The sequence below is a fragment of the Kribbella sp. NBC_01245 genome, assembly GCF_036226525.1.
GTDB lineage: Bacteria > Actinomycetota > Actinomycetes > Propionibacteriales > Kribbellaceae > Kribbella.
On record NZ_CP108487.1, the window covers coordinates 4,311,879 to 4,367,102 of the forward strand.

Sequence of the window (55,224 nt, forward strand, 5' to 3'; positions counted from 1 at the left end):
GCCGCGTCGAGCCGGTCGGACGTACAGAAGCAACTCGACGGCCTGGTCCGGGAATGGAAATTCCCAGCGGCCTTGGCATCGGTGGACGATGGAAGAACGCAGCGGTCGTACACGGCAGGCCGTTCGCAACTCGGCGGCCAGCAGCCGCCACCCCGGGACGGACGGGTCAGGGCCGGCAGTAATACAAAGACCTTCGTCGCGGCCGTCGTCCTGCAACTGGTTGCCGAAGGCAAGGTACGACTCGACGCGCCGATTGAGGACTACCTGCCGGGACTGGTCCGCGGTAAGGGGATCGACGGCCGCAAGATCACCGTACGACAGCTGCTGCAGCACACGAGCGGCCTGCCGAACTACACCGCGCACATGGATCTCGCCGAGTTCGAGAAGATCGTCAACCGGTACTACCAGCCGCGCGAGCTGCTCGACATCGCGCTCGCTCATCCGGCCAGCTTTCCGCCCGGCACCAAGTGGGAGTACAGCAACACCAACTACGTACTGGCCGGTTTGCTGATCGAACGCGTCACGAGCCGCCCGGTCGCGGAGCAGGTCACAGATCGCGTCATCAAGCCCCTCAACCTGCGTGGCACCTACTGGCCGGCTGTCGGCGACAAGACGATCAAGGGCCGGCACCCGCATGGCTACACGCATGTGGATGGCATGGGCGTCATCGACGTGACCGAGCTGGATCCCTCGTGGGGATGGGCGGCCGGCCAGCTCATCAGTACTCCCAGCGACTTGAACCGCTTCTTCAGCGCACTGCTGGGTGGACGCCTTCTGCCCGCCGCTGAACTGGCGGAGATGAAGAAGACGGTCCCGGCGGAGATGTGGCCCGGCGGGCGCTACGGCCTCGGCCTGGTCAGTACGCCGCTCTCGTGCGGCGGAATCTACTGGGGCCATGGTGGCGACATCCCGGGTTACGAGACCAGGGGCGGCGTCACCACGACCGGCCGCGCGGCCTCGATCGCCGTGACGGCTCTCCCGGGTACGTTCGAGCCGGAGAACGCCGAACGGGCCGCCGCCGCCGTACTCGCCGCTGTCGACACCGCCTTGTGCAGTTGACGAAAACCCCGGCTAGCGAGCGTTGGCCAGGTCGATGTAATACGTGATGCGAGAGTCGAGTGGGTCGCCGCCATACGCCTGCACAAAGGCGGCGGCCTGCCCGTCGTACTGCGGGTTGAGGCCGTTCGAAAGGCTGTTGTACATCAGCGCGAGATCCACATACCGCGGCCCCACCCCAAGCGAGTCGACATCCAGCATGCCGGTGAAGCGCAACGTTTCGGGATCGACGAAGACGTTGGGCGCGCAGAAGTCGCCATGTGTAACCACCTCGCGCGTGCCGGGAAAGGGCGACTCGAAAGGGCAATCGGCGACGTCGAGTTGGTGCAGCGCTCGCAGCCCAGCCGCCATCGCCGCGATCACCGCGGGCCGATCAGCCACCGGCCAGGGCTGGGACGTGTCCCGCCCGGGCAGTTCCGACGTGAGCATCCAGTCGTCACCCCGGTCACGCACCAGCGGGCTGGGGAAGTCGGTCGCACCCAGCCAGAGCAAGCGGTCGCACTCAGCCGAGACACCCGCTCCAGCCTTGTAGTAAAGGGTTTCCTTCCGGCGCTCGAGCCGAACCACCGTGGCCGACGAGAACCCGATGGCGACCGCCTCACCGCGCTCCGCGCCGAACTTCCGCACCACCGCATCGACCGACATCGGACCAGTCTCACCGATCGCCGGGCCGGTTGCGACCGAATTGAACCGGCCCTGGGAGCGACAGGCTCCCAGGGCCGGATGAGGTCAGCGGAGGCCGCTGTACAAGGCGGTGATGAGTTGGCCGTCGGAGGTGTCGCCGTCCAGGGACCAGATCATCGCGCCGGACAGGTGCCGGTCGGAGATGTAGCGAGCCTTGCGCTTCATCTCGATCGGGTCATCCCAGGTCCAGAAGGTGTTGCCGTCGTAGAGCCACGCGAAGCCCGCCTTGTTGTCCCGGTGAACCTGGAACTTGCTCAGCTGAGGCTTGAGCAGGCGGTAGTCCTCATAGCCATCCTCGTACGTCGCAGGCGCCGCGCCCGTCGCGGGCTGGAAGAGGCCGTTGTTGGTCGGGCCGACACCGGTCCAGCCGCGGCTGTAGAACGGCACACCCATGACCAGTTGGCTGCGAGGCGCTCCGCGCTGCAGGTAGGCGTCAATCGTGACCTGCGAGCTGAACTCGCTAGTGCTGGGATCACCGGCCGGACCGTCGATAGCCGACTGCTGGTTCGTGATCGGGTCCCACGAGCCGTGGTAGTCGTACCCCTGTGTGGTCGCGAAGGTGAGGTCACGGAAGACCTTGCGGACCTCGAAGCCCTTGTCGATCTGCACCGGGTCTGCCGGCAGGAACGCCGTCAGGTTGTGCCGGCGATGTGTGTTCCACGAGAGCTTGTTGAGCTGCTTGCGGTACTCCCGGACGAGCGCGGTGAAGTTCTGCTTGTCCTCAGGCCGTACGACGTTGCCGGCGTTGCCTTCGCTGGCAGGCCACTCCCAGTCCAGGTCGATGCCGTCGAACACGCCTGCGGCAGCACCAGCGGGTGCGCCCGGCAGATCGCCCTTGATCCACATGTCCAAGCAGGACTTCACATGGGCCGCACGGGATTTCTTGGTGAGCGCGGCATTCGAGAAGTACTTCGAGCCGGTCCAGCCGCCAAGGGAGATGCTGACGCGCAGCTTCGGGTACTTGGCCTTGAGCTGCTTGAGCTGGTTCAAGTTGCCAGCGAGGGGCTGACCGGCTTCATCCGCCTTCCCGCTGACACTCTGCTCAGCGGTGAAGGGACGCTGGTAGTCGGCCCACGGATCGCTACTGACGCACTTGCCGGCTTCGTCGAGGAAGCCAAAGGCGTAGTTCAGGTTGGTGAGCTTGGCGGCCGTACCGTTCTTGATGAGGTCACTGACCAGGAAATTGCGGTCATAGCCACTCCACTGGGTGTAGTAGCCGACCACGCGCTTGGACGTATGCCCGGCGGTCGCTTCGGCGGAAACGGAAGCAGAGGCGGGCGCGGTCACCCCCAGCGGGATCATGACGGCACTGGCCACGAACAGGGGCAGGCCGAACTTCTTCCACGACATTGTTCTCCCCAACGGGCGGTTTGAGGGACGCGAGCGCGATCACCATAGGCCCGCGCCTATGACTTAGGCAATGATCGTAAGGAAAGTTATCAGTCCGGGATGACGCCGGCGAAAGTCAGGTCGAGGATCGTATCGAGCTGGGACATGCTGACCGGACGGGTGCGCAGGAGCAGGCGGTAATAGATGGGCGCGTAGAGCATGTCCACCACATCGAAGGGATCCACGTCGAGGCGTAACTGGCCGTCCTTCTGAGCCTTCCGCAGGCGCTCGACGCAGAGGTCGATTCGAGGATTCAGCAGGTCCTCGACAAAGGATTCGGCCGTCGTCGGAGGATCCGCCGAAGAGGGCCGAGCGTCCGTGGAAGGGAATCGTCGTGTCCGAAGCCTTGGTTCGCAGGTACACCGGCCTGTTCGGGATCATCGCCAGCGCGCTGATCGTGGTTCAGGTCCCGCTCTACTTCCTCTACTCCGGTGCTCCGCCGGACTGGAACATCCTGACCCGCAGCCTGATCGGCATCGTGGGCTGCGTTTTCTACATCCTTCTCTTCACCGGGCTCCGCCAACTGATCCACCAGGTCGACCTCGCGTCGGACTGGATCGCGGGGGTGATCCAGTCGGCCGGGCTGCTGTGGGTGGCGATGGTCTTCGTGCCGCAGTCCATGGAGGCCGGGGCCGCCATCTCGGTCGCCCAGGACATCGACACCACCAGGGAAGGCCCGTTCGCGGCAGCGCAGTACCTGATGCAGGGCTTGATCTCGCGCCTGCTGATGGGGCTGTTCCTGATCGCCCTGGGCATCGTCGTCATGCGCCTACGGCTGCTGCCCCGCTGGGTCGGGGTTTCCGCCTACGTGCTGGCCGCGATCAACCTGGCCTTCGTGCCGGCGCTGTACTTCGGTGACGACCCGGCCAACTTCTACAGCGCCCAGGGCTGGGGAACCACAGCGAGCATGGGAATGCTGTGGAGCCTCTGGACCTTGGCCGTCAGCATCAGCATTCTCCGCAGCTCCCGACGAGCCCCGGCGGCGACAACCGCCTGGCACAGCCCGTCAATCTCCATCCCCAGCTGAAAAAATGGCCTTTGGTGGACCCCGTCAACCGGGTCCACCAAAGGCCGAATAGCCATGAGGATCAGTGGAAGAAGTGCCGCGTTCCGGTGAAGTACATCGTGATCCCGGCCTTCTGCGCGACCTCGATCGCCTGCTCGTCCCGGATCGAACCACCCGGCTGTACGACGGCCTTCACGCCGGCCTCGATCAGCACCTCGAGCCCATCCGGGAACGGGAAGAACGCGTCCGACGCCGCGACCGAACCGGCAGCCCGCTCGCCCGCACGGGAAACCGCCAGCTTGCAGGAGTCGACCCGGTTGACCTGGCCCATCCCGACACCGACCGAGGCGCCCTTCGACGCCAGCAGGATCGCGTTGGACTTGACCGCGCGGCAGGCCTTCCAGGCGAACTCCAGCTCAGCCAGGTCGTCCCCGCTCAGCGCCTCACCGGTGGCCAGCGTCCAGGTGGCCGGGTCGTCGCCCTCAGCCTGGAAACGGTCGACGTGCTGCATCAGCATGCCGCCGCTGATCGGCCGGAACTCGACCGGCACCTTGTGCTCGTCCGGCGGGCACACCAGCACCCGGATCGTCTTCCTGGCCTGAAGAATCTCGACCGCGCCGTCCTCGTAACCGGGCGCCACCAGCACCTCGGTGAAGATCTCCGCGACCTGCTTGGCCATCTCGACCGAGACCGGCACGTTGGTGGCGATCACACCGCCGTACGCCGAGATCGGGTCGCACTCGTGCGCCTTGCGATGCGCCTCCGCGACGTCCGCACCGACGGCGATGCCACACGGGTTCGCGTGCTTGATGATCGCGACGGCCGGCCGGTCGAAGTCGTATGCCGTACGCCGGGCGGAGTCCGCGTCGACGAAGTTGTTGTACGACATCTCCTTGCCGTGCAGCTGCTCGGCCGAGGCAAGCCCGCCACGCCAGCTCTTGTACAACGCGGCCGGCTGGTGCGGGTTCTCCCCGTAGCGCAGCACGGCCGACTTCTCCCAAGTCGCTCCGGCCCAAGCCGGGAAGCCCGAGCCCTCGCTCGTATCGGTCAGCACGCTGCCCATCCACGAGGCCACGGCCACGTCGTACGACGCGGTGTGCGCGAAAGCCTCGGCGGCGAGCCGCTGGCGCTGGGCCAACGTGAAACCGCCGTCCGCCAAGGCCTGTACCAGTTCCGGGTAGCGCGCGGGGTCGACGACGACGGCCACGTTCGCGTGGTTCTTGGCGGCACCGCGGACCATCGAGGGCCCGCCGATGTCGATCTGCTCGACGCACTCGTCCACCGTCGCGCCCGAGGCCACGGTCTCGATGAACGGGTAGAGGTTGCTCACCAGCAGGTCGAACGGCTCGACCCGCATCTCCTGCAACTGCTCGACGTGCGTCTCGAGGCGTACGTCGGCCAGCAGGCCCGCGTGCACCTTCGGGTGCAGCGTCTTCACCCGGCCGTCGAGGCACTCCGGGAACCCGGTCAGCTCCTCGACCTTGGTCACCGGCACACCGGTGGCGGCGATCCGCGCGGCGGTGGAGCCGGTCGAGACCAGCTGGACGCCGGCGTCGGACAGGGCCTTCGCCAGCTCCTCCAGCCCGGTCTTGTCGTAGACGCTGATCAGCGCGCGACGGATCGGCCTGCGGTCCTCGGCGGCGGTGCTCACGGGATGGTGACCTTTCTTCCGGTGATGGTCCAGCCCTCGCGGACCAGGCGGCCGACGGCGTCCACCAACTGGCGGCGCTCGACGTCCTTGATCCGTTCGGTCAGGGTGTCTTCGGTGTCGTCGTCCAGCACCGGTACGACGACCTGGGCGATGATCGGCCCGGTGTCGACGCCACCGTCGACGAAGAACAAGGTGGCGCCCGCGACCTTCACGCCGTACTCGAGGGCGTCACGCGGGCCGTGGATACCGGGAAAGCCCGGCAGCAGGGCGTTGTGGGTGTTGATGTAGCGATCGCCGAAGGCGGCCAGGAACTTCTCCCCGACCAGCTTCAGGAACCCGGCCGAGATGACCAGATCCGGCTGGTACGACGCGACGGACGCGGTCAGCGCGGCATCCCAGTCGGCGCGCTCGGTGTGGTCCTTGACCCGGTGCACGAAGGTCGGCACACCTGCGTGGTTCGCCCGGTCCAGACCCGTGATGCCGTCGCGGTCCGCGCCGACGGCGACCACCTGAGCGCCGTACGCGGGGTCGGCGCAGGCGTCCAGCAGGGCTTGCAGGTTGGAGCCGGAGCCGGAGATGAGGACGACCAGACGCGCGGGTTTCGGCGCTTCGCTCACGCGGCGTTCCCAATCACAGAGAGGACCTTGTCACGGAGGCCACCCTATCGGTGCCCCTTTCGGGGAGCTCTATCGGTGCTGCTCAGGGAGCTCGGCGGGCGCCCACGATCGCCGCGGTGATGGCGGCGCCGATGGTCACACCGGCCGCGACGACTCCCGCCCCCGCGAACGGCCCGACGACGCCGAAGGAGGCCATTCGCCCCGGACCGGCAGAGCCGCCTGCGAGCAGGAAGAGCACTAGGAGCACCAGGCCCGCCACAGGCCCGGAGAAGGCCGCACGAACCGCATAGGCGTCCCAGCCGATCAGATCGCCGTCAGGCCCGCCACTGACCCTCCGAGCGACAACCAGGCCTGCGGCTACTCCAGCCAGCAGAGGGACCAGCCCGGTCAAGACCAGCAGGTACGTCGGGGTGGCGCCGTCAGCGGGCACAGCCGCCAGGAGCGGTAGCGCCGGCAAGCTGCCGACGTCGACCCCGGTAGGCGCCACGGTTGTCCCGACGCCCAGCGAGAAGCCCGGGCCCGCGATGAAGGATGCGGCGTACACGATCGCGTTGGGCAACAGCACCAGGCAGATCCCGAAGAGGACCACAGAGCCAACTACGCCCGAGTCAAGCGCCTCCAGCATGGTGGTGGCCCGGCTGAAGTGCAGAACCAGCATTACGGCGAACAGCACGGCTGCGGCGGCCAGTACGGCGGCAACGGCCGCGAGCGCCCCTGCGATCATCTGGCGGACCCAGTGCGGTGTGGCCTTCGCAGTCGCCATGAGCGCGCCCGACTCGGCCATGACGCCGAGAGTGCCTGCGACCACCGCGAGGCTTATCGCGCCCAGTAGAGCCGAGAACGGGGAGATCTTCACTGAGCCGTTTGAGGCCAGCACGGCGACGATCAGCGCGCCAACGCCGTACCCGACGGCTAGAACGCCGGTAAGCGTCAGTAGTTCGCGAGGCTCACGGGCGCCGCTCAACCGGGTCGCGAAGCGGCCTGCCCGGTAGAGGAAGTAGGAGAGCAGCAGGGTGAGACCCAGCGGCGCGAGCGTCAGGGAGCCTCCACTGATCGTGACGCCGGTCTTGTGGGCCGTGAGCCAGATGGCCGCGCCCGCCCGCATGGCGCTGGACGCACCACCGAACGTCGCGGCGAGCCAGCCGATCACCGCGACCACCGAACAGGTCAGCAGCCCGCTCAGCAGGCAGGCTCCCGCCGCGACCAGTGCGGGCAGGACAACTGGCTGTGATATTCCACTCCCAGACCGTGAGGGCTGGTCTTCGCGGGTGCCCGGGCGGTTCACCGTGTCTGTCATCTGACTCACATCGTCTCGTCTGTCCGGGCACCACTCGTGCGGACACGCCGACTGTGAAAGACTTCGCCCCGCTTGGTCCCCGTCTTGCCCGACTGGATACCGTCGGGTAGATCAGCGAGAAGGACGAGGAGTACATGACCGGCCAATCCGGCCCCAGCGTGCCTCCCGGCGGCAGCCCCCGCCCCCGGGTCAGTCGCGCCGCCCTGCGTGAGGCCCGGCGCAAACAGCGCCGCCGGCAGACCCAGCTCATCGCCGGCGGTGTCGCCGCGGCCGTTCTCCTCGTCGGCGGCGGCATCATCGCCGTGTCCGCGCTCGGCGGCGGCAAGGACGATCCGAACGACAGCGGTGGCCAGAACAAGTCCGACTCCAAACTGCTCAGCAATCCGGGTGTGTTGATCGACACAGACGACGCGGATCTGCTCTCCAAGGGCAACTGGACCATCTCCCGCACCACCGATGGCACCGAGTCGAAGCAGCCGTCGTTCGCCTGCCAGGCGCAGCGCTTCGCCGACCCGGCCGGGATCCGGACCTGGGTCCGGGTGCTGCGCAACCCGAACAACCTGGACACCGCCGTCGAGTACGTCGAGGTCTCGAACGACGCCGGCACGGCCCAGAAGGCCTACAGCACGATCGCCGGCTGGATGAGCGAATGCGCTACGCCGCAGATCCGGCTGCTGTCCAGTTACCAGGCCGTCGGGCTGGGCGACAAGGGCCTGATCGCGGTCTTCGGCCAGCCGATCGGGAGTGATCGCAAGCGGTTCCGCACCCTCGCGGTGGTGACCAGCGGCCAGGCCACGCTCGTGCTCGAGCACAACACCATCGGAGCCACCCAGCCCCGCGCTGACGCCATGCTCGCGGCGGCGAGCGCCGGGGTCCGGCGGATCTGCGCCGAGACCGGCACCGGTTGTGGCAGCACCCCCAAGCTCGACTCGAGCCTGCTGGCGACCGACGAGCCGAAGGGCTTCATGGCGCCGATCGACCTGCCGGTGCTGAGCAAGGTGGACAAACCCTGGGTGAGCGTGAAGTCCGCCGCCCGGGACGGTACCGGCTGCGAGAAGATCGACCTGCCCAAGGCGAAGGCGACCAAGTCCCGCTGGCAGACGTACGTCGTACCGGACGCCGAGGTGCCGACCGAGTTCGGCATGGACACGATGGTGGCGGAGTTCAAGGACCACACGGTCGCGGAGCAGTTCATCACGACGCTGCGCAAGGCCGTCGACAACTGCAAGAAGACGTACTCCACCGCGACGGTGAAACGGACCGACTCGGTGAACTGGTTCGGTATCCGCGGTCAGACCTGGCGGATCGTGTACGACGCGGGCGCGAGCGGCAAGCTCACGTACCGGGTCGGCATCGTCCGGGCCAGCAACCGTGCGGCGTACGTGATGTTCCCGGTGCTGAAGGGGCTCGACATCACGGACGAGGCCTTCCGGGACTTGCTGATCCGGGCCGGCGAACGGTCCTTGTACTTCCGCTAGTCACGCAAAAGGCGGCCGCTCCCCGAGGGGAACGGCCGCCTTTTGTCGTTGGAGCTACTTGGCGAGGGACTGCATGATCTCGCGCATCAGGTTGGCGGTCTCGGTCGGCGTCTTGCCGACCTTGACGCCGACGGCCTCGAGGGCCTCCTGCTTGGCGGCCGCGGTGCCGGAGGAACCCGACACGATCGCGCCCGCGTGGCCCATCGTCTTGCCCTCGGGGGCGGTGAAGCCCGCGACGTAGCCGACGACCGGCTTCTTCACGTTGTCCTTGATGAAGGCCGCCGCGCGCTCCTCGGCGTCGCCGCCGATCTCACCGATCATCACGATCGCATCGGTGTCCGGGTCGGCCTCGAAGGCTTCCAGGGCGTCGATGTGGGTGGTGCCGATGATCGGGTCGCCGCCGATACCGATGGCGGTGGAGAACCCGAAGTCACGCAGTTCGTACATCATCTGGTACGTCAGGGTGCCCGACTTCGAGACCAGCCCGATCCGGCCCTGACCCGCGATGTCGGCCGGGATGATGCCGGCGTTGGCCTCACCCGGGGTGATGATGCCGGGGCAGTTCGGCCCGATGATCCGGGTCGTACCGCTGGCCTGCGCGTGCGCGTGGAAGGCGGCCGTGTCGTGCACCGGCACACCCTCGGTGATGACGACCACCAGCGGGATACCCGCGTCGATGGCCTCGAACACCGCGCCCTTGGTGAACTTCGGCGGTACGAAGACGACCGACACGGTCGCGCCGGTCGCCTTGACGGCCTCTTCCACCGATCCGTAGACCGCGATCTCACGGCCTTCGATGGTGACGGTCTGGCCGCCCTTGCCCGGGGTCACGCCGCCCACGATCTGGGTGCCCGAAGCGAGCATCCGGGTGGTGTGCTTGGTGCCCTCGGAGCCGGTCATGCCCTGGACGATGACCTTGCTGTCCTTGTTGAGGAAGATCGACATTGTCCGTAGTCCCTTACTTCGCAGCCAGCTCGGCGGCCCGCTTGGCCGCGCCGTCCATCGTGTCCACGCGCTCGAGGCCGGGCAGGTTCGCCTCGTCGAGGATGCGGCGGCCCTCCTCGGCGTTGTTGCCGTCCAGCCGGACGACCATCGGCTTGTCGACGTGCTCGTTGCGGCTCGCCAGCAGCTCGAACGCCTGCACGATGCCGTTGGCGACCGCGTCACAGGCGGTGATACCGCCGAAGACGTTGACGAAGACGCTCTCCACCTGGGCGTCGGAGATGATGATCTCCAGCCCGTTGGCCATCACCTCGGCCGACGCGCCACCACCGATGTCGAGGAAGTTCGCGGGCTTGACGCCACCGAACTCCTCACCGGCGTACGCCACGACGTCGAGGGTCGACATGACCAGACCCGCGCCGTTGCCGATGATCCCGACGGAACCGTCCAGCTTGACGTAGTTGAGGCCCTTGGCCTTCGCCGCGGCCTCCAGCGGGTCCTCGGCCGAGGCGTCCTCGAAGTCCGCGTGCTCCGGGTGCCGGAAGTCCGCGTTCTCGTCCAGGGTGACCTTGCCGTCCAGCGCCTCGACGTTGCCGTCCTGGAGCTTGACCAGCGGGTTCACCTCGACCAGCGACGCGTCCTCGGCGATGAAGACGCCGTACAGCTTGACGATCTCCGTGGTGACGTTGTCGAGCACGTCCTCGGGGAACTTGGCCGCGATCGCGATCTCGCGCGCCTTGGCCTCATCGACACCGGCAGCCGGGTCGATCGAGATCTTGGCGACGGCGTCGGGGTTGGTGTGGGCGACCTCTTCGATCTCCATACCGCCCGCGGCGCTCGCGATGCACAGGTAGTTGCGGTTGGCCCGGTCGATCAGGAAGGAGAAGTAGTACTCCTCGGCGATCGCGGCGGCCGGGACGATGTTCAGGATCTTGACGAGGTGACCCTTGATGTCCAGACCGAGGATCGCCTTCGCGGCCTCCTCCGCCTCATCCGGAGTCGAGGCCAGCTTGACGCCACCGGCCTTACCGCGGCCGCCCGTCTTGACCTGAGCCTTGACGACCACCCGGCCGCCGATCTTCTCGGCCGCCGCGCGTGCTTCCTCGGGAGTCGTGACGACCTCACCGACCGTCGTCCTCACACCATGTTTGGCGAAGACTGACTTCGCCTGGTATTCCATCAGGTCCACGAGTGTCCTGGTCCTCTCACCTGTCCGTGTCTAGGCCGCGGCGGGCTGTGGCACACAAACAGGTCACGGTCGCCGGCGCGGTTCCGTCGGCCCGAGACTAGCCACCCACACACCGTCACGGACAGTCGGGGGTGCAGGCTGAGACACCTGTCACAGCGTCTTGGGCCCTCATGACAGGCTGGATCTCATGACTGAGGCACCTGCTTTCGACGATCGGCCGACTTCGACCAGACCAGCTGACGAGTGGTGGCGTAGCGCTGTCGTCTACCAGGTGTATCCCCGCTCCTTCGCCGACGCCGACAAGGACGGCACGGGCGATGTGAACGGAATTCGCGCCCGGCTGCCGTACCTGGCCGATCTCGGCATCGACGCGATCTGGATCAGCCCGTGGTACCCGTCACCCCTGCTCGACGGCGGCTACGACGTGTCCGACTACCGCGATATCAACCCCGACTTCGGCACGCTGGCCGACGCGGACGCACTGATCGCGGAGGCGCACGGCCTGGGCATCCGGGTGCTGATCGACCTGGTGCCGAACCACTGCTCCTGGGAACACCCCTGGTTCAAGGCGGCGCTCGAGGCGGGCAAGGGCTCGCCCGAGCGGGAGCGGTTCTGGTTCCGCGACAGCCCGGGCGTGGTGCCGCCGACGAACTGGCCCGCCGCTTTCGGTGGTGGCGCCTGGCAACAGATCGACGACGGCCAGTGGTACCTGCACATGTTCGACATCTCCCAGCCGGACTTCAACTGGGACCACCCGGACGTGATCGCCGAGTTCGATTCGATCCTGCGCTTCTGGTTCGACCGGGGTGTCGACGGCTTCCGGATCGACGTGGCCGACTCGATGGCCAAGGACCCGGCGCTGCCCGACGTACCGCTGCATGATGACGGCCTACCCACGCGCGACAAGTACGTCGGCAACCCGTTCTACGACCAGCCGGGGGTGCACAAGATCCACCAGCGCTGGCGCGAGATCGCCGACGAGTACGCCGATACGCCGGAAGGCCCGCGCGTCTTCGTTGCCGAGGCCTGGCTGTCCCCCGCCGAGCGGCTCGCGGCGTACGTCCGGCCGAACGAGTTGCACTCCGCGTTCAACTTCGACGTACTGCGCTGCCCGTGGGACGCGAAAGAGCTGCGCGAGGTCATCGACCACACCACCGAGAACCTCTGGGCCGTCGGCGCTCCCGCGACCTGGGTGCTGAGCAACCACGACACCATCCGCCACCGCACCCGCTACGGCCGGGACCAGCGTGAAGCGGGCGCTGACGCCGGCGCCGTACCGACCGACCTGGCCCTCGGTCTTCGCCGGGCGCGTGCCGCCGCGCTGCTGGAGCTGGCGCTGCCGGGTGGCGCGTACATCTATCAAGGCGACGAGCTCGGCCTGCCCGAGGTTGAAGACCTGCCCGACGACCTGCTGGACGATCCGACTTGGGAACGCTCCGGTCACACCGTCCGCGGCCGCGATGGCTGCCGGGTGCCGATGCCGTGGAGCGGGAGCGAACCGCCCTTCGGCTTCGGTACGACGGACAACCCGCCGTGGTTGCCGCAGCCCGCGTCGTGGGCCGGCCTCACCGCCGAAGACCAGCAGCACGACCCGGACAGCCACCTCTCGTTGTACAAGGCGGCCCTCCGCATCCGCCGTACCCACGAAGCCCTCGGCGAAGGCCGCCTGCTCTGGGACGACACCGCCCCCGCCGGCGTCCTCTCCTTCACCCGCACCCCAGCCTTCCGCTGCCTCGTCAACCTCACCGACTCCCCGATCGAGGTCGACGGCATCGTCTTGCTCTCGAGCCAACCGCTCGTAGACGGCAAACTCCCGCCCGACACCACCGCCTGGCTCACGATCTGACGTTGCTTCCCGCCTGGGCCGGCCTACGCGCGACGGCCGGTACCAGGAGGAGGGCGGTTAGGCCGGCGAGGGTCATCACTGTGGCTGGGGATGAGTGGTCGACTATGACGCCTCCGGTTAGGGCGCCCAGGGAGAGGGTGGCTTGGAAGGAGGCGGTGAAGAGTACGGACGAGGCCTCTGGGGAATTGGGGGCTGCTTTGGCGAACCAGGTTTGTGAGCAGACGGGCACAGCGCCGTAGGCGGTGCCCCAGAGGATTAGCAGTACGACGGCGCCGGGGTCGGTGGTGCCGAGTAGCGGGAGTAGCAGGGTGGCGGTGGCGATCATCGTGGCGGCTGTCGCGAACGTGGCTCGCGGATGGCGGGTCACGGTGGAGCCCGCTATGAAGTTGCCGGCGATTCCCGCTACGCCGTACGTGAGTAGGTAGATCGTGATCAGGCCGGCGCTCACCTGCTCAAGGAACGGCGTGACGTAGGTGTAGGCCCCGAAGTGGGCGAGCACGATGATGAACGTGAGCGCCACTGCGAGGCGGCTGACCCTTAACGTGCCGGTGAGCATCCGCAGGTTCGTCGCCCGCTCAGCGGGGAGCGGCGGGACCACCGCGACCAGCAGGCCGAACACGCCAAGGGTCAGGATTCCCATTGCGAGAAAGGCCGTCCGCCACCCCGCGAGGCCGCCGACGAACGTGCCCAGCGGCACGCCGAGCACGGACCCGAGTGGCACCGCAGCGAAGATCACGGCAGTCGCCCGAGGCACCGACTCGACCGGCACCAATCGCCCGGCCAGCCCTGCCCCGATGGACCAAAAGCCACCGATCGTGATGCCAACCAACACGCGAGAGACCAACATCAGCCAATAGCCGGAAGCCACCGCGGCCAGGAAATTCGCCAACGCCAGCAACAGAACGAACGCGGCCAACATGACCCGCCGATCCACCCGCCCCGTGACCACAGTCGCCAACGGCGCGGCAATCGCGGCCAGAAACCCCGGCATGGTCATCATCAACCCAGCCATACCGTCAGAAATAACGAAGCTCGACCCGATCGACGTAAGCAGCCCGATCGGCAGAATCTCCGTCGTGACGATCACAAAGATCCCCAACATCACCGAAACGACTGCCAGCCACGAAAGCAGTGGCGATCGAGCCGGCATAGTCGTTGCTGTAGGCAAGGATCTGGGGTCGGCGTTCACAAGCACCAGTGCAACAGGAACAACACCGACCGTCTGGCGGCTTTACGACATCAATCTCCCGCCAGGGGCCCTAAAGAGCCTCGGCGTGCGACGGCGAGAGGGCGGCTTCTTCGAAATCGATCTGGCCTGCGTCGGCCAAGGTCGCGAGCTCGGCCAGGATTGGTCCGTACTGGCGCTCGGCAGGAAGGTCGGCTAGGTGGAGGCCGAGGAGGGTGGTGGGCTTCAGGGCCAGGCCGGCCGCGGTCAGGCGCGCCACGGTTGCCTCTTCGTCGAAGCCGAGTCTGGTGATGACGCGGATCGTCGAATGGCCCGAAGAGCTCACGAGCGACGCGATCCACGGAACGGGCGGATCGCCGTACTCGTGGGCATGTACGACGTCGCCGACCGCCAGGCCCTTGGCGAACATCGGCGGTGTGAGTAGGCGGTACTCGTCCTCACCGACCTTCTCCACGGCGACTTCCTCGCTGTCGTAGGGCGGCCAGCCGGAGCCATCTTGGGCCAACTTGATGTGCAGGGTCGTGGTCACGTTGGGATGTTAAACAACGAACGGCTGCAGCGGGTGGGCGCTCGGGGGCGCGCCTGCCCGCTGCAGCCGGGTCTGCGTGGGAGCAGCACGCAGTTACGGGGTGGAGGTGCCTAGGCGGTAGGAGCCGGAGCCGCTGTAGGCGTGGACTTGCCAGCGGTAGTAGCCGGCGGTGCCGTTGTAGGTGACAGTCTCGTCGGGGGCCTCTGTGGTGCCGGAGGCTACGGAAGCCCAGGACGAGCCGTTCCACTTCTGGAGGTAGAGGTCGAAGTCTGTGCCGGCTGGACCGTCCAGGCAGCCCTTGTGGGTTCCTGAGGCGTTAGACGTGTAGTAGCTGCCGTTGGGCTGGTACGCGACGCCACCACCGGACAGGGAGCCCGAGTAGTTGTTGGGGAGACCAGTGCAGGTGGTCGGCGGAGGGGTCAGGTCGCCGCCGCCTGAGGTGACCAGGGTGAGTCCGTAGGCCTGCAGGATTTCGTTGACCGGTTGGAAGAACGTCGTCCCGCCGCTGCTGCAGTTGCCGGAACCGCCGGACGTGACGCCTTGTGCCTGGTTGCCCGAGATGGCCGAGCCGCCCGAGTCGCCTGGTTCGGCGCAGGCGTTGGTGCGGATCAGGCCGGTGATGGTGCCTTCGGGGTAGGTGACCGTGGCGTTGCGGGCCTGGATCGTGCCGCAGCGCCAGCCGGTGGTCGAGCCCGAGCGGCAGATCGACGACCCGACGGGCGCGTCCTGCGAACCACCGACCGCCACCCGGCCGCCCGCGTAGTTGTTGACCGCGCCGATCATCGTGTTGCCCGCGCCGACGCCGACCCACGCGTAGTCGTTGCCCGGGAAGCTCGAGCCGCGGAACTGCCCGCTCGGCTGGCTCGTCGTGGCGCCTTGCCGACCGCAATGGCCTGCCGTCACGAAACCACCGTTGACGGAGAAGCCGACGGAACAGCGCGTGCCGCTGCCGATGTAGTACGCGTTGCCGCCGACCACGTCGATCATGGCCCGCGGCGACTCGTTCGATACGACGACCCGTACGACGTTGGCCGGTACGCCGCTGCTCGCCACGAACGCGCGGCCGATCGCGGTAGACCGGGCACTGACGACGAGCCGGTTCGACGGGAGGTCGACGTACCAGCCAGGGATACCGGCAGGCGCCTGCCGGGCGTCGAGTCGCGCCTTCCAGGCATCGAGTCGGGCTTCGGTGTACGCGACGCGGCGAGGTTCGGCCCCTGCCGCGACGACTCGCGCCCGTTGTCCGTCGGCGGTGATACCCGCGATCAGACGGCCGGAGCGTGCGTCGTACCAAGTGCCGCCGAGCGCGGCGGGGACTCGCTTGCGTAAGGCGCGGTCGACCCGGGCTGCTTCGTCCTCGCGGATGAGGCGGTCCTGCGCCTGGTCGGGGGTGAGCCGGAGGTCGCGTTGCAGGGCGGTCAGCATCGCGCCGTCCGGTTCCTTGACCTGGACGGACGACGCTTGCGGGGCGAGCGCGATCACCGCAGTGGCAGTGATCAGCGCCGCACCCAGCAACGCCGGGAGTGGTCGGGGCATGGGCTTTCGCCTTACAGCGTGGGCGGACCGCCACGCTGCCACGCGTCCCGGGTACGACGGCAGATCACAAACGGGTCATATCATCCCGGGATGCTCCGCCAGCCAGGCGGAATACCGCGGGCTGCGGGCCACCACATCGAGGTACGACGCGGTGGCGAACTCGTGCAGCGTCATCGCGAACGCCGGGTCCAGCCCGCCCGGATGCCAGCCCGCGACCGTCCGCCAGTGCAAGGGCGTACCCGCGATCGGCACGGCCACGATGCCCGGCCGCGGGCGGAACATCGCCTGGCAGAGCACCACGGCGTCCTCGGTCTCGACGAGATCCAGGCAAGTCACGACGTCGGTCTCGTGCAGCGTGCGCGGCGCGAAACCCGCCCGGCTGCAAGCGGCCGCGAAACAGTCGGAGAAGCAGCCATCCCCGGGAGTGGCGGCCCATCGCGCAGTCGCGAGCTCGGCCAGCTCGACGGCCTTGGCGGCCGCCCGCGGGTGGTCGGTGTTAAGCAGCACAAAGACCGGATCGTCGGCCACCTCGTGCCAGCGCAGCCCGGGAGTGATCGGCGGACGGGCGTCACCGCAGACGCCGACGAGGATGTAGTCGAGGTTGCCCTCAGCAACCAATCCCGCGAGCTCTTCGGCTGACCAGGAGACGTGCGTGGTCACCTCGAGCTCCGGGCAATGCTCCGCCAGCTGGTGGATCAGGCCGCCCAGCAGGGATCCCGACGCCGAGCCGAGCCGCAACCTGGCCGGCATCTTGCTCGTACGGGTGTCGTTCGCCAGCCGGGCCGCCTCGGCACGCAGATCCGAGACGGCCGGCAGCAGCATGCGGGCGCGGGCGATCACCAACTCGCCAAGTGGCGAGGCCCGCACCCCGCGACGATCCCGGTCGAACAACGGACCGCCGAGGATCCGCTCGATCCGCCGGAGCTGCGCCGTCAGCGCGGGTTGCGCCAGCCCGAGCACCGCCGAGGCCTTGGTGATACTGCCCGCCTCGGCGATGGCGACGACGATCCGCAGATGCCGCAGCTCCAGGTCCATGGGCCGAAGTTAGTGGTCCTTCCCGGCCGTGGCCAGAGCCGAAGGGACCAGACCAGAAAGGACTGGAGCCGCGAGGATCAGCAGCCAGCGGTCACGGGCAGGCTGGTGGCCTGGGCGCTCCGGGGCGCGCCGGTGGGGTCGACCCAGGTGACTCTGCCGTGGAGCCGGTACGTACCGCACGTGACGGTGGTGACCCCGGTGGCAGTGCGAGTACCGGTGAGGGTTCCGTAGGTTGCGCGGCGGGTGCCGATCGACTGCCAGCCGGTCGAGACCTGTTGCTGCTGGGTGAGGTCGTGGACGACCTGGCGGGCGCCCGAGCAGTCGACCGTACTGGCCCACCGGTAACTCGCGGCGCCCGCGGTGGCGGTGGCCGTGATCGTGCAGGTACCAGGCGGTGCGGCCTGGGGGGCGAATTCCACGTCGCCGCCGCCGTCGGCGAAGGCGGCGGACGGTACGGCGGCCAGCACGGCCGCTCCGGCGAGGCAGGTGAGTCCGGCGATGATGCGCATGCGCACTCCTCGATTGCTAGGCGATATCGCAGCCACCCTCGCCACCGGCGCCGTACCGGACAAGACCGGTTGCAGCTACTTGCAGTTGCCCCGGGCAACGAACAGGCGCGCCCCTGCAGGAAGCTGCAGGGGCGCGCCTTCGAAGCGACTACTACTTGACGCCACCAGCGGTCAGGCCGGCGACGATGCGGCGCTGGAAGATCAGCACCGCGATCAGCAGCGGGACGGTGACGATGACGCCCGCCGCCATCTGACTGCCGAACGGCTGATCCCGACCGGAGGTGCCGGTGAACTGCTGGATCACCACGTTCGCGGTCTGGATCTCCTTCTTGTCGATCATGCTGACCGCGATCAGGAACTCGTTCCAGGCTGCGATGAAGGTGATGATCGCCGTCGTGAACACACCTGGTGCGGCCAGCGGCAGGATGACCTTGCGGAAGGCCTGCGCGGGCGTACAACCGTCGACCATCGCCGCCTGCTCGAGCTCTCTGGGCATCTGACGGAAGAACGTCGTCAGGGTCCAGATCGCCAGTGGCAGGGCGAACGACAGGCTGGGCACGATCATCGCCTGGTACGTGTTGATCCACTTGATGTCGACGAACAACTTCAGCAGCGGGATCACCAGCGAGATACCGGGGAACATCGAGGTGGTGATGATGATCCCGAGCATCACGTTCTTGAACCGGAACTCCAGCCGCGCCAGCGTGTACGCCGCTACCAGGCCGACGATCAACGTGAGGATGGTCGTCGTACCGGCGACGATCAGGCTGTTCAGCAACGACCGGCCGAACCCGTTGTTCGGATCGAAGACGTCCTTGATGTTCTCGATCGAGAAGGGTGCCGGGATGATCGAGTTGTCGAACTGATCGTTGGGCCGGCGGAAGGCCGATACCACCATCCAATAGAACGGCAGCAAACAATAGATGACGATGAGCCCGACACCGATCAGCGGTAGATACCGGCGCCAGGCACTGGTTTCAGCGGACATCTTGCTCATGAGACAGCACTCCCCACGCCGACCGCGGCCGAATCGGTCGGCCTATCCACCGACTTGCCCCGGCCTCGTTTGCCCTTGACCGGCTTACTCGGCTTGCCCGACTTCTCGCCGATGACGTCGGCACCCAGCAGCTTGACGAACATGAAGGCCACCACGGCGACGTACAGGAACAAGATCGTCGCGTAGGCGGCCGCCGGCCCGTATCTGGTCTCCCTGGCTTCCAGGAAGGCCAGGATCGACAGTGTCTCGACCGATTCCTTGCCGGGGCCGACCAGCACGAACGGCAGGTCGAAGATCCGCAACGTGTCGAGCATGCGGAACAGTACGGCGACCAGCAGCGCGGGCTTGACCAGCGGCAGGGTGATCCGGACGAACTGCTGCCAGGGGCTCGCGCCATCCACCTTGGCCGCCTCGTAGATCTCCTCCGGGATGGTCTGTAGACCGGCCAGCACCAGCAGTCCGATGAACGGGGCCGTCTTCCAGGTGTCGGCGATGATGACCGACAGCACCGACTGCCAACCCTCGGTCGACCACAGGATCTCGGCGCCGATCAGCGCGTTCGCGGCGCCGTCGGCCTGGAAGATCCACTTCCAGAGCAGCGCCGAGACCACGGTCGGGATGGCCCACGGCACCAGGATGCTGGCCCGGACGATGCCGCGGCCCTTGAACGCCTTGTGCATCACCAGCGCCATCGCGACACCGAGAATCGTCTCGAGGGTCACGCAGGTGACGGTGAAGAAGGTGGTGTTGTAGAACGCGTTCCAGAATCGGTCCCCGACCTCACCGGAGAAGATCGCGGTGTAGTTGTCGAGGCCGACGAACTCTGACCCCTGGACGATGAATCCCTCTTCGTCCACCCTCTGGCCGCTGGTATACAGCGATTCCCGCAGCGCCGACAGGATCGGGTAGACGACCACGAGCGCGAGCACGATCAAGGTCGGTGACAGCAGGACGGCCGCCAGGCGGCCCGTTCCTTCGTCGTGGCGGCGAACTCTCTGGGTTTTCCCCGGCCGGGTTTCGGCCGGACTTGCTTCACTCATCTCTGCCTCCAACGTGGCGCCGGCCGGGCCGGCGCGGGGACAGGACGGGTCGGTGTCCCGCAACGTTCGCGGTACACCGACCCGGCCATATCGATCACTGAGTGATGAGCGAACTCAACTTGGTCTGCAGATCCGTCAGCGCCTGTTTCGGCTCCGTCTTCAAGGTCAGCGCGTTGTACGCCGCGTCCTGAATGGCGGTGCTGACATCGCCGTACTTGACCACCTTCGGCCGCGACTTCGCGGTGTCGATCGAGGCCTTCAGCGGGGCGAGGTACGGGAACTGCTTCTGCAGCCCGGCATCGTCGTACAGCGCGGCCCAGGTCGGCGCCTGCGAAGTCTTCTCGACATTGGCCTTCTGACGCTCTTCGCTGGCCATGAAGTTGATGAAGTCCGCAGCGGTCGCCTTGTTCTTGGTGAAGGCGCTGATCGCGTAGTTGTGACCACCCAGGGTCGAGACGCCCGGGCCGTCCTTACCCGGCAGCGGCGCAACGGCGAACTTGCCGTTGATCTTCGACGACCCGTCGGTCTTACCCGCGAGGGCGTAGACGTACGGCCAGTTGCGGTGGAAGAGCAGCTTGCCCTCCTGGAAGGCGCGACGGCCTTCCTCTTCCTTGTAGGTGATCGCAGCGCTGGGGATGGCCTTCGTCTTGAAGCCGTTCACCAGTTGCGTCAGGCCCGCAAGTGCCTCCGGGGTGTCCACGTTGGGCTTGCCGTCCTCACCGACGACGACACCGCCCGCGGAGTTGATGGCCTCGGAGAAGTTCACCGTCAGGCCTTCGTACTTCTCGAACTGGCCCGCGTAGCAGCTCATGCCCTTGGACTCCGGCAGCGCCTGCACCTTCAGGCAGGCCGCGGTCATCTCGGTCCAGGTCTTCGGCGGCTGCACGCCCGCCTTGTCGAGCAGATCCTTGCGGTAGTAGAGCAAACCGCCATCGGACGTCACCGGTACGCCGTACAGCTTGTCGCGGTACTTGGCGGTGTCGACCGTTGCCGGGATCAACTTGCCCAGGTCCGGGAACTTGTCCTCGGGCAGCGCGACGACCCAGCGGTTCGCGGCGAACTCGGCGGTCCACACCACGTCCAGGTTGAGCACGCTGTAGGCGTCGGACTGGCTCTGCGCGCTCTGGATCATCAGGGCCCGCTGCTGGTCCGCGGACTCCGGCAGCTCCTTGACCTCGACCTTCTCGTCCGCGTGCGCCGCGTTCCACGCGTCGACCTGGCTCTTGAGGTTTCCGGAGGTGTCCTTGCCAGTGGCAAAGGTGATCGGGCCACGGCCTTCGAGCGCGGTGCTGTCGCCAGATCCGCCGCCACCGTCATCGCCGCCACCACAGGCTGACGCGAGCAGCACCAGGCTGACGCTCATGGCGACAACGGCTGCCCTGCGGGACTGTGATCGTTCAAACCTCATCGTGCACCTGCCCTCTTCCGATAAGACAACACTGTCTTTGCGCAGGTACCCGCAGTCCCCCGCTGCGAGTCCATGTCCGGACAGTAACCGAGATTCGGGCGATGTGCTCTAAGCCACACCTGCCGGAAAATTCGCGGTCGGCGAACGGACAGCGCATGGCTGTAATGCGATCGCTATTTGGCGCGCCGCACAACCGGTAAGGGCTTAACGATTCGGTATTACCCGCCGGTAACTGTCACTTTCAGGACATCGGGTCTCAGCTGGACTGAGCTGACCCCGCGTTACCGGTAGCGTGCTCGGCCGCCGAGGCGTCACCGACGTTCGCGCGGACCCACTCGACGATCTCGACCGTGGTCGCGCCGGGGGTGAAGATCTTGTGCACGCCGAGCTCGGCCAGCGGCTCCAGATCGGCCTCGGGAATGATGCCGCCGCCGAACACCACGATGTCGTCGGCCTCGCGGGCGATCAGCAGCTCCCGGACCTTCTTGAACAAGGTCATGTGCGCGCCGGACAGCACCGACAGGCCGATCGCGTCCGCGTCCTCGGCGATGGCCGTCTCCACGATCTGCTCCGGGGTCTGGTGCAGGCCGGTGTAGACGACCTCCATCCCGGCGTCACGCAGGGCGCGGGCGACCACCTTCGCACCCCGGTCATGACCGTCGAGCCCAGGCTTGGCGACGACGACCCGCAACGGGCTGGTGGCTGACATGACAGGCCTCCGCATAGTCCAGTGCACAGGCGCTTCGTTGCGCCAAGGCTCCTGGCCGCAGGCTATCCGAGCCGCCGGTTGCAGATAAGACACACAGGCGTGTGTTCGCCCACACGTGGCCCTGAAATCGGTTACCGTCGAAAGAGATCGGACCAGTTCGCGCGGGGGGTTCGATGAAGTGAGGAGCCGCCCATGACCGCAGAGCCGGAAGAGGCCAGCCGGAGCGGTATCCGCGAGGCCCTCGAGGGACTGAAGTACGGCGCTCGCTCGGCCTTGTCGCCGAAGGTCATCCAGGGTGCCGCGGTGGAGATCGGCTGGTTGACCACCCACCTGGCGATGTACCCACTCGGCCTGGTTCGCGATTCCGAGCATCGCGCCGACCGGCTGAACCTGGACAGCCTGACCCCGGCTCAACGCGGTCTGCTGATCGGCGACGTCGAGGCGGCCGCCACCCCGATCGTGCTGACTCACGGCATCATCGACAACCACACCGTCTTCGCGCTGATGCGGCGCAATCTGCTCCGTCGCGGTTTCAGCCGGCTGCGCACGTTCTCGTACTCCCCGCTCACCCTCGACGTACGTCGTACCGCCGAGCGGATGGGCGCCGAGATCGAGGCGCTGTGCGCGGAGGCCGGCTACGAGCGGATCCACGTGATCGGGCACAGCCTCGGCGGCCTGATCGCCCGGTACTACGTGCAGCGACTGGGCGGGGATGAGCGGGTGCACACCTGCGTCACGCTTGGCACGCCACACCAGGGCACCCAGGCGGCCCGGCTGCTGCCGTGGCCCTTGGTGAAGCAATTACGCCCGGACAGCGACCTGATGGCAGAGCTCGCGGAGCCCGCGCCAGGGTGCAAAACGCGCTTCCTGGCCTTCTACAGCGATGTAGACCAGCTGATAGTTCCGCAACGCCGGGCGAGGATCGACCATCCCGACCTGTCCGCGCGTAATGTGCGCATCAGTGGAGTGGGTCACCTCTCACTCCCGTTCGACGGCGAGGTCGTGCACCAGATCTCCGGTGCGCTGTCCCACCTCGACGAGACCGGGGCCGTCGCCTAGGACGCCTGGTCAAGCAGCGAACCGCAAAGGAAACGAAAATATTCCTGGACGGGGTTTGTAGCCTCGTGACCCATCCGTTATGGTGCTTGAGCCCCCGGGAATCCGGGAGCGGACAGTGCCCCTCCCCTGTGACCGAAAGGCCACGTTGTGTCCCAGCACCGTGCCGCGAGAAATCGCGTCACGCCAGGCAACGCTGCGCGTAAACCCAACGCACCAGCGCCTCACAGTGCAAAGCATCGTGTAGCCCGGCGTACCACCCCAGCCAGTTCCCAGATCGTCGGTTTGACCGCAGCGCTCGCCGCCGCGGCCGGAGCAGTGGGTTTCAGCCACAGCTCCCTCGCCTCACCCACCCAGGCGAACTCCGCGGTGAACATCGCCGCGCTGAACGCCACCATGGGCAAGGCCGAGCTCTCCGCCGTCACCACTGCCCGGATCGAGCGTCGCCAACTCGCCACCAGGGACTCGTCCCGCCTCCAGCTCGCGCAGACTGCCTCCGTCAAGAAGCAGGCCGCCGCCGACCGGACCGCCAAGGCCCGCGCCGCCAAGCTGGACGCCTACCGCAAGGTCACCCAGGTCCGCGCCACCGCCCTCGCCCGGGCCAAGGCCGCCGCCGAGAAGGCCGAGCTGCTGAAGCTGCAGTCCGCCACTCGCGCCGAGATGATGCTGACCGGCTACCGCATCACCGCCACCTTCGGCCAGGGCGGCACCCGCTGGGCCCGGAACCACACCGGCACCGACTTCGCCGCCGACCTGGGCACCCGGATCGGCGCCGTCATGAAGGGCGAGGTCATCCAGGCCGAGTTCTCCGGTCCGTATGGCCGTCAGGTCAAGGTCCGGCACACCGACGGCACCGTCACGTCGTACAGCCACATGAACAGCTTCTCGGTCTCCGTAGGGGACCTGGTCTACGCCGGCGACAAGCTCGGCGAGGTCGGCTCCAGCGGTAACAGCACCGGCCCGCACCTGCACTTCGAGGTGCTACCCGACGGTGAAACTGCGATCAACCCGATGCCCTGGCTCCGCGACCACGGTCTGCACCCGTAATCCCCTCACTTTTGTAAACTGCGGCGCATGCGTCCTGGTCCGGGTGAAGTCCTGCACTTCTCCGAGGATCCGGGTATCACGCGATTCCGCCCGCAGGTCGTCGCCGTCCGGTCGACGCCGCTTGCCACGCCTTACGTGTGGGCCGTCGATTCCGACCGCGCCCCCGACTACTGGTTCCCCCGCCAATGCCCGCGCGCGATGGCCTGGGTTGGACCGCAGACTTCTGAGCAAGACCGCCTACGGCTGATCGGGCCGGGCGAATCCCGCGTTCACGCGATCGAATACGGCTGGCTCGAGGCCATGCGAACCGTCGAGCTGTACGCCTACCGCCTGCCGTCCGAAACCTTCACGCCGTACGACGCCGCCGTGGTCTCCACCGCGCCCGAGGTACTGCCGCTCGGACCACCCGAACGAGTCCCCGACCTCTTCACCCTGCACGCGGAAGCCGGCATCCAACTCCGCGTCCTCCCCAACCTCCACGCCTTCTGGTCCGCAGTCACCACCAGCACCCTGGAGTTCAGCGCCATCCGCCTCCGCAACGCCCAACCTAGTGTCCTGAGTCAGAAGTTCGTGCCTTAGCTCCGGTGTCCAGGTGCGTGCATCGCAAGGCGGAGGAGGGGAGCAATCTTTTTCGATTGTGACCCGACGACAACGCAGCGAGGTGCGTGCCTGGGCGCCGGAGATGAGGTGCGAACTTCTGACTCAGGACACTAGCGGCGCCAGACTTCGGCGGTGGTGAGGAAGGCGGAGGAGGAGGGGCGTTCGGGGGTGCCGTCGACCTGGACGTTGCCGGGGATGGTTTCGCCGCCGAGGGTCAGCCGCGCGGCCCGCACCGGGGCGATGACCAGGCTGAGGCTGTGGTCGACGCCGTCGAGCAGGAAGTTGTCGGTGGCAAAGGTACGCCGGTCGAGCACGCCGGACATCTCGATCTGTACGTCGGCGGCTTTGACGCTCAACCCGGCGGCCAGGTTCATCGAGACCTGGACGAGGTCGCGTTCGATCACCGGTTCGGGCCAAACCAGGCCTTGCACCTCGAGGAACGACCGGACGAAATAGCTCTCCAGCCAGGCGGCCAGGTCGACGTCATCGGCGATGACCCGGACGCGGCCGTCGTACCAAAGCACGATCGCCGTACCGGCACCGCGGATGGACCAGTCGACCGTCCAGATCGAGGCGAATGCGACCACTTGGCCGCCGGCGTCGAACAGTCTGAGGCCCGGATTCGCCCCCGCCAGGATGATCCGCCGTTGCTGCTGTGTCATCGGCACACCTTCGTCCGGAGGTTCGAAGCCCCGATTGTCTCAATATCCAGACTTCGCGCAACGTTTGGCGGGTGATTCTTGGCCTAGATCTTCTCTACCGGCGCGTAACGGAGTAATAGACGCTTCACGCCTTCGGAGCCGAAGTCGATATCGGCCTGGGCCTGTTGCCCTTCGCCGCGGACCACCACGACACTGCCCATCCCGAAGCTGTCGTGCACGACCCGATCGCCCGGTTTGAGGCTGAGCACGGGCTTGTCGCCGACTCCGCCCGTACGACGCGGCGCCTCGTACCGGCTGGTGAAACCGCTCGAGCCACCGGACGACGTACCGGTGCCGGACCAGCGGGTGATCGCGGACTCGTCGCGGCGCCAGTCGAGCAACTCAGCCGGGATCTCGTCCAGGAATCGCGATGGCGGGTTGTGCTGCGGAGCGCCGTACGCGCTGCGAACCGCCGCCCGCGACAGGTGCAACCGCTGCCGGGCCCGCGTGATCCCGACGTACGCCAGGCGGCGCTCCTCCTCCAGCTCCTTCATGTCGTTGAGCGAGCGGGAGTGCGGGAAGACGCCGTCCTCCATCCCCGTCAGGAACACCACCGGGAACTCGAGGCCCTTCGCCGTATGCAGCGTCATCAGCGTGACCACGCCACCGTCATCGCCCTGGTCCGGAATCGAGTCGGCATCCGCGACCAGCGCGACCCGCTCCAGGAACGCCTGCAGGTCGGACGGTTCGCCCGCGGCGCCGGCCTCCTCGACGAACTCCCGCGCGACCGCGACGAACTCGGCCAGGTTCTCCAGGCGAGTCTCGTCCTGCGGGTCCGTCGATTTCTCCAGCTCGTCGTGATAGCCCGAGCGGTGCAGCGCGACGTCCAGGATGTCGTCCGGCGGGGCGCCCGAGTCGACCATGGCCTGCAATTCGTCCAGGATCTCGAGGAACGAGGTGATCGAGTTGAGTGAGCGACTGGCGATTCCCGGCGCGTCCTCGGCCTTGCGCAACGCCTGCGAGAACGAGATCCGCTCGCGCTGAGCGAGGGCCTCGACCGTCGCCTCGGCGCGATCGCCGATGCCGCGTTTGGGCACGTTCAGGATGCGCCGGAGCGAGACCGTGTCCTCGGGATTGACCAGCACGCGCAGGTAGGCCAGCGCGTCGCGGACCTCCTTGCGCTCGTAGAAGCGCACGCCGCCGACGACCTTGTACGGCAGGCCGGTGCGGATGAAGACTTCTTCGAAAACCCGGGACTGCGCGTTCGTCCGGTAGAAGACGGCCACGTCCATCGGTTTGGCATCACCCGCGTCGGTGAGCCGGTCGATTTCGTCCGCGACGAACTGCGCCTCGTCGTGCTCGTTGTCCGCGACGTACACCGCGATCTGCTCGCCGGGGCCGGAGTCGGACCAGAGGTTCTTCGCCTTGCGGCCCTCGTTGCGGCTGATGACAGCGTTGGCCGCGGTGAGGATGTTCTGCGTGGAGCGGTAGTTCTGCTCGAGCAGGATCGTCTCGGCGTTGGTGAAATCCTCTTCGAACGCGAGGATGTTGCGGATCGTCGCGCCCCGGAAGGCATAGATCGACTGGTCCGCGTCGCCGACCACCATCAGCTCGGCCGGCGGCGCCATCGGGCCATCGTTCGCGCCCGGCTCGAAGTCGGCGCAGAGCTCACGGATCAACGTGTACTGCGCGTGGTTCGTGTCCTGGTACTCGTCGACGAGCACGTGGCGGAACCGGCGGCGGTAGTACTCCCGGACCTCGGGAAAGGCCTGAAAGAGGTTGACCGTGGTCATCAGCAAGTCGTCGAAGTCCAGCGCGTTCGCCTGGGCGAGTCGCTCCTGGTACGTCTTGTAGCACTCGGCGTACGTCTCCTCGAGGTGGTTCGACGCCTTCGCGGCGGCCGCCTCGTAGTCGATCAGCTCGTTCTTCTGGGTGGAGATCCAGTTCAGTACGGCGCGCGGCGCATAGCGTTTGACGTCCAGGTCGAGATCGCGGCAGACCAGCGTCATCAGCCGTTTGGAGTCGGTGTCGTCGTAGATCGAGAACGTCGAACTGATGCCGAATCGCTTGATATCGCGGCGCAGAATCCGCACACACGACGAGTGGAACGTCGAGACCCACATCATCTTCGCCCGGCCGCCGACCAGCTCGGTCACCCGCTCACGCATCTCGGCCGCGGCCTTGTTGGTGAACGTGATCGCCAGGATCGACCCCGGGTGGGCATCCCGGGCGGCCAGCAGATACGCGATCCGCCGGGTCAGCACCCTGGTCTTGCCCGAGCCGGCACCGGCCACCACCAGCAGCGGCTTACCCGCGTGCACGACAGCGGCCCGCTGCTGCGGGTTGAGCCCGTCCAGCAGCTCCTCGGGCCCCACCTTGCGCAACGCCGGCGGAGTCTCGAGCGGGATCGGGAGTTCGTCTGGAGAGAAGAGCGTGGTCATCGGTATCTACCCTAGGCCGTGCCACCGACAAGATCCGTATCGTCCACAATGCACGGATGACGATTCCGATCGCGAAGCCCCGTCCTGACGCCGAAATCGAGCGGGTGCTGGCGATCGTCGCGCACCCGGACGACCTCGATTTCGGTGGCGCCGGCACCATCGCGAACTGGACTCGCGCGGGTATCGAGGTGACCTACTGCATCGTCACCGACGGGCAGGCAGGCGGTTTCGAGCCGGACCGCGATCGCGCCGAGATGCCCGACGTACGCCGTGCGGAGCAGACCGCGGCGGCCGCCCACGTCGGCGTACGGGATCTCCGCTTTCTCGGGTACGTCGACGGCCGCCTCGAGCCGACGTACGAGGTGATCCGCGACATCGTCCAGGTCATCCGCCAGGTACGCCCGCAACGCCTGCTCGGCCAATCCCCCGAACGCAACTGGTCCCGCCTGGTCACCTCGCACCCCGACCACCTCGCCGCCGCCGAAGCCACTCTGCGCGCGCTCTTCCCGGCCGCCGGCAACCCTTTCGCCTACCCGGAGCTGACCGAGGAGGCCTGGACCGTCGACGAACTCTGGATGATGGAACACCCGGAGAAGAACCACTACGTCGACGTCACCGACACCGTCGACGCCAAACTCGCGGCCCTGCTCTGCCACGAAAGCCAGCACCCCGACCCGGCCCAACTCGAGACCACGATCCGCACCTGGCTCACCACCAACGCCCAAGCCGCCGGCCTCCCCACCACCCACCTAGCCGAACCCTTCACCGTCATCCGCCTCTAATCCGGCTCACCGGCATCCGCCTTTAGTGCGGCAACGCTCGGCCGGGCCGGATCGGAACCTGCTCGCGATACGCCTCGATCACCTTTGAGATCTCCTGCGGATGGTCGGTCTCCTCGATCCGGTCGAGGTACCCCAATCGGTTGGCCAGGCCCGGCAGATCCACGCTGAAGTAGACGCTCATCAACGGATTGACGAAAAGCTCCGACCCACCCGTGCGACTGGTGAACTGGGCATCACCGAACTCACCGCGAAGGGCGGCCGCGATCTGGCCGTTCACGATGCTCGGCCGCAACGGCGTCATCCGCTGAGCGTGCTCGACCGCCTCCACATAGGCCCGAGCCTCGGCCGAGTCGGACGGGATCGACAACGCACCGAGGTACGCGCCGTTTTGCCCCAGGTCGGCGAGATTCTCCAGAACTTGCGCGTGGGAAACGCCATGGTGCGCGTCGATCCCGAAGCCGAGACAGACCACCAAACGGTTGATGCCGTCGATACCCGCCACCGCAGCGAGGCTGGCCATGTCCTCTTCGGGTGTGCCGAGCCCGGCCTCGTCGCCTCGCATCAGGATGTCGGTACCACCGTCGACCAGAATTACCGCGTCGAGATCCAGTTCCGCGATCAACCAGCGGTACGCGGCCCGCAGCGGCCGAACGCCACTGCGTGGGAAGGCGTACACCGTCGGCGCCAAGTGCGTACCGGCGAGCCAACGGGCGAGCGTCCGCTCCGGGAAGTAGGCGTCGTTGCCAGTGGTGGCCGGCTCGACCCGCGCGACGTTCGGGCCGGATGGGTCGACCAGGTGGGTCAGATCGCTGAAGCTGTGGTTGGCGAGGTGGACCTCTTTACCGAGCCCATCGAGCGCGATCGCCAGCGGCAAACCGGCGTAGACGTCGAACCCACCGCCCGCCCCCGCGATCAGCACACGCCGAGCATCCCGCAACCGCCGAAACAACGGCGGCTCAGCCAAGTTGAACACCGCGCCCACGCTGACCCCTCCCCAACAGACACGCCGCACTTTTTCCGCTCATCGGACCCTTGTGACCAGGCGTGTCGGCGTTCATCGGTCCCTTGTGACCACCAGTTGTTGGCGTTCGTTCTTCAGGATACGGCTTAGATACCGGCCGTATTCCGACGAATGAACGCCAAGTGGGTAGGCCTGCGCGTTGGTCAGAAGGGCCCGATGAACGCCGACACGCCTGGTCACAAGGGACCGATCAACAGGAATGCGTCGCGTCACAAGGGGCCGGTGAGCGGGACGGCGGCGGCGCGGGAGGGTTAGTGGGTTAGGAGGGTGTTCAGGAGGGCGGCGGGGGGTTCGGGGGTGTCCAGGGTGATGGCGAAGCGGGTGCCGTTGGTGAGGTCTAGGACTAGGCCTGGGCCGGCGCGGAGGATGAGGCCGCGTTTGCCGGGGGTTACGCGGTAGCCCCAGCCGCCCCATTGCATGGGCTGGATCTGCTCGACACTGGCCTGGCGGATTTCGGCGAGGGGGATGTTGATGCGGACGCCTGGGCCGAAGACGACGCGAACGCCATTCGCGTCGACGCGGAGCGTGGCTCGTTGCAGCACGGCGCCGGCCACCGTGACGGCGAGGACGCAGATGCCGATCAAGGCGTCGACCGCGAGGACCAGGATCAGGCCGATGACGGCGCAGCTGACGGCCAAGGCGGCGAACCCGCGCGAGCGGATCTCCGTCACATAGACCGCCCGCTCACCCGGCGCGAGGTCGAGATGCGGCAGCTCCGCATCCGGCACAGACGCGTCACCAACGACGAGTGGCGTGGGCCAGAGGAGGGCGACGATGGCTGGGCCAGCGAAGGCGACCGCCAGTGCGATGACCAAACCCAGCCACGGCAGATCGGTCCCACTGTGGCCACCGAAAGCGCCGGCGATGTAGGCGGTGAGGACGGCAAGGGAGCCCATCAGGTACGCCGCGAAGGCGCAGGCGGTGACGCTCCACCGGGCCGACTCGATCCGGGCGAATCCGGCCGCAGCTAGGGCGGCGCCGCCGGTCACGGCCAGGTTGAGCACGGCGAAAACCGTGCGGCTCATCGTCCGGTCGGCCTCGCCACTGCTGTTCCAGTGGCTCGGTATCGGGTCCGGGAGATCCATCGTGAGCAGAACCAGGCCAACCGCGATCACCGGCAGGGCGATCACCAGCAGTGCCAGGACCTTGCGAATCATGACGTCCTCCTCAACAAGTCGGCGACTTCTTCGGCCGACATTCCCAGCCGGCGGCCCTCCGCCAGCAGTTCGCGCACCAGCTCCGCCATCCGCCCGGTCGCGGGGGTGGCGTTGTGACTGACGGTGGCGCCACGGCCGCGGCGCAGCTCGATCAGGCCCTCGTCGCGCACCGCGGCATACGCCCGCAGCACGGTGTGCATGTTGACCCCGAGACCCGACGCCAGCTCGCGCGCCGGAGGTAATCGGTCGCCGCCCTTGACCGTGCCCGACGCGACCGCCGCCCGGATCTGGCCGGCGATCTGGTCGGCCAGTGGTTCCTTGGCCGTCAGGTCCACCTTGATCAACATAGTTCGTATCGTACTAGAACAATACCGCGCGACGAAACCGAATTGCTCTCCCGCGAAGCGGCCGCCATGCTCCCACCATGACCATTTGCCAAGAGGTAGGCGTATGACGATTCACCACGAGGTCCACGGCACCGGACCCGCTCTACTGCTCATCCACGCGGGTGTGGCCGACTCACGGATGTGGGCCGCGCAGCGCGACGACCTGGCCAAGGACCACCTGGTGGTGACGCTGGACCTCCGCGGGTACGGCGAAACGCCTCTAGCCCCCGGTACCGAGTACTCGGACGCGGACGACGTACTGGCTGTCCTGGACGCCCTAGGCCTCGACACGGTTACAGCTGTCGCAGCGTCGTACGGGGCGAACGTGGCGCTACAAGCCGCTAGCCATAAGCCGCAGCGGTTCAACCGGCTGGTGCTCTTCTCGCCGCCTCTGGACGAGGTAGACGCGACAGAAGACCTCAGAGCCTTCGCTACCAAAGAGAACGCGCTACTTGAGGCTGGAGACATCGCCCAAGCGACTGCGCTGAACGTACAGACCTGGCTAGGCCCTGAAGCCGGCGAGGAGGCTCGGGCGCTCGTGACCGAGATGCAGGCGAACGCGTTCCAGATCCAGATCGCTGCCGGCGACGACATCAAGAACGCGGAGTACGCCGTACAGCCTGACCGGATCGCCGTACCCGTCACTGTGTACGACGGCGCGCACGACCTCGAGTTCTTCCACCGGACCACGAAGTACCTGGCCGAGGCTCTGCCGGACGCCCAGCTGGTCACTCTGCCCTGGGCCGGCCACCTCGCGGCCCTCGAACGCCCGGCCGAGACGACCGCGCTGATCCGCGCAGCACTCTAAAGCCGACAACGAGAAGAGGCACCTTGGGCCCAGCCCAAGGTGCCTCTAACAACGTCAGTCCGCGAGCGCACCCATCGGGTCCCACGCCGGCAGCACGATCGGCTCGTCGCCGAGACGCGCCTGCAGCTCGGCCGGCAGCGCCGAACGACGGACGGCGATCTCGAAGACGTGCTCACCGAACCACGAGTCGTTCATGGTCCAGAAGCCGCTGTCGGCCTTCTCGTCACCCCAGCTGTTCTCGACCCGCCAGCGGCGCGGCTCACCGTCGACCACGTCGACACCGGTGAACAGCATCGCGTGCGTCATCAGGGTCTCGTGGTGCAGCAGCCGCTCGGCCTTGTCCAGCTCGAACTTGGTGTCGTAGACGGCCTCGTAGTCGAACAGCGCCGCGTCCCAGTAGCCAAGGTCGGACGACATCTGCTTGCCGACGTCGCAGCCGAACCAGACCGGCTCGCCGCCGACGATCGCGTCCATCGCCAGCTGCTTGATCAGGTCCATCTCGACGTTCAGGTAGACCACCGGCGGCGCGTCGATGACGTTGCCGAGGTACTCCACGGTGAAGGTCCGGCCGGCCGGGCTCGACTCACGCGGGTCGTGCACGACGCAGACGTACTCCTCCAGCGGAATCGTCACGTACTTCTTCGCGAACTCGGTCGGCGTCATCCAGCCGTCGCGGTGGAAGCCCTTGTCGTTGTCCTTCCACTGCCACAGGAACTTCTGCGGCGGCGTGCCCAGGTGAATGCTCAGCACCCGGTGGACGACCGTCAGCACCTCCTGCTTGCGCGCCCGCTGCGCCTCGGCGTCACCGGCGAGTTTGCGCAGGTCGCGGGCGCCCTGACGCAACACCTTGCGCAGGGTTTCGTTCATGGCACTGGTGTTCGACGAGCTCTCGGTCTCCGGCATCGCGGTCTTCGGCACCAGGCCGTGCTTGTGCACGAGCGCGATGAACATGTTCCACTGGCCGCCGTCGCCGATCGGGTCGGACAGCAGATGCGCCACGGTCCGGTCGTCGACGTCGCGGTCGGAGGTCTCCAGAGCCGCCTCCAGGAAGAAGTTCGAACGTTCGAACTTGTCCCAGAAGAGCAGGTAGTTCTGTGAGAACTCGAAGTCCTTGACGTCCAGCTTCTGCGCCGCGCCGGTCCGCAGCAGGTTCAGTCCGGCGAAGAGCCAGCAGCGGCCGCTCTTCTTCTGGTTGGTGACCTTCCAGTCGTCCAGCAGGTTCGACACCGAATGGTCGAGACCGGTGACGATCCGGCGGTCGAGGGCGATCTCGTTGACGGGCGTCTGCGTGACGGCGTTCTGCATCACCCGGTACGAGGGCTGGGCCGCGAACTCCTTCTCGAAGAGTTCCAGCTGTTCGGCTGTGAGGTTGCGCTCCATGAAAGTCGACGGTATCTCAGCACCAAAGGGCTTTGCGTACCTGACGGAGTGGCGCATCCGTGCCAATGCCTAAGTTCGCCACCTTCAGATCAGGCCGCGCTGGTACGCGCGCACCAGCGCACGCGGCACCCGGAGCTGTTCACCGTCCACCGTGATCGGGACCAGATCGACCGGCGTCGCCTTCCACTGGGCCCGCCGTTTGCGGGTGTTGGAACGCGACATCTTGCGCTTCGGAACGGCCACGGCGATCTCCTCGACTTGCCTCAGGGATGACGATCACCGATGCTAGATGAAAACGACTTTCAACACCAGCAACGGGTACGACGTACGCCTGGCGCGGGCGACGTACGCCGGAAAGGTCCCACCGTGGCACGACGCATCCCGCCGGCCGGCAATCGCAAACCGAAGCCGAACCCCCTGATCCGCGACGGCATCGAGTACGTCGACTACAAGGACACCGCGCTGTTGCGGAAGTTCATCTCCGATCGCGGCAAGATCCGCTCCCGCCGGGTCACCGGTCTGACCGTGCAGCAGCAGAAGCAGGTCGCCCGCGCGATCAAGAACGCCCGCGAAATGGCACTCCTGCCATACACCTCGACCACCCGCTAGCCCGAAGAGCCTTTGCGCCCCAGGGCAAACCCCCTGGGCATGCATTCATTCGTCGGAATCCGCCCTCTCAACCAAAGCGGACCAGTACAGGGCGGCGGCGGGGAGAGGGCGGATTCCGACGAATGAATGCAAAGGCGGCAGTTAGACGAGGCGGCGGTCGGTGGCCCAGCGGGTTAGTTCGTGGCGGTTGGAGAGTTGGAGTTTGCGGAGGACGCTTGAGACGTGGGTCTCGACGGTCTTGACCGAGATGAAGAGTTCGCGGGCGACCTCTTTGTAGGCGTAGCCGCGGGCGATCAGGCGCAGTACCTCGCGCTCGCGCTGGGACAACCGGTCCAGGTCCTCGTCGACCGAGGCGATGTCGATGGCGCCGGAGAAGGCGTCCAGGACGAAGCCGGCCAGGCGGGGTGAGAAGACGGCGTCGCCGTCGGCGACCCGGCCGATGGCGTCGACCAGTTCGGTACCGCTGATGTTCTTGGTGACGTAACCGCGGGCGCCGGCCCGAATCACGCCGATCACGTCCTCGGCGGCGTCGGAGACCGACAGCGCGAGGAACTTCACCTCGGGATGACGCTGGTGGACCTGCTTCATCACCTCGGTACCACCACCGCCGGGCAGGTGGACGTCGAGCAGGACGACGTCGGGCTCGCCGGCCACGATCGCCTTCACCGCCGAGTCGACGTCGGCCCCCTCGCCCACGATGTCGACCGAGGCGCCGATCTCGCTGCGCACACCGGCCCGGAACATGTCGTGATCGTCGACCACGACGACTCGCCTCTGCACGCCGCTCATCTGTCCATCTCCAGTCGTACTTCGGTTCCCGTATCCGGATTCGACCGCACGGTAGCGCGGCCGCCGTGCCGTTCCATCCGGCCCATCACACTGTGCCGCAGCCCGAGCCGGTCCTCGGGCACCTGCTCAGGGTCGAATCCCTTGCCCCGATCGCGGACGAAGATCTCCGCCCGGTCGCCGTCGACCTCCACGAACACGTCGATCTTGTCCGCGCCGGAGTGCTTGGCCGCGTTCACCATCGACTCGCGCGCCGCCCGCACCATCGACGACACCCCGTCGGTCAGCTCGCAGTCCCCGACCGTGACGACCTCGATCGGTACGCCGTGGGCGTCCTCGACCTCGGCCGCGGCCCGTTTCACCGCTGCCGAGAGCGTCTTGTCGCTGTCGTCGGTTTCGTCGTACAGCCAGGAACGCAAGTCCCGCTCCTGGGCCCGGGCCAATCGGGCGACGGCCTTCGGATCGTTCGCCTGCTTCTGGATCAGCGCGAGCGTCTGCAGCACCGAGTCGTGCAGGTGCGCGGCCATATCGGCTCGCTCCTGGGTCCGGATGCGCTCGCTGCGCTCGTTCGTCAGGTCGCGGCTCAGGCCGTGGATCCAGGGCCCGGCGATCAGGCCGACGCCGACGATGGCCAGCAGTAGCGCGACGAGGACGTCGCCGAGCATCGAGAGCTTGCCGACCTGGACGAGGTACAACGTGACAGCGCCCGCGATCAGGAGCACGCCGACGGTCAGCCGCATGATCGGGCCGAACCCACGCTTGCCGAGCAGCAGCCCGAGGAACGGCAGTCGCGGATAGACCTTCGACCACTCGTTGCGCTGGTTGTCGTCCGCCTGCCGCCAGATCAGCGCGAGACCGGTGCCCGCGATCACCATCGGCCAGAAGAGCTTGCCCGCGATACCGAGGCCCATCACCTGCAAGAGCAGCAGCATGCCCGCGCCGAACACGATCATCGCCGCGGGCTGACCCTTGTTCGAGGTCTTGCCGGACGGCGGCGGCTTCGGCTGCTCCGTACGGAGGCCGAACTTGGTGGCCGCGTCCAGCCCGGGCGCGGCCGGACCCGGCGGCGGCGCCAGCGGCATCAGGAACCACAACGTCGCGTAGATGAGGACGCCGAACCCACCGAAGACCGTGACCAGGACGAACGTCAGCCGGACCGCGTGCGCCGAGATGCCGAGGTGGTCCGCGATACCGCCCGCGACGCCGCCGATATAGCGGTCCGTCGTACGCCGGTACGCGCGCCGAACCGCCGGCGGGTCCTCCACCGGCGGCACACGTGGCGCCTCCTGCGCGGCGGCGGGACCCGGGGGACCCTCCGACTGCGCTGCGGCGTGGGCTGGTTGTGTCATCCCCACGATCGTCACACGCCGGGCGGGCCGAAACCAGCGGGCACCCCCGGAGCGGCACCTCAACCGCGGGCGCGCGCGAGTCAGGGTCGAGACGGGGTCATCCCCGAGGCAACCTGGCCGATCGACCGGGCGAGCAGGGCCGACCGAGGTCAGCCGGGGTCGCGAGAGGGTCATCCCCGATGTCACAGCGGGTGGATAGGCGACACTATCGATGTCATGGAGCAGAACTCGAGTGGCCGCGGACCGGCCGGAGGTTTCGACCCGCAGCGGCTGCGCGAGGTGCAGAACTGGCGCCGCAGCCGGTCGGATCGCCTCGTCGCCGGTGTGTGCAGCGGGATCGGCCGCGCGCTGGACATCGACCCGGTCCTGATCCGGGTCGTGATCGGCGTGCTGATCGTGCTCGGCCCCGGTCTGCCGTTGTACCTGGCCGCCTGGCTGCTGATGCCCCAGGACGGTACGGATCGCTCGGTCGCGCAGGACGTGCTCGGCGATCGCGTCCGCACCGACCACCCGTGGCTGTGGCCGACGGTGATCGGTATCGGTGTCTTCATCGCGATCGGGATCGCGTCGTCGGTCGACTCGGGCCCGTTCAAACTCGGCCCCATCGTCGTCATCGGCGTGATCTGGTACGTCTTCTTCTACAAGAAAAAGGGCGCTCGCCAGTCCCCCGTGCCGCCGACAACGCCTCCAGCCGCTCCGGTGCGACCGCAGGACAGCCAGCGCCCCCAGGACACCACTCGTACGTCGGTGCAGCCCGTCTGGACCGAGGACGACCCGCTAGGCCTGTACGTCGACGAAGCGCCCGCGCCACGCCCGGCCCAACCCGCCGTACGGGCGAATCCGGGTCTGCGGATCGTCAAGCCGTTGGTGTTGTCCGCCACCCTGCTCGCGATCGCCATCGCCTGGATCGCGCAGGCGTCGTTGCCGTTGATGCTGGCGATCGGACTGGCCACGCTCGGCCTCGGCATGCTCGTGGGCGGGTTCGCCGGCAAGACGCTCGGGCTGTTGCCGGTCGGCATCCTGCTGGCCGTTGGCGTCGCCGCGACGCAGGTCTTCCCGACCGTGCCGCGGGTGCGCGACCTGAACTACGTGGCATCGCCGGAGACCCCGATCACGGCGACCACGCCGGCGTTCCAGGTCGACGCCGGCAGCATCCGGATCGACTTGACCAAGGCGAAATTCGAGAAGGGCGCCAAGATCTCCGCGAGCGGTAAGGCCGGGGAGATCGTCGTACAACTGCCGAAGAATGTGGACGTGACGGGCGTCGGACAGGTCAAGATGGGCCACGTGCAAGCCTTCGATCGCGACAAGGGCGGCTACCAGGCCGAGCTGACGTTTTCCGATCTCGGCGCCGACAAGGTGGCCGGGCCCGACTCGGTCGAGCTCGATCTCGATCTCACCACCGGCAGCATTGTGGTGGAGCGGCCATGAGCGACCTGCAGAAGAAGCCCTGTTCCACTCGTCCCTTCAGGCCGGATGCCGCCGGGGTGATCGCGGGCGCGTTGCTGGCCGGAGCCGCCGGGTTGTGGATGTTCGTCCGGTACGGCGTACTCAACGGCGGGAACCTCGGAGTCGGCGTGGCCCTGCTGGTGGTCGTTGCCGGTGTCATCGGGTTGGGCGCCTCCAGCCGGAGCTGACTGTTCTAAGCTCTACGTATCCGGTTTTCGATCGGCAACGGGAGTTTCGATGGTGCGCGGCACCGTGAAGTGGTTCAACGCGGACAAGGGCTACGGCTTCCTCGCGGTCGACGGCCAGGACGACGTGTTCGTCCACTGGAGCAAGATCGTCTCCGACGGCTACAAGACCCTCGACGACGGCCAGCTGGTCGAGTTCGAGGTGGTGGACGGGCCGAAGGGGCGCGAGGCGCAGGACGTCAAGCCGATCTGATTCGGCGCGCGCTGACACGGCGTTGCCGATACCCTGACCCGACACAGTCCGTGAGGGTGAGGGGTGGTTGTGAGCGAGCCGGTCCACGTGATCCGGAACCTCGAGAAGGCGCTGGCCGACGACGACTTCGCCTGGTCGCTGCTACTCGTCGGTGAGGACCAGACCGACAAACTGGCCGCGCTCACGAGCGATCTGCGCGCCGGTCATTCCGAGACGGGTGACGGTAAGCAGATCAGTTCGGGCTTCTCCTATTGGGGAATCGGCCCGACGATCGCGTGGGCGCATGCCGTCAGCGACCCGTTCTACCTGGTGATGAAGGCGGGCGCGGAGTCGTTCGTCCGGCATTGGCAGAAGATCCGGCCGCATGTCGCGAAGGACGGTTTCCACTTCGTCAGTCTCGGCGTCGGCACCGGCCAGAAGGACCGGGTCATCCTCGAGGATCTGCGCGCGGCGAAACCCGACCTGTTCTACATCCCGGTCGACATGAGCTCGGAGATGCTCCGCCTCGGCACGCAGGAGCCCGTCCGTGGGATCCGCTTCCCGATGACGCAGGTGCTGCCGGTGCAGCTCGACTTCTCCCTCGTCGACAACATGGAAGAGCTCGGCCAGATGCTGGCGCGGCTCGTCGGCGACGACCCGCTGCTCTATACGCTGACCGGTAACACGCTGGCCAACTTCGACAGTGACGAGGATGTTCTCGACACGATCGCCAGCGTGCTCCGGCCGCAGGACCGATTGCTGCTCGAGGTCGCGACCACCACCCAGATCAACGAGGACGCGGCGAAGGCGGCCGCCGACGAGTACCACCGGACCCGGGCGTTCACCGAGTTCGTCACCAGCGCCCTGCGGTACAACACCGATCTCCCCATCGACCTGGCGATGGTCGAGTTCCGCGGCTCCGTCACCGAAGACGGGGACGCGTTGCTGGTGAAGGTCCTGTTCACCACCGACGAGCCGCTGGTGATGGGACTGCCCGACCACACCGACGTCGTGCTCGAACCGGGCGACACGATCCGGCTCTACACCACCCGGAAGTTCTCGGCCGAGCGGCTGGACCGGCTGGTGGCGGCCTGCGATCTCACCCTGGTCGAGAACGCGCACTCCCCGTTCCGCCGGACCCGCCGCCCCTCGCCGTTCGGGCTGGATTTGTTGCTGTTGGCCCCTAAGAGCGCGCAGGCGAGCCGGCGGACCATCGCCGACGAGATGTGGGCGCGTTGACTTGCTGACGGACAGCGGCGTACGGCGAACCGTGGTCACGGTCGTCACGTATGGCCTGCTGGCCGTCGCGTTCGGCCTCGGCGTGGTGTGGTTCTTCTGGCCGGACAACAGCCGCTGGGAGCCGGCGGTCAACTCGCTCACCCTGGTGGCGGGTCTGACCGGCATCTTCGTCGAACGGCTGACCAGCGAGGCCGAGCGGCGTAGCGAGATCCTGCGGGCGGTTCGCGACGAGCTCGAGGAGAACCAGCGCCTGCTCGCCGACGAGCGCTTCACCGCGACGAACGGGCGGAGGCGGCAGATCTATCCGCGGTTGGTCATTTCCGCGGTCGACTCGGCGCTCGTCTCCGGAATTCTGGCCCGCCAGCGCGAAGCGGCCCTGGCCGATCAGTTGCACCGTTGGCGCGACACGGTGAACGAGCTCAACCGGCGTCTTGACCTGACTGAGCTCCGGACCTTCTCGGAGTCGATCTCGGACGAGGAGCTCGAGGGGTTCCAGCGCGCACTCCAAGATCCGGACAGCTATCTGGCCGCTACCCGCGAACGCCTCACCAGCCTGATGCTGACGCTGGCGGTTAAAGGGCCGGCGCTCAAGGCGTCCAGGGGTGGATCACGGTAACGCCGGGGGTCGCCTTGGGCGTGGGTAAGGCGGCTAGGGCCGCTGGGACTTCGGCGAGGCCGATGGTGCGGGTGACGAGGTCGGCGGGTTTGAGCGTGCCGTCCGCGACCAGGTCCAGCATCTCGGGATAGGCGTGCGCGGCCATGCCGTGGCTGCCGAGCCATTGCAACTCCTGGCCGATCAACCGCGACACATCGAGCTGTACGCCGTCCGGCAACAGGCCTACCTGAAGGTGACGGCCTCGCGGGCGAAGGCTGCGCAAGGCGTCCTGCACGAGCTGGTTCGAGCCGAGCGCGTCCATCGTCACGTCCGCACCGCCGCCGGTGATCTCCACCAATCGGTCCGCCGAGTCGAGGACGTGGGCGGCGCCGTACGTGGTGGCGAGGGCAAGCGCCGCGGGGTTGGTGTCGACGGCGAAGACCTCGGCACCGAGCGCGGCCGCGATCATCACCGCGGAGAGCCCGACGCCACCGCAACCGAAGACGACGACCTTCTCCCCCGGCTGGACCCGGCCGACCTGATGGACGGCCCGGTACGACGTAGCGAACCGGCAACCGAGGCCCGCCGCGGTGTCGAAGTCGACGTCCTCCGGCAGCCGGACGAGATTGACCTCCGCGAACGGCAACGCGACGTACTCCGCGAACGAACCCCAATAGTTGAAGCCCGGCTGAAGCTGGTTCGGGCAGACCTGGTGGTTGCCCTCGAGGCACTCGCGACATTCGCCGCAGGCACAGATGAACGGCGTCGTGACCCGATCGCCGATGGCCCAATCGGTAACCCCCGGGCCGATCGCGGCGATCGTCCCGGCCAACTCGTGCCCCGGCACATGCGGCAACACGATGTCCGGGTCGTGGCCTTGCCAGGCGTGCCAATCGCTCCGGCACAACCCGGTCGCCTCGACCTTCAGCACCACGCCGCCATCGGACACTGCCGGGTCCGGAACGTCCGCCACCACGGGCGCCACGCCGTACTCCTCGATCAAGATCGCACGCATCGGGCCATCCTCACCGACAGCCCTTTCTTAGACAACGACCGGATGACTCCGTGGCGTTTTACAGTGGCCATTCCTTGGGGCGGCGTTCACGACGGAGGTAGTGCGCATGGCGGGCATCGAGTTCTTGCGGCCGGGTGACGAGGGGTACGACGAGTCGCGGCGGGTGTGGAACGCCATGGTGGATCGTCGGCCGGCGTTGATCGCCCGTTGCCGGGAGACCCAGGACGTCGTGGCCGCGATCGCGTTGGCTCGTCGCGAGGGTTTGGAGATCGGCGTACGTTGCGGCGGGCATAGCGTGGTCGGGCTGGCGGTGCCCGAGGGTGGGCTGATGATCGACCTGACCCCGATGGGCGCGGTCCGCGTCGACGTGGAACGGCGACGGGCGTGGGTTCAAGGTGGCGCTCTGCTGGGCGCGCTCGACGCGGCCACTCAACCCCACGGGCTGGCCACGACGGCCGGCAACGTCTCGCATACCGGGGTCGGCGGTCTCACCCTGGGTGGCGGGATGGGCTGGCTCGCCCGGGAGTACGGCTTGTCGTGCGACAACGTGCTGTCGTGCGAGGTGGTGACCGCGGCCGGCGACGTCGTCCGCGCTTCGGCGGAGGAGAACGCCGAGCTGTTCTGGGGATTGCGTGGTGGTGGCGGGAACTTCGGCGTGGTGACGGAGTTCGAGTTCCAGCTGCACGAAACCGGTACGCGGGCACTTAGCGTTGAGCTGGAATTCCCGATCGCGGACGGGGTTGCGGATGCCGCGTCGGCGATGGGCCGCTGGCGCGACTTGGCCGCGACCGCGCCCCGCAGCGCGACGTACGCCGCGTCGGTGATGCGCGGCGTCGTGACCCTCGGCTTCGTTTGGGTCGGCGATCCGGCGGAGGGTCGGGAGCACGCCCGGGCCCTTGAGACGCTCGGCCGGCCAAGCGAGCGGCGAGTGGTGGAGCTGTCGTACCTCGACCTCCAGCGCCGCGAGGACAGCATCGAGGGGCACGCCATCCGCCGCTACTGGAAGGGACACTACTTCCACGAACTCACCGACAGCGCGATCGACGTACTCCTCAAGCACGACCCGTCCGTGGGCGCCAGCCTCCAGGCGTACGGCGGGGCGATCGCGGAGGTGCCGGACGACGCCATGGCGTTCAGCCAGCGCGCGACCGCCTTCGAGTACGTCGGCGCCGCCCGCTGGACGGACCCGGCCGAGGACGCGACCCGGATCGCGACCGCCCGGGAAAGCGCGGCCGGGCTGGAGCCGTTCGCGAGCGGCGCGTACGTCAACGTGCTCGGCGACGACGGCGTGGCCGGCGTCCGACGCGCCTACCCGCCCGCGAAGCTGGCCCGGCTGACCGCGCTCAAGGACGCCGTCGACCCGGACAACCTCTTCCACCTCAACCAGAACATCCCGCCAAGCACGGCGGCCCACTCGTGAGGACGCTGTTCGTCGCCTACCGCGTCTCCGACCTCGAACGGTCGCTCGCCTTCTACACCGCGCTGGGGTACGTCGAACTCGGCCGAGTCGCATTCGACGACGGCGGCCGCCTCGCCCTCCTCAGCTTCCCCGAGGAGCCAGTTGCCACGCTCGAGCTGGTCTACCGCCCCAACGCCGGCCCGGTCGACGTCGGCGGCTTCGACCACCTGGCGATCCAGACCGACGACCTCGCGGAGACGCTAGCGACGCTGACCGGCCGCGGCCTGATCCCAGGCCCGACCGAGCTGCCGGGCGGCCCCGACGGACCGCAGATCACCTGGCTCGAGGATCCGGACGGCTACCAGATCGAGCTCGTCGAATGGCCACCCGGCCACTCATACGGCCTGACCGCAGCCGACTTCGCCAACGCCCCTAGCGATCCCGGCAAGGAGGCGTCACCGGATCAGTAGCGGAGGGCCTCGAAGGCGGTCCGGGCGGCGGCACCGATGGCGAGGTCGATGTCTTGGGCGATGTCGGCGACCTCGGCGGCGCCGTACGTGGTGGCGAGGGTTTGTTGACCATGCGCGGCGAACCGCCGGCTGCGGTCAGGGATGTGGTCGCGGCTGCGGGCAGCCGGCCAGCAGCTCGGGAACTCGGGACTGGGCAGAAACCCAATCGGACAGGTCGCTGTCGATGAACCTGACGATGGTGAGAGCGTCACCGTAGAGGGCGGTCAGCGGCTGGTTCCAGATTCGCTCGTGGTGAGCGAGTCGGTTGCGGAACTCGTGAAGCCGGACAACAGGCGCCTCGATGGTCTCGCGACGCCGGTCGGGACTGTTCGGGAATGCACGGGCGATGTCTGGCCACAGACGTAGTGGCGTAGCGCCGGGCGAACAAGAACCGCCAGAACCCAAAGCTCAGCTCGGCGATGAGTTGTCCATCACTGACTGGCTTGCCCTTACGCTGCAGCCGGTCGCAGGCCTTGTCGATGTCCTGACGTGCCTTGTAGTCGAGATCGCGTAGGGAGGTGTCCAGCCAAGAGCCTGCCCGACCGAGCCGATGGTTCCGGTGTGCGAGTCGACCAGCCACTCTGTTGCGTAGCACGACCTCAAGATGTCCGATCGTTTCCCACATCGCCCCCGAGGTCTCGACGTTCCATTGGTAGAACACCAATGCCCCCTCTACATCGCCGCCGCAACTGCTCACGTAGGCGGCGAATCGCGGGTCGCCGAAGTGTTGGCTGCCAGCGCTCGCGACCAATCGCTGCAAGTCTGAGCTGTTCATCGAACCTCACCTCCAATGTGGCAACGTGGTAATGTTGTTTGCGAAGACCCCGGAACGGTCCCTGGTAGCTCTCACGAGCAGGCCACACCGCCGGGGTTTTGACTTTGGGACACGGGCGGGACTCCCCGAACTACGACTTGAATCGACGCCTCGGGATGCACGATGGGCCGGCGGTCGTCATCCTTCGCGCAAATTCAGGCGCTCTGCGCTTTCCCGGTGTGTCGAACCAGTTCCGAGGCCCAGCGTCTCGAGCGGAGATAGCCCAAACCCTTCATCCCTTGGCTTCTCGGCGACTTCGCCGACGACCCACCGGCCGGGGTTTGCGGTCGCCTCGACTCGCGCGAAGCTTACCCAGCGTCACCTTCTCATCGCAAAACGTCCGCGGGTACCCGATCAGGTGCGGAGGGCTTCGAAGGCGGTGCGGGCGGCGGAGCCGATGGCTAGGTCGATGTCGTGGGCTATGTCGGCTCGGCGTTGGGAGCGGGTGAGGGCGGCGATGGCGATGCGGTCGCCGGAGTCGGACGTGATGACGCCGATTTCGTGGCGGAGGTGGAGGAAGGTGCCGGTTTTGCCGCTGACTCGGACGGTGTCGAGTTGAAGGTCACTTGAGAGTCGGTGCTTGAAGAGTTGCATGCCCATCAGGCGACGTAGCTCGGCGGTGGCACTCGGCTGGGAGATGCGGTCGAGCCAGATCCGTTGCAGTAGGTCGACCAGGGCTCGGGCGGTACCGGCGTTCGCATGAGCCGGGTCGAGGGTCTCGATCGAGTAGAGGCCGACGGCGTCATCGCGGATCGCGAGCTCCATGGCGAGCCCGAAGTCGTCGCCGGCGACTCCCGCGACGCATTCGTACATCCGTTGCAGCCGATGGCGGAGGCGGACGCCGTCGCATCCCCATTCGCGCAGGCGTGCGTCGATCGTCTGTACGTCGACGAGGTCGAGCAATGCGTCCGCGCTGGCGTTGTCGCTGACGGTCAGCATCTGGTGCAGCAGATCGCCGACCGCGATCGTCACCGGATGCCGGAACGCGGCCACGCCGGTCGGGCCGACGCTCTTGGTCTCCGGGTCGATCGTGACGGGCGTCGCCGGATCGAGTACGCCGGTCGCGATCTCGTCCAGCACGACCAACGCGAGGGGGACCTTCGCGACCGAGGCGAGCGGTACGGCGTTGTCGACGTCGAACCCGAATTCGGCAGTGGTGTCGAGATTCTGGGCCAGCAGGTGGCCGGTCGCGCCGACCTGCTGCCATTGGGTGTGGATCGCCTCGGCAACGGCCAGCAGGTCCGCCGTACTCGCGACGTACGCCGGCTGGCGGTAGGTCGTCGGTGTTGTCATCCGTGGGCCGCCAATCGGGCGCGTTGGTCTGGTTCGTCGGCTCGGTTCGTCGTGCCAGGCTTCGCGTCGGGTTTCGTGCCTTGCCTCGCGCCCTGGCTCGTGTCATGCCTCGTGTCGTGCTGGGCGTAGGGCGCTGCCGACTGGCTGCCGATCGCCTCCGCGAGCAGGGGCTCGAGCCAGTCGAGGACGAGTGGGTTGCCGACTCGCCGGGTGGCCACCGCTAGCTCGTAGCCCCGGTGGAGCGTCGGGTCTGCCAAGGCGGACCACGCCAAGTTGTACCGCAGGGCGAGCGGTTCGGCGCAGAGCAACAACGCATCACCCGCGAGCGTCTCGGCGACTGCGCTGGCGACCGACGCGACGTCGCGAACGCGTCCCTCGGGCAGCCCCGCACGCGCGGCGGCCTTGCGGAAGCGCTCGGCCGCGAAGCCGATCCCGTCCTCGCCGGTGAGCAGGATCGCCGGCGCAGCTGCGGGCCCAGCACCTCGCCGGGGCCGCAGGCTTTCCAAGTGCACCGATCGCCGTCCGAATGACCCGGTCAACGGCTTGGCGGCTGCCAGGCCAAGCGGTACGTCGTACGCCGCCGCCTCGGGTGGTACCCGCAGCAGCGCGACCGCCAGCGAGCCGTCCGCGAGGCCGACCGCCCGGTCGTCGGCGGACAACTCGTGCACGCCGATCGTGATGCCGCGGTCGGCGCCGGCGCGGATCACGCGGGCCAGGGCGGCCGGATCGCAGTCGGGCGGTACGCCGAGGGCGTGCGCGGTCGAGGCCAGCGCGGTGCGGGCCATTTGATGGAGGTGGTCGACGCGGCTCAGCACGTCCTTCGCATGCGGCAGCAACTGGATGCCGAGATCGGTGCTGGTGATCTGCCGTCGGGAACGGTCGAAGAGATCGCCGCCGAGATGCTGCTCGAGGATCTTGATCCGCCGACTCAGCACCGGCTGCGGAATGTGCAGCACGTCGGCGGCCGCGGAAAAGCTGCCTTCCTCCGTGATCACGACGTACGCCTCGAGATGGGCGAGCAGGTCCATCGGCTACTTATATCAAAAAGCTATCGGAGCATGCTCCATATCGCTTGGACATGAGCCAAGGCGCGCTGATTGGCTCGGCACGATCCGACACCGTCGAAACGGAGTGCGAATGAAGCGCGAGATCTCCCGCCGTTCCCTGCTGGGCACCGGCCTGGCCGTCTCCACCACCGGCCTCCTGGCCGGCAGCACGCTCACTGGTCTGCCCGCTACCGCGACGCCGCCGAACGAGAACGACGCGACTCGATCCGCCGATGCGGCGGCGTCGGCCCAGACGTACGGGGCTGCCTATGAAGAGCTCCGCAAGTTGGAGCGGGAGCACGGCGCCCGGCTCGGCGTCTACGCGACGAACACCCTGACTGGCGCGACCATCGCTTATCGGGCGGACGAGCGGTTCGCGTTGTGCTCGACGTTCAAGCTGCTCGCGGCCGCGGCGATCTTGCGCGATCGGGACTGCGATGGGGAGTTCCTCGACCGGGTCATCCACTACACCAAGAAGGATCTGGTGGTGAACTCGCCGATCACCGAGAAGCACGTCGGCAAGGGCATGCGGGTCGCGGACCTGTGCCACGCCGCGATTTGCTACAGCGACAACACGGCGGGGAATCTGCTGTTGCGCCAGATCGGCGGGCCGTACGGCATCACGAGGTTCTGCCGGTCGATGGGTGACCTGTACACGCGGCTCGACCGGTACGAGATCGAGCTCAACACGGCCATCCCCGGCGACGTACGGGATACCACGACGCCCGGCTCGATGGGCGCCAACCTCCGCCGACTGGTCCTCGGCAATGCGCTCACGCCCGCCGATCGCGATCAGCTGACGGCGTGGCTGAAGGCCAACACCACCAGCAAGAAGCGGTTCGGCGCGGGCCTCCCGGCAGGGTGGACGCTCGCCGACAAGACAGGCTCAGGCGACTACGGCACCGCGAACGATGTCGGCGTCACGTGGACGACTGCCGGTACGCCGCTTGTCCTGGCGGTCTACACCACCAAGCCCGCACAAGACGCGATCTGGGACGACGCCCTAGTCGCCAACACGGCCCGCCTCCTCGCCAAAACCCTGGCGCCGGGCGAGTAGCCGCCACAAGCATGCGTTCATTCGTCGGAATCCGCCCCCTGCCGCCGCGGACCCTGTACTGGTCCGCTGTGCTGAGGGGGGCGGATTCCGACGAATGAACGCTAGGGGATGAGCGGGATCCGCGAAGCGTGGGTGGGCGGGGTCAGCCGCCGGCGACGGCGGGGATGATGGAGACCTGGCCACCGTCCTTGATGGACGTCTGCAGGCCTTCGGCGAAGCGGACGTCGTCGTTGTCGACGTAGATGTTGACGAATCGCCGCAGCTCGCCCGCGTCGTCGAGCACCCGGGACTTGATCCCCGGGTACGACACGTCGAGCGACTCGAGCACCTCGCTCAGGTTCGAGCCCTCTACCGAGACCTCGGAGACGCCCTGGGTGTAGGCCCGCAGGATGGTCGGAACGCGCACACTCACACTCACTGCAGACCTGCCTTCACAAAAGCGTCGTACGTCGCGGGAATGGTGACCTTCGGGCCGACCCGGTCGGCGACGGCGTCGAGCGTCTTCAGCCCGTCGCCGGAGTTGATGATGACGGTCTCGGCCTCGGGATCGAGCTGACCGGTCTCGATCAGCTTCTTCAGCGTCGCGACCGTTACCCCGCCCGCGGTCTCGCCGAAGATGCCCTCGGTCCGGGCCAGCAGCTGGATCCCCTCGATGACCTCTTCGTCCGTGACGTCCTCGATCGCGCCACCAGTACGGCGGGCCACGTCGAGCACGTACGGCCCGTCGGCCGGGTTACCGATCGCCAGCGACTTCGCGATGGTGTCGGGCTTGACCGGCTTGACCACGTCGTGGCCGTCGCGGAAGGCCTGCGCGACCGGGGAACAGCCCGTCGCCTGCGCGCCGTACACCTTGTATTCGGCGGCGTCGACGAGACCGAGCTTCTGCAGTTCGGTGAAACCCTTGTCGATCTTGGTGAGCTGCGAACCCGAGGCGACCGGTACGACGATTTGCTGCGGCAGGCGCCAGCCGAGCTGCTCGGCGATCTCGAAGGCGAGCGTCTTCGAACCCTCGGAGTAGTACGGCCGGACGTTGACGTTGACGAAGGCCCAGCCCTCTTCCTCGCCGGCGATCTCGGAGGCCAGCTTGTTCACGTCGTCGTAGTTACCGTCAACGGCGACCAGCGTGCCGCCGTACACCGCGGTGGTGATGATCTTCGGCCGCTCGAGGTCGCTCGGGATGAACACGACCGAGCGGATGCCGGCCCGGGCCGCCGCGGCGGCGACGGCGTTGGCCAGGTTGCCGGTGGAGGGACAGGCGAAGACGGTCAGCCCGAGCTCACGGGTGGCGCTCAGGGCGGTCGCGACGACCCGGTCCTTGAAGGAGTGGGTCGGGTTGCCCGAGTCGTCCTTCACCCAGAGGGTCTTCAGGCCGAGCTCGCGAGCCAGGTTGTCGGCCTTGACCAGGCGGGTGAAACCGGGCTCGGTATTCGGGAAGCTCGCCACATCGGTCGGCACCGGCAGCAGCGGCTGGTAACGCCAGATGTTCTTGGGTCCGGCCTCGATCTGCTCGCGGGTCACCGTGCCGTAGGAGTACCCGACTTCGAGCGGACCGAAGCACTCCATACAGGCGTAGAACGGGCCGAGCGGGGATTGCGCGCCACAAGCCCGGCAGCTCAGATGCGTGGCATTGCCGAAGGCGCCTTCGCGGATCGTGTGTGTCGCGGGAGCGGTGGTCAGGCTCATGCGGAGTTCCCTCCTCATCTTCCCCGCATCCGGATCTCGGCACGGGACGGATTTGGCACCGTTCCACCGCGTCGGTCTCCGGATCGAGACGTCAACGGGGAGGGTTGCCGGGACTTCAACGGGCCGTTTCCCTCAGTCCCTCTGGATGAGCACGACCGAGATTACCCAACCCATCCCACATTCCGTCCCCCAGTCCCACCATCCGAGACGCCAAATCTCACGCGCCCCCTTCCCTCCCGGGCACGCCGCGTATCCCGTTCATCGGGTCCTTGTGACGCGGCGTGTCGGCGTTCATCGGTCCCTTGTGACCAAATGCGAGTCAAGGAAACGGTGTTTCAGCAGAGCGAAAACACTGTTTCAGCATGCCCGCGACAGCCGTGCTCAAAGAGTCCGACGACCCGCCGCCGCATGGTCAGAAGGGACCGATGAACGCCGACACGCCGCGTCACAAGGGCCCGATGACACGCCGGGGTTTGGTCAGAAGAGACCGATCAAGGCCGACACGCCGCGTCAGAAGGGACCGATGAAGCCAGGCACGGTGTGTCGTGAAGCCAGGCGCGAGGTGTCGCAAAAACGGCCGAGGGGCGGGTGGGCTAGGGGCCGCAGGTTTTTTGGGTGGGCTTTAGAAGGAGGGACTTCGGTGGGCGTTGGACCGATACCGGTGTGCGCCAGTTCGAGTACGTGATCGTCACGGTCATCGCGTCGATCGTGGCCAAGCCGTCGGTGGTGAAGCCCTGCTTCGTACGTTGCAGTACGCCGGCCAACGGCTTGCCGGCGATGGTGACCTTCTCCACACCGGCCGGGCCGACCCGGAAGCGTGCGGGGATCCGGCCGGTCAGGGATTCGGGCCGCTTCAGCTTGCCCATCACGCCAGAGCCGAACAACGCGACCGCGGGCAGTACGTCGACCGAACCGGTGAGCTCATCGCCCTCGCCACCTGACGCCGCCCCGGACATCAGGGTCTCCATATTCGCGGCGGGCATGGTCGCCTCGCCCTTGGCCTCCAACCCGGCCGCCGCGAACACCTCATCCGCCGTCTGGGCCATCCAGCAGTGCCGCATTTTCACGGGCCACATCGGCACGTTCAGGTAGCTGTTCTGTTTGATCACGCGGATCCGGAAAACGGCACCGTTCGCCGTTCCCAATTGGGTGGCAAAGGTACCGGTCCCGGTATTCGTCATGACGCCCTCTGAACTGCGGGTGCTGATCCGGTAGCGCCCGTCGAGCCGGGTCGTGAGGACGCCGTCGCTCTGCGCGTCGACCACGAGCGACTGCACGAAGCGAGCAGTGTCGGCCTTGACCTGTGCGCGCTGGGCCACCTTCAACTTGGCCGCGGCCGCCTGCGCCGACAGGCGCGCGGGCTTCGGCGGCGCGGCCGAGGTCCCGGGCGAAGGGGTGGTCTGGGCAGATTGGGTGGTCAGGGCGTCGAAGGGCGTGGGGGCGCCGCCGTTCGGCTGGTTGCTGCCGCAGGCGGTGAGTAGACCGGCCGATATTGCGAGTACGGCGGTCAGCGCGATGCGTGGTCGGCGGTTCACCGGCGGAGCGTAGAGGTTAACGGGCCCGATCGGCTACGGCGGCCGGGCAAATTGCAGGAAGTGACATCAGCGCAATCGGTGTGTCGCGCCAGGGGTGTGCCTGGGCAGACTCATTCGCGGGCCGTAGCGGGGATGACCAGGGCCGGAGAGTTCTAGGAGGCGCTGGACGCGGTAGCGGTGGCCTCGGTAGGGCTCGATGAGTTCGGCGGTGGCGTCGTCGTCGAGTTCTTCGCCGGTCAGGGCGTACGAGACGTTGCGCGAGACGTGGTAGTCGGCGAAGGAGAAGGCGTCCGCGTCGCCGTGCGCGCGTTGTCGTACCTCCGCGGCAGTCCAAACACCGACGCCCGGCAATGACCGCAGGGCCCGCTCAACGTCGGAGGCGGAAGCCATTGTCAAAGTACGTTCGAGCGCCTTGGCCCGAGTAGCCGCCGTGATCACGACGCGAGACCGTCGACCATCAACGCCCGCGCGCAACCACATCCACGACGGGATCAACCGCCACTGCTCCGGCGTCGGCGGCACCCACAGCGCCTCCGAAGCAGCAGAGCCCGGTGCCGGTTCGCCGTACGTCTTCACCAGCACACGCCAAGCCCGGAAGGCTTCTTTGCCCGTGACGACCTGTTCGATACCGGCGGCGGCCATCGCCTCGAAAACGGCCCGGGTGCGAGGGACGCGGAAGTACGCGAACCGGCGGGCCGCCTGGGCCAGCACGTCATGCCGCGGCTCGAACCCGTCCCAGCTGTCGGCATCACCCAGCAGCTCGGGCACACCGTCCAACGCCCAGGCCGCGCCGGGCCCCCAGGCCTCCGCCTCGATCTCCCCCAGTGCGCCGTACGGCGTGAGGCGGAGCAGGACCGGGCCGTCCGGCGCCCGCGTCGCGCGCCAGACCGTGCGGGTATCGCGGTCGAACCGGTAGGTCGGATCGCCCGCACCCCGTCGCAACGACCCGATCAGCAGCTGCGGGTCGACCGGCCGCCCCGGCACCCACCGCCGCGTCATCGAAGCCATCACCGAAGTCACGTGCCCAGTCTGCACTGCCGCACCGACAACCCGACGCCTGCACTGTCCCACCGACGACCCGCCGTCTGCACTGCCGCACCGACAACCCGCCGCCGAGCACGCGACAAGGCTCGCCGCCCGGCTCATACTCGAAAGATGACGGGGTGGCAGCGCTTCAAGCTGGTGGTGAACTTCCTCAATCTCAGTACGCTCGCCGGGCTGCTGGTGATGCTGATCGGGCGGGCGCAGTTCAGCCTGGGACCGCGCGGGCTGTTCTACGCGACCGGGTACAAGCTGGGCTTCCCGATCGCCGGCGCCTTCACGATCGGCAACGTGGTGCTGACCAAACACGAGCGGGCGTATTTCGACAACAGCCCGGACCTGGTGAAGCACGAGGAGCGCCACTCCTGGCAGTACTTCTGGCTGATCGGCCTGCCAATGCTCCCGTTGTACGGCATCGGCGCCTGCTGGTCGCTACTGCGCACGGGCGATCCCGCCTCGCGCAACCCGTTCGAGCGACTCGCCGGCCTGGCCGACGGCGGCTACCACGAACGCCAACCCCGCTCGCTGTTGAAAGCGTTCAGCCGCGGGCGGCAATAGCGTCCGCAAGCGCGATGAAGACGGTGACCACGCCGGCCGGATCATCCACCACGATGTCGGCCGCCTCGATCAACTCCGCCGCGCCGGACGAACGAGCCGCCACCAGTACGGCGTTGAGCCCATCCGCCCGCATGGCGTCGATCGCGGCGAACGCGGCCAGGTCGCCCAGGTCGTCCCCGGCGTACAGCACCGAGCGCGCACCGGTCTCGCCCACCAGTCGGCGCAACGCCACACCCTTATCCACGCCCGGCGGTCGCAGCTCAAGCACGAGATTGCCCGGTTCAAGCCGAAGCCCGACCCCCTCGGCCAACCCGCCAAGCGGCCCGCGCAACTCCTGGAATGCCTCGTCCGGCGCATCCATCCGCCGGGTATGGACAGCGAGCGACGCGCCCTTGTCCTCGATGAAGGCGTCGGGATGTCCCAACGAGGCCAGCAACTCGGGCAACCGCGCCCGGGCCGTCTCGACCCCGGCCGGAACCGGGTCGCTGGTCACCGAACCAGTCGTCGCGTCCCACCGCTCAAGCCCGTAATGCCCAAGCACCACAAGCGATCCCAGACCGCCGTGAGCCGTTGCACCCGACAGCTCGGTGGCCACGAGCGCGGGTCTGCCGGTGACGATCGCGACCTGCCGTAGCGACCGGCTCAACCGGGCCAGGGCATCCAGCGCGCCCTCGGTCGGGCGCGACATCGCGGGGTCGGAGACGAGCGGCGAGAGCGTGCCATCGAAGTCGGTGCCCAATACGGCGGAACCCGGGTCGGCGATGATCGCCTCCCAGCCGGTCCGCCCGGCGACCGTCTTCAGCTCGGGTGTGCTCATCGACCGAGGTAGTCCGCGGTGAGGATCACGGTCAGCCGGTCGGCCTTCATGTTCTCGAGGGCGTCCTTGATCCGGGGGATGGCCAGGGACGTCGCCAGCTGCTGGGCCTCGGCCTGCATCCCCGGCGGGAAGTAGACCGTGCTGGTGACGATCTTGCCCTTCCAGTTGTCGGCGCCGACGACCTTCCAGCCTTCAGCCCGGGCACGCTCGGCGACCTGCTCGGCCAGACCCTTGCGACGAGTGTTGTTGTAGACCTCGACGGGCGGACGCTTGTCGACCGGAACACTCGCGGTCGGAGTCGGCGACGGCGTGCTGGCGGCCTTGATCGGAGGCGTGACGGACACGGTCGCCGTACTCACCGCAGTGGAAGGTGCGGGCGGCGGTTTGGCGGCACTCTCGGTGCCGCGGGTGCCGAAAAGGAAGAGCAGTCCCGCCACGATCGCCACCACCGCGGCGACCGCGACCAGGGACGAGAGGACCTGACCCCGCTGGTCGCGGGTGCGGGAACCACCGGCCGGTGCCATGAGTTCGCTCAGACTTCGATCCCGAGACGGCGCGCCGAGCGGGCCCGCTGGCGGGCGGCCCGCAGGCGGCGCAGGCGCTTGACCAGCAACGGGTCGTGCGCGAGGGCTTCCGGGCGGTCGATCAACGCGTTCAGGACCTGGTAGTACCGGGTGGCGGACATCTGGAACTGGTCCCGGATGGCCTGCTCTTTGGCGCCGGCGTACTTCCACCAGTGGCGCTCGAAACCCAGGATAGCGCCGTCGCGCTCGGACAGGCCCTCGATGGCCTGCTGAGCTGCGGTGTCGGCGGCTGCTGCGTTCGCGCTGTCCATCGGCTGGTGACTCCCGTGTGCGGTCGGTGATCGTCCGTCCGCGCCCCACTGTACGTGCTGAACAACAGCGATGTCATTCACCACGGTCCCCGGGCGCAACGTGTCCAAGTGCCCTGCGTCGGAGGTTCCTTGAGTGATTGCGGTGTCCAGGTGCGTGCATCGCGGTGCTGGAGGAGCGTCCTCGATGCGGAGCATCGTGGATGGTCCACCAGCGCCGTGAGGTGCGTGCCTGGGCGCCGCAAGCGCCAAGGAACCTCCGACGCAGGGCACTAAGCATGCCGGATGGCGCCGACAGTTTTGGTGACACCGTGTCTCCGGGGCTGGCCGTGTGACTCTGGCAGGATCGTTGGTGTGACCGCGACCCGACCGTTCCCCGCCTCGTCCGACCGGGTCGGTGCGAGCGCTCAAGTCGAGGCGTTGCAGGCCCGGCTGGAGGAGATCGACCCCCTGGTCCGAGCGGTCTGTACGCCGAATCCGGCCGCGCGCGCCGACGCCGCCCGGCTCGACGAGGAGTACGCCGCGGGCCGCGCCCGGAGCCCGCTCCACGGCGTCCCGGTGCTGGTCAAGGACAACATCGACACCGCGGGCCTTCCCACCACCGCCGGCTCGAACGCCCTCGCGAGCCAACCGCCGCCGGCGTACGACGCTCCCCTGGTCCAGCGCCTGCGCGCCGCGGGTTGCCTCATCCTCGGCAAGACCAACCTCAGCGAATGGGCCAACTTCCGCGGCGCGAGCTCGACCTCCGGCTGGAGCGCGTACGGCGGCCTGACCCGCAACCCGTACGCGTTGAACCGGTCCGCGGGCGGTTCCTCCAGCGGCTCGGGCGCGGCGGTCGCGGCCGGATTGGCCGAGCTGGCCATCGGCACCGAGACGAACGGGTCGATCGTCTGCCCGGCCGCCCTGAACGGGGTCGTCGGCATCAAACCCACCGTCGGGTTGATCCCGCAGCAGGGCATCGTCCCGATCTCGCACTCCCAGGACACCGCGGGCCCGATGGCGAGAACCGTCCGGGCTGCCGCGACTCTCCTTTCCGTGCTCGCAACAAACGGTGGGAGCGGCATCGACTACGCCGCCGTCTGTGTAGATGACGGGCTCGCCGGCAAGCGCATCGGCGTACCGAGAGGCAGTGCGTGGGGCTACTCCCGCGGGCTCGACCGCGTCAGCGAGCAAGCCCTCGCGCTGCTCTCCCGCGCGGGCGCCACCATCGTGGACGGGCTGAGCCTGCCGACGCCGAGCCAGGACGAGCAATTACTAGTGCCCTGCCACGAGCTCAAGACCGGCATGGCGGCCTATCTCGCCACCCGCGCCGAGGGCGGACCGCGCACGCTCGCGGACCTCATCGCCTACAACCGGGCGCACGCCGACACGGAACTGCGGCACTTCGGCCAGGAGTTGTTCGAGCAGTCCGAACAGACCAAGGGCCTGGACGATCCGGCGTACGTCGCGGCCAGGATGTCGGGCCTGCGGACCGGCCGCGACGGCATCGACAACCTGCTCAAGGAGCACGAGCTCGACGCCCTCGTGATGCCCGCCTACTCGCCGGCTTGGACGATCGATCTCGTCAACGGTGACAACGTCCTGGGCAGCTCGTCGACGCACGCGGCGCTGGCCGGTTATCCCCTGGTCTGCGTGCCGTCCGGTCTGGTCGAGGGCCTCCCGGTCGGCCTGCTCTTCAGCGGTACGGCGGGCAGCGACGCCACGCTGATCCAGCTCGCGCACGCCTTCGAGACGATCCGCGTCGCCACGCACGGCCCC

The 55,224-nt window shown here is 67.5% G+C and carries 56 protein-coding genes, 1 pseudogene and 1 riboswitch (2 of these 58 running past the window's edge); of the genes and pseudogenes, 20 read left to right on the top strand and 37 right to left on the bottom strand.

The window, feature by feature from the left end; genetic code table 11:
- Window positions 1-1,059, top strand: partial view of a serine hydrolase domain-containing protein gene (locus OG394_RS19130; protein ID WP_328996762.1) — the 3' portion only. It extends 93 nt beyond the left edge of the window; the window shows 1,059 of its 1,152 coding nt (coding positions 94-1,152); its start codon lies off the left edge, out of view; its stop codon occupies window positions 1,057-1,059.
- Window positions 1,060-1,071: 12 nt separating this feature from the next.
- On the opposite strand, the gene OG394_RS19135 is transcribed toward OG394_RS19130, so the two are convergent.
- The 3 genes and pseudogenes from OG394_RS19135 to OG394_RS19145 all read right to left on the bottom strand — a co-directional run.
- Complete coding sequence (locus OG394_RS19135) at window positions 1,072-1,701, bottom strand: phosphotransferase (RefSeq protein ID WP_328996763.1); 630 nt, start codon at window positions 1,699-1,701, stop codon at window positions 1,072-1,074.
- Window positions 1,702-1,785: 84 nt separating this feature from the next.
- A complete protein-coding gene (locus OG394_RS19140) occupies window positions 1,786-3,090 on the bottom strand; it encodes a glycoside hydrolase family 18 protein (RefSeq protein WP_328996764.1) in 1,305 nt (434 codons plus the stop codon).
- Window positions 3,091-3,179: 89 nt separating this feature from the next.
- A pseudogene (locus OG394_RS19145) lies at window positions 3,180-3,413 on the bottom strand (TetR-like C-terminal domain-containing protein); the annotation flags it as partial.
- 50 nt (window positions 3,414-3,463) lie between these two features.
- On the opposite strand from OG394_RS19145, the gene OG394_RS19150 reads away from it, so the two are divergent.
- Window positions 3,464-4,156, top strand: coding sequence for a hypothetical protein (locus OG394_RS19150; protein ID WP_328996765.1), 693 nt, complete (start codon window positions 3,464-3,466; stop codon window positions 4,154-4,156).
- A 61-nt stretch (window positions 4,157-4,217) separates the two neighbouring features.
- Here the strand turns inward: OG394_RS19150 and purH are convergent, their stop codons facing one another.
- The 3 genes from purH to OG394_RS19165 all read right to left on the bottom strand — a co-directional run bounded on the left by purH (window position 4,218) and on the right by OG394_RS19165 (window position 7,700).
- Window positions 4,218-5,786 (bottom strand): bifunctional phosphoribosylaminoimidazolecarboxamide formyltransferase/IMP cyclohydrolase, encoded by a 1,569-nt coding sequence (gene purH / locus OG394_RS19155; protein WP_328996766.1) that lies wholly within the window; start codon window positions 5,784-5,786, stop codon window positions 4,218-4,220.
- Window positions 5,783-6,403 (bottom strand): phosphoribosylglycinamide formyltransferase, encoded by a 621-nt coding sequence (purN, locus tag OG394_RS19160; RefSeq protein ID WP_328996767.1) that lies wholly within the window; start codon window positions 6,401-6,403, stop codon window positions 5,783-5,785. The genes purH and purN overlap by 4 nt, the downstream gene beginning before the upstream one ends.
- Window positions 6,404-6,485: 82 nt before the next feature.
- Window positions 6,486-7,700 carry a cell division protein PerM gene (locus OG394_RS19165; RefSeq protein WP_328996768.1) on the bottom strand — a complete coding sequence of 405 codons (1,215 nt, stop codon included), beginning with the start codon at window positions 7,698-7,700 and terminating at the stop codon, window positions 6,486-6,488.
- A 134-nt stretch (window positions 7,701-7,834) separates the two neighbouring features.
- Between OG394_RS19165 and OG394_RS19170 the strand changes: the two genes are divergently transcribed.
- Window positions 7,835-9,178, top strand: coding sequence for a hypothetical protein (locus OG394_RS19170; protein ID WP_328996769.1), 1,344 nt, complete (start codon window positions 7,835-7,837; stop codon window positions 9,176-9,178).
- A gap of 54 nt (window positions 9,179-9,232) precedes the next feature.
- On the opposite strand, the gene sucD is transcribed toward OG394_RS19170, so the two are convergent.
- Window positions 9,233-10,123, bottom strand: coding sequence for a succinate--CoA ligase subunit alpha (gene sucD, locus OG394_RS19175; RefSeq protein WP_328996770.1), 891 nt, complete (start codon window positions 10,121-10,123; stop codon window positions 9,233-9,235).
- 13 nt (window positions 10,124-10,136) lie between these two features.
- Window positions 10,137-11,309, bottom strand: a complete 1,173-nt coding sequence (gene sucC, locus OG394_RS19180; protein WP_328996771.1) for an ADP-forming succinate--CoA ligase subunit beta — start codon at window positions 11,307-11,309, stop codon at window positions 10,137-10,139.
- Window positions 11,310-11,496: 187 nt separating this feature from the next.
- Between sucC and OG394_RS19185 the strand changes: the two genes are divergently transcribed.
- Window positions 11,497-13,155: a glycoside hydrolase family 13 protein gene (locus OG394_RS19185; RefSeq protein ID WP_328996772.1), complete on the top strand. Its 1,659-nt coding sequence runs from the start codon at window positions 11,497-11,499 to the stop codon at window positions 13,153-13,155.
- Here OG394_RS19185 and OG394_RS19190 read toward each other — a convergent pair.
- From OG394_RS19190 to OG394_RS19230, 9 genes are all read right to left on the bottom strand, one after another.
- The gene (locus OG394_RS19190) at window positions 13,145-14,305 is read right to left on the bottom strand and encodes an MFS transporter (RefSeq protein ID WP_328996773.1); all 1,161 of its coding nucleotides are present in this window, start codon (window positions 14,303-14,305) and stop codon (window positions 13,145-13,147) included. The two genes, OG394_RS19185 and OG394_RS19190, sit on opposite strands and share 11 nt — an antisense overlap.
- A 109-nt stretch (window positions 14,306-14,414) precedes the next feature.
- Entirely contained in the window at window positions 14,415-14,870 is a 456-nt protein-coding gene (locus tag OG394_RS19195; protein WP_328996774.1) for a DUF4265 domain-containing protein, read from the bottom strand.
- 93 nt (window positions 14,871-14,963) lie between these two features.
- Window positions 14,964-16,406 (bottom strand): S1 family peptidase, encoded by a 1,443-nt coding sequence (locus tag OG394_RS19200; protein WP_328996775.1) that lies wholly within the window; start codon window positions 16,404-16,406, stop codon window positions 14,964-14,966.
- A gap of 75 nt (window positions 16,407-16,481) precedes the next feature.
- On the bottom strand, window positions 16,482-17,441 hold the full coding sequence (locus OG394_RS19205; RefSeq protein ID WP_328996776.1) for a LysR family transcriptional regulator: 960 nt from the start codon (window positions 17,439-17,441) through the stop codon (window positions 16,482-16,484).
- A 77-nt stretch (window positions 17,442-17,518) separates the two neighbouring features.
- Window positions 17,519-17,950, bottom strand: a complete 432-nt coding sequence (locus tag OG394_RS19210; RefSeq protein WP_328996777.1) for a hypothetical protein — start codon at window positions 17,948-17,950, stop codon at window positions 17,519-17,521.
- A 151-nt stretch (window positions 17,951-18,101) separates the two neighbouring features.
- A complete protein-coding gene (locus OG394_RS19215; RefSeq protein WP_328996778.1) occupies window positions 18,102-18,947 on the bottom strand; it encodes a carbohydrate ABC transporter permease in 846 nt (281 codons plus the stop codon).
- Window positions 18,944-19,987 carry a carbohydrate ABC transporter permease gene (locus OG394_RS19220; RefSeq protein WP_328996779.1) on the bottom strand — a complete coding sequence of 348 codons (1,044 nt, stop codon included), beginning with the start codon at window positions 19,985-19,987 and terminating at the stop codon, window positions 18,944-18,946. Before OG394_RS19220 ends, OG394_RS19215 begins: the two co-directional genes overlap by 4 nt.
- A gap of 94 nt (window positions 19,988-20,081) precedes the next feature.
- Window positions 20,082-21,350 (bottom strand): ABC transporter substrate-binding protein, encoded by a 1,269-nt coding sequence (locus OG394_RS19225; RefSeq protein ID WP_328996780.1) that lies wholly within the window; start codon window positions 21,348-21,350, stop codon window positions 20,082-20,084.
- Window positions 21,351-21,651: 301 nt separating this feature from the next.
- Window positions 21,652-22,104, bottom strand: coding sequence for a cobalamin B12-binding domain-containing protein (locus OG394_RS19230; RefSeq protein ID WP_328996781.1), 453 nt, complete (start codon window positions 22,102-22,104; stop codon window positions 21,652-21,654).
- A 192-nt stretch (window positions 22,105-22,296) separates the two neighbouring features.
- Between OG394_RS19230 and OG394_RS19235 the strand changes: the two genes are divergently transcribed.
- The 3 genes from OG394_RS19235 (at window position 22,297) to OG394_RS19245 (ending at window position 24,786) form a co-directional block, all read left to right on the top strand.
- Window positions 22,297-23,163 carry an esterase/lipase family protein gene (locus tag OG394_RS19235; RefSeq protein WP_328996782.1) on the top strand — a complete coding sequence of 289 codons (867 nt, stop codon included), beginning with the start codon at window positions 22,297-22,299 and terminating at the stop codon, window positions 23,161-23,163.
- 282 nt (window positions 23,164-23,445) lie between these two features.
- A complete protein-coding gene (locus OG394_RS19240; protein ID WP_328996783.1) occupies window positions 23,446-24,207 on the top strand; it encodes a M23 family metallopeptidase in 762 nt (253 codons plus the stop codon).
- Between the two features lie 27 nt (window positions 24,208-24,234).
- Window positions 24,235-24,786: a DUF6886 family protein gene (locus tag OG394_RS19245; RefSeq protein ID WP_328996784.1), complete on the top strand. Its 552-nt coding sequence runs from the start codon at window positions 24,235-24,237 to the stop codon at window positions 24,784-24,786.
- A gap of 131 nt (window positions 24,787-24,917) precedes the next feature.
- Here OG394_RS19245 and OG394_RS19250 read toward each other — a convergent pair whose 3' ends face one another.
- A complete protein-coding gene (locus OG394_RS19250; RefSeq protein WP_328996785.1) occupies window positions 24,918-25,469 on the bottom strand; it encodes a hypothetical protein in 552 nt (183 codons plus the stop codon).
- An 83-nt stretch (window positions 25,470-25,552) separates the two neighbouring features.
- Window positions 25,553-27,889, bottom strand: a complete 2,337-nt coding sequence (pcrA, locus tag OG394_RS19255) for a DNA helicase PcrA (RefSeq protein ID WP_328996786.1) — start codon at window positions 27,887-27,889, stop codon at window positions 25,553-25,555.
- Window positions 27,890-27,945: 56 nt separating this feature from the next.
- Here pcrA and OG394_RS19260 point away from each other — a divergent pair, with 56 nt between their 5' ends.
- Window positions 27,946-28,671, top strand: coding sequence for a PIG-L deacetylase family protein (locus OG394_RS19260; RefSeq protein ID WP_328988358.1), 726 nt, complete (start codon window positions 27,946-27,948; stop codon window positions 28,669-28,671).
- A gap of 22 nt (window positions 28,672-28,693) precedes the next feature.
- Here the strand turns inward: OG394_RS19260 and OG394_RS19265 are convergent, their stop codons facing one another.
- The 3 genes from OG394_RS19265 to OG394_RS19275 form a co-directional block, all read right to left on the bottom strand.
- Entirely contained in the window at window positions 28,694-29,644 is a 951-nt protein-coding gene (locus OG394_RS19265) for a DUF1152 domain-containing protein (RefSeq protein WP_328988359.1), read from the bottom strand.
- A gap of 299 nt (window positions 29,645-29,943) precedes the next feature.
- Window positions 29,944-30,849, bottom strand: a complete 906-nt coding sequence (locus OG394_RS19270) for a DUF1648 domain-containing protein (protein WP_328988360.1) — start codon at window positions 30,847-30,849, stop codon at window positions 29,944-29,946.
- Entirely contained in the window at window positions 30,846-31,196 is a 351-nt protein-coding gene (locus OG394_RS19275; RefSeq protein ID WP_328988361.1) for a GntR family transcriptional regulator, read from the bottom strand. Before OG394_RS19275 ends, OG394_RS19270 begins: the two co-directional genes overlap by 4 nt.
- A 103-nt stretch (window positions 31,197-31,299) precedes the next feature.
- Between OG394_RS19275 and OG394_RS19280 the strand changes: the two genes are divergently transcribed.
- Window positions 31,300-32,043 (top strand): alpha/beta fold hydrolase, encoded by a 744-nt coding sequence (locus tag OG394_RS19280; RefSeq protein WP_328988362.1) that lies wholly within the window; start codon window positions 31,300-31,302, stop codon window positions 32,041-32,043.
- Window positions 32,044-32,097: 54 nt separating this feature from the next.
- Here OG394_RS19280 and OG394_RS19285 read toward each other — a convergent pair whose 3' ends face one another.
- Together OG394_RS19285 and rpmF are read right to left on the bottom strand one after the other, a co-directional pair.
- Window positions 32,098-33,423, bottom strand: a complete 1,326-nt coding sequence (locus tag OG394_RS19285) for an aminopeptidase C (RefSeq protein ID WP_328988363.1) — start codon at window positions 33,421-33,423, stop codon at window positions 32,098-32,100.
- 84 nt (window positions 33,424-33,507) lie between these two features.
- On the bottom strand, window positions 33,508-33,666 hold the full coding sequence (gene rpmF, locus OG394_RS19290; RefSeq protein ID WP_328988364.1) for a 50S ribosomal protein L32: 159 nt from the start codon (window positions 33,664-33,666) through the stop codon (window positions 33,508-33,510).
- Window positions 33,667-33,801: 135 nt separating this feature from the next.
- Between rpmF and rpsR the strand changes: the two genes are divergently transcribed.
- Window positions 33,802-34,032: a 30S ribosomal protein S18 gene (gene rpsR / locus OG394_RS19295; RefSeq protein WP_328996848.1), complete on the top strand. Its 231-nt coding sequence runs from the start codon at window positions 33,802-33,804 to the stop codon at window positions 34,030-34,032.
- Window positions 34,033-34,173: 141 nt separating this feature from the next.
- Here the strand turns inward: rpsR and OG394_RS19300 are convergent, their stop codons facing one another.
- Both OG394_RS19300 and OG394_RS19305 read right to left on the bottom strand, forming a co-directional pair.
- Window positions 34,174-34,821 carry a response regulator transcription factor gene (locus OG394_RS19300; protein WP_328988365.1) on the bottom strand — a complete coding sequence of 216 codons (648 nt, stop codon included), beginning with the start codon at window positions 34,819-34,821 and terminating at the stop codon, window positions 34,174-34,176.
- Window positions 34,818-36,167, bottom strand: coding sequence for an ATP-binding protein (locus OG394_RS19305; protein ID WP_328988366.1), 1,350 nt, complete (start codon window positions 36,165-36,167; stop codon window positions 34,818-34,820). The genes OG394_RS19300 and OG394_RS19305 overlap by 4 nt, the downstream gene beginning before the upstream one ends.
- 216 nt (window positions 36,168-36,383) lie before the next feature.
- On the opposite strand from OG394_RS19305, the gene OG394_RS19310 reads away from it, so the two are divergent.
- The 5 genes from OG394_RS19310 (at window position 36,384) to OG394_RS19330 (ending at window position 39,888) form a co-directional block, all read left to right on the top strand.
- Window positions 36,384-37,598: a PspC domain-containing protein gene (locus tag OG394_RS19310; protein WP_328988367.1), complete on the top strand. Its 1,215-nt coding sequence runs from the start codon at window positions 36,384-36,386 to the stop codon at window positions 37,596-37,598.
- Complete coding sequence (locus OG394_RS19315) at window positions 37,595-37,804, top strand: hypothetical protein (RefSeq protein WP_328988368.1); 210 nt, start codon at window positions 37,595-37,597, stop codon at window positions 37,802-37,804. Before OG394_RS19310 ends, OG394_RS19315 begins: the two co-directional genes overlap by 4 nt.
- Window positions 37,805-37,853: 49 nt before the next feature.
- Window positions 37,854-38,054 (top strand): cold-shock protein, encoded by a 201-nt coding sequence (locus OG394_RS19320; protein ID WP_328988369.1) that lies wholly within the window; start codon window positions 37,854-37,856, stop codon window positions 38,052-38,054.
- 69 nt (window positions 38,055-38,123) lie between these two features.
- Window positions 38,124-39,272, top strand: coding sequence for an L-histidine N(alpha)-methyltransferase (locus OG394_RS19325; protein ID WP_328988370.1), 1,149 nt, complete (start codon window positions 38,124-38,126; stop codon window positions 39,270-39,272).
- A gap of 1 nt (window position 39,273) precedes the next feature.
- Window positions 39,274-39,888 (top strand): hypothetical protein, encoded by a 615-nt coding sequence (locus OG394_RS19330; protein WP_328988371.1) that lies wholly within the window; start codon window positions 39,274-39,276, stop codon window positions 39,886-39,888.
- Here the strand turns inward: OG394_RS19330 and OG394_RS19335 are convergent.
- On the bottom strand, window positions 39,860-40,882 hold the full coding sequence (locus OG394_RS19335; RefSeq protein ID WP_328988372.1) for an alcohol dehydrogenase catalytic domain-containing protein: 1,023 nt from the start codon (window positions 40,880-40,882) through the stop codon (window positions 39,860-39,862). The two genes, OG394_RS19330 and OG394_RS19335, sit on opposite strands and share 29 nt — an antisense overlap.
- 106 nt (window positions 40,883-40,988) lie before the next feature.
- Here OG394_RS19335 and OG394_RS19340 point away from each other — a divergent pair, with 106 nt between their 5' ends.
- Entirely contained in the window at window positions 40,989-42,302 is a 1,314-nt protein-coding gene (locus OG394_RS19340; RefSeq protein WP_328988373.1) for an FAD-binding oxidoreductase, read from the top strand.
- Window positions 42,299-42,751 carry a VOC family protein gene (locus tag OG394_RS19345; RefSeq protein WP_328988374.1) on the top strand — a complete coding sequence of 151 codons (453 nt, stop codon included), beginning with the start codon at window positions 42,299-42,301 and terminating at the stop codon, window positions 42,749-42,751. Before OG394_RS19340 ends, OG394_RS19345 begins: the two co-directional genes overlap by 4 nt.
- On the opposite strand, the gene OG394_RS19350 is transcribed toward OG394_RS19345, so the two are convergent.
- From OG394_RS19350 to OG394_RS19360, 3 genes are all read right to left on the bottom strand, one after another.
- Window positions 42,745-43,002, bottom strand: coding sequence for a hypothetical protein (locus tag OG394_RS19350; protein ID WP_328988375.1), 258 nt, complete (start codon window positions 43,000-43,002; stop codon window positions 42,745-42,747). The genes OG394_RS19345 and OG394_RS19350 overlap by 7 nt on opposite strands.
- 956 nt (window positions 43,003-43,958) lie before the next feature.
- A complete protein-coding gene (locus tag OG394_RS19355; RefSeq protein WP_328988376.1) occupies window positions 43,959-44,897 on the bottom strand; it encodes a serine hydrolase in 939 nt (312 codons plus the stop codon).
- On the bottom strand, window positions 44,894-45,925 hold the full coding sequence (locus OG394_RS19360; protein ID WP_328988377.1) for a LysR family transcriptional regulator: 1,032 nt from the start codon (window positions 45,923-45,925) through the stop codon (window positions 44,894-44,896). Before OG394_RS19360 ends, OG394_RS19355 begins: the two co-directional genes overlap by 4 nt.
- A gap of 109 nt (window positions 45,926-46,034) precedes the next feature.
- Between OG394_RS19360 and bla the strand changes: the two genes are divergently transcribed.
- Window positions 46,035-47,000 carry a class A beta-lactamase gene (gene bla, locus OG394_RS19365; RefSeq protein WP_328988378.1) on the top strand — a complete coding sequence of 322 codons (966 nt, stop codon included), beginning with the start codon at window positions 46,035-46,037 and terminating at the stop codon, window positions 46,998-47,000.
- Between the two features lie 142 nt (window positions 47,001-47,142).
- On the opposite strand, the gene OG394_RS19370 is transcribed toward bla, so the two are convergent.
- The 4 genes from OG394_RS19370 to OG394_RS19385 form a co-directional block, all read right to left on the bottom strand.
- On the bottom strand, window positions 47,143-47,418 hold the full coding sequence (locus OG394_RS19370) for a MoaD/ThiS family protein (RefSeq protein ID WP_328988379.1): 276 nt from the start codon (window positions 47,416-47,418) through the stop codon (window positions 47,143-47,145).
- Window positions 47,415-48,683 (bottom strand): threonine synthase, encoded by a 1,269-nt coding sequence (thrC, locus tag OG394_RS19375; protein ID WP_328988380.1) that lies wholly within the window; start codon window positions 48,681-48,683, stop codon window positions 47,415-47,417. The genes OG394_RS19370 and thrC overlap by 4 nt, the downstream gene beginning before the upstream one ends.
- Before the next feature lie 11 nt (window positions 48,684-48,694).
- A riboswitch (SAM riboswitch) is annotated at window positions 48,695-48,835 on the bottom strand.
- Between the two features lie 441 nt (window positions 48,836-49,276).
- The gene (locus OG394_RS19380) at window positions 49,277-50,218 is read right to left on the bottom strand and encodes a hypothetical protein (protein WP_328988381.1); all 942 of its coding nucleotides are present in this window, start codon (window positions 50,216-50,218) and stop codon (window positions 49,277-49,279) included.
- Between the two features lie 66 nt (window positions 50,219-50,284).
- On the bottom strand, window positions 50,285-51,238 hold the full coding sequence (locus OG394_RS19385) for a DNA-3-methyladenine glycosylase family protein (RefSeq protein ID WP_328988382.1): 954 nt from the start codon (window positions 51,236-51,238) through the stop codon (window positions 50,285-50,287).
- A gap of 135 nt (window positions 51,239-51,373) precedes the next feature.
- Here OG394_RS19385 and OG394_RS19390 point away from each other — a divergent pair, with 135 nt between their 5' ends.
- A complete protein-coding gene (locus OG394_RS19390) occupies window positions 51,374-51,817 on the top strand; it encodes a hypothetical protein (RefSeq protein WP_328988383.1) in 444 nt (147 codons plus the stop codon).
- On the opposite strand, the gene otsB is transcribed toward OG394_RS19390, so the two are convergent.
- Genes otsB through OG394_RS19405 form a run of 3 tightly spaced genes read right to left on the bottom strand, consistent with a single transcriptional unit; the run spans window position 51,798 to window position 53,469 of the window.
- Entirely contained in the window at window positions 51,798-52,634 is an 837-nt protein-coding gene (otsB, locus tag OG394_RS19395) for a trehalose-phosphatase (protein WP_328988384.1), read from the bottom strand. The genes OG394_RS19390 and otsB overlap by 20 nt on opposite strands.
- Window positions 52,631-53,158: a LytR C-terminal domain-containing protein gene (locus tag OG394_RS19400; protein ID WP_328988385.1), complete on the bottom strand. Its 528-nt coding sequence runs from the start codon at window positions 53,156-53,158 to the stop codon at window positions 52,631-52,633. Before OG394_RS19400 ends, otsB begins: the two co-directional genes overlap by 4 nt.
- Window positions 53,159-53,166: 8 nt before the next feature.
- The gene (locus OG394_RS19405) at window positions 53,167-53,469 is read right to left on the bottom strand and encodes a DUF3263 domain-containing protein (protein WP_328988386.1); all 303 of its coding nucleotides are present in this window, start codon (window positions 53,467-53,469) and stop codon (window positions 53,167-53,169) included.
- Between the two features lie 351 nt (window positions 53,470-53,820).
- Between OG394_RS19405 and OG394_RS19410 the strand changes: the two genes are divergently transcribed.
- A protein-coding gene (locus tag OG394_RS19410; RefSeq protein ID WP_328988387.1) for an amidase crosses the window boundary here: on the top strand, window positions 53,821-55,224 show its 5' portion. Its footprint extends 33 nt past the window's final position; the window shows 1,404 of its 1,437 coding nt (coding positions 1-1,404); the start codon lies at window positions 53,821-53,823; its stop codon lies beyond the right edge, outside the window.

What these genes read in the sequence shown, in the direction of transcription:
- OG394_RS19190 (WP_328996773.1), bottom strand. Translation starts at nt 14,305, where the DNA reads ATGCCGGCTCGATCGCCACTGCTTTCGTGGCTGGCAGTCGTTTCGGTG.
- bla (WP_328988378.1), top strand. Translation starts at nt 46,035, where the DNA reads ATGAAGCGCGAGATCTCCCGCCGTTCCCTGCTGGGCACCGGCCTGGCC.
- pcrA (WP_328996786.1), bottom strand. Translation starts at nt 27,889, where the DNA reads ATGACCACGCTCTTCTCTCCAGACGAACTCCCGATCCCGCTCGAGACT.
- OG394_RS19185 (WP_328996772.1), top strand. Translation starts at nt 11,497, where the DNA reads ATGACTGAGGCACCTGCTTTCGACGATCGGCCGACTTCGACCAGACCA.
- OG394_RS19235 (WP_328996782.1), top strand. Translation starts at nt 22,297, where the DNA reads ATGACCGCAGAGCCGGAAGAGGCCAGCCGGAGCGGTATCCGCGAGGCC.
- OG394_RS19360 (WP_328988377.1), bottom strand. Translation starts at nt 45,925, where the DNA reads ATGGACCTGCTCGCCCATCTCGAGGCGTACGTCGTGATCACGGAGGAA.
- OG394_RS19315 (WP_328988368.1), top strand. Translation starts at nt 37,595, where the DNA reads ATGAGCGACCTGCAGAAGAAGCCCTGTTCCACTCGTCCCTTCAGGCCG.
- OG394_RS19300 (WP_328988365.1), bottom strand. Translation starts at nt 34,821, where the DNA reads ATGAGCGGCGTGCAGAGGCGAGTCGTCGTGGTCGACGATCACGACATG.
- OG394_RS19310 (WP_328988367.1), top strand. Translation starts at nt 36,384, where the DNA reads ATGGAGCAGAACTCGAGTGGCCGCGGACCGGCCGGAGGTTTCGACCCG.
- OG394_RS19205 (WP_328996776.1), bottom strand. Translation starts at nt 17,441, where the DNA reads ATGGACCTGGAGCTGCGGCATCTGCGGATCGTCGTCGCCATCGCCGAG.
- OG394_RS19225 (WP_328996780.1), bottom strand. Translation starts at nt 21,350, where the DNA reads ATGAGCGTCAGCCTGGTGCTGCTCGCGTCAGCCTGTGGTGGCGGCGAT.
- thrC (WP_328988380.1), bottom strand. Translation starts at nt 48,683, where the DNA reads ATGAGCCTGACCACCGCTCCCGCGACACACACGATCCGCGAAGGCGCC.
- OG394_RS19280 (WP_328988362.1), top strand. Translation starts at nt 31,300, where the DNA reads ATGACGATTCACCACGAGGTCCACGGCACCGGACCCGCTCTACTGCTC.
- OG394_RS19250 (WP_328996785.1), bottom strand. Translation starts at nt 25,469, where the DNA reads ATGACACAGCAGCAACGGCGGATCATCCTGGCGGGGGCGAATCCGGGC.
- OG394_RS19200 (WP_328996775.1), bottom strand. Translation starts at nt 16,406, where the DNA reads ATGCCCCGACCACTCCCGGCGTTGCTGGGTGCGGCGCTGATCACTGCC.
- OG394_RS19135 (WP_328996763.1), bottom strand. Translation starts at nt 1,701, where the DNA reads ATGTCGGTCGATGCGGTGGTGCGGAAGTTCGGCGCGGAGCGCGGTGAG.
- OG394_RS19215 (WP_328996778.1), bottom strand. Translation starts at nt 18,947, where the DNA reads ATGAGCAAGATGTCCGCTGAAACCAGTGCCTGGCGCCGGTATCTACCG.
- OG394_RS19400 (WP_328988385.1), bottom strand. Translation starts at nt 53,158, where the DNA reads ATGGCACCGGCCGGTGGTTCCCGCACCCGCGACCAGCGGGGTCAGGTC.
- OG394_RS19340 (WP_328988373.1), top strand. Translation starts at nt 40,989, where the DNA reads ATGGCGGGCATCGAGTTCTTGCGGCCGGGTGACGAGGGGTACGACGAG.
- OG394_RS19260 (WP_328988358.1), top strand. Translation starts at nt 27,946, where the DNA reads ATGACGATTCCGATCGCGAAGCCCCGTCCTGACGCCGAAATCGAGCGG.
- OG394_RS19230 (WP_328996781.1), bottom strand. Translation starts at nt 22,104, where the DNA reads ATGTCAGCCACCAGCCCGTTGCGGGTCGTCGTCGCCAAGCCTGGGCTC.
- sucD (WP_328996770.1), bottom strand. Translation starts at nt 10,123, where the DNA reads ATGTCGATCTTCCTCAACAAGGACAGCAAGGTCATCGTCCAGGGCATG.
- otsB (WP_328988384.1), bottom strand. Translation starts at nt 52,634, where the DNA reads ATGAGCACACCCGAGCTGAAGACGGTCGCCGGGCGGACCGGCTGGGAG.
- OG394_RS19285 (WP_328988363.1), bottom strand. Translation starts at nt 33,423, where the DNA reads ATGGAGCGCAACCTCACAGCCGAACAGCTGGAACTCTTCGAGAAGGAG.
- OG394_RS19210 (WP_328996777.1), bottom strand. Translation starts at nt 17,950, where the DNA reads ATGCGCATCATCGCCGGACTCACCTGCCTCGCCGGAGCGGCCGTGCTG.
- OG394_RS19405 (WP_328988386.1), bottom strand. Translation starts at nt 53,469, where the DNA reads ATGGACAGCGCGAACGCAGCAGCCGCCGACACCGCAGCTCAGCAGGCC.
- OG394_RS19170 (WP_328996769.1), top strand. Translation starts at nt 7,835, where the DNA reads ATGACCGGCCAATCCGGCCCCAGCGTGCCTCCCGGCGGCAGCCCCCGC.
- OG394_RS19320 (WP_328988369.1), top strand. Translation starts at nt 37,854, where the DNA reads ATGGTGCGCGGCACCGTGAAGTGGTTCAACGCGGACAAGGGCTACGGC.
- OG394_RS19165 (WP_328996768.1), bottom strand. Translation starts at nt 7,700, where the DNA reads ATGACAGACACGGTGAACCGCCCGGGCACCCGCGAAGACCAGCCCTCA.
- OG394_RS19220 (WP_328996779.1), bottom strand. Translation starts at nt 19,987, where the DNA reads ATGAGTGAAGCAAGTCCGGCCGAAACCCGGCCGGGGAAAACCCAGAGA.
- OG394_RS19275 (WP_328988361.1), bottom strand. Translation starts at nt 31,196, where the DNA reads ATGTTGATCAAGGTGGACCTGACGGCCAAGGAACCACTGGCCGACCAG.
- OG394_RS19335 (WP_328988372.1), bottom strand. Translation starts at nt 40,882, where the DNA reads ATGCGTGCGATCTTGATCGAGGAGTACGGCGTGGCGCCCGTGGTGGCG.
- OG394_RS19140 (WP_328996764.1), bottom strand. Translation starts at nt 3,090, where the DNA reads ATGTCGTGGAAGAAGTTCGGCCTGCCCCTGTTCGTGGCCAGTGCCGTC.
- OG394_RS19245 (WP_328996784.1), top strand. Translation starts at nt 24,235, where the DNA reads ATGCGTCCTGGTCCGGGTGAAGTCCTGCACTTCTCCGAGGATCCGGGT.
- OG394_RS19390 (WP_328988383.1), top strand. Translation starts at nt 51,374, where the DNA reads ATGACGGGGTGGCAGCGCTTCAAGCTGGTGGTGAACTTCCTCAATCTC.
- OG394_RS19305 (WP_328988366.1), bottom strand. Translation starts at nt 36,167, where the DNA reads ATGACACAACCAGCCCACGCCGCAGCGCAGTCGGAGGGTCCCCCGGGT.
- OG394_RS19355 (WP_328988376.1), bottom strand. Translation starts at nt 44,897, where the DNA reads ATGACAACACCGACGACCTACCGCCAGCCGGCGTACGTCGCGAGTACG.
- OG394_RS19270 (WP_328988360.1), bottom strand. Translation starts at nt 30,849, where the DNA reads ATGATTCGCAAGGTCCTGGCACTGCTGGTGATCGCCCTGCCGGTGATC.